Source organism: Marinococcus sp. LNSP9103-4 (assembly GCF_056034345.1).
In genome coordinates, this window is sequence record NZ_JBQLIA010000004.1 from 170,399 (window position 1) to 219,067 (window position 48,669).

The window sequence follows — 48,669 nt, forward strand, 5'->3', positions numbered from 1 at the left end:
TCTCGCCGGTTTGTGGAAAACATAAAAAATCCGCTGCTTCTTAACGAGAAGCAGCGGATTTTTGCATCGTTTATAAAATCGGGGATAGAAGGTGGGATACTGCTTCCTTGATACGGATCCAGAGCGAGCGCTGCCGGTACGCCTCAAGGGTGAGCTCGGAGGAGTGCGTATTCATATCGTACAAGAAGGTATCGGTCAGCTGTTTCGTCGTTTCCGCATGGTAGATAAAAGCGTTCACTTCGAAGTTCAGCCGGAAGCTGCGCACGTCGATATTGGCTGTGCCCACCGAACTGATTTCATCATCCACCATAATCGTTTTGGCATGAATAAAGCCGTTGTTGTAAATATAAACACGGGCGCCGGCACGAAGAACAATGCCCACGTGGGAATACGTGGCCCAGTAAACAAACGGATGATCGGGCATGCTCGGGATCATGATGCGGACGTCGACCCCCGATAAAGAAGCGATCCGGATGGCATCCATCAGACTCTCGTCCGGAATAAAATAGGGAGTCTGGATATACACTGAATGCTTGGCGGAATTGATCATTTTTATATATCCATTTTTAATCTGCTCCCATTCGGAGTCCGGGCCGCTTGAGACAATCTGCATGCTGCATTCCCCGGGCTCGGCAAGAGTGGGAAAATAACGTTCTTCGTAATGGATGGGATTTCTGGAATTAGCCTGGTTCCAGTCGAGAATGAACCGTGTCTGCGCTGTTTTGACAGACTGCCCTTCCAGACGCAGGTGGGTGTCCCGCCAGTAACCGAACTTTTTGCTGAGACCAAGGTATTCATCGCCAATATTAAATCCGCCAACATAGGAGGTTTTTCCGTCTATCACAACAATTTTCCGGTGGTTGCGGTAATTGAGGCGTAAATTAATAATCGGCAAACGCTTCGGGAAGAAGACCGCTGCTTCTCCGCCGGCTGCCTCAAGGCCCTGGAGTGCTTTTTTACGCATCTTTCTTGAGCCCATGTCATCGTAGAGCAGCCGGACGACCACTCCCTCTTCTGCTTTTTTCCTTAGTGCTTCGATAACCCGTCGTCCGAGGTTGTCGCTTCGAAGAATGTAGTACTGCAGGTGAATATGATCCTGAGCCTTCTCGATATCCTTAATCAGATTATCGAACTTTTCGTGGCCGTCCGTATACACCCGGACATCGTTTTCCTTCGTAAGCACCGACCCGTCGTTTGCAAGCTGCATATAGATCAGGTCCCGGTGCTTGGAGGAAACGGAATCTGAAAACTGAAAAGTGCCATTACGCAGTGTATGCATCTGCTCCTGAATCAGCTCTTCAATTCCGATTTTTTCGATATCCGCCCAGTCAAACAGCCGTTTTCTAGTCAGGTTCTGCCCGAAAATTAAATAAAGCACGAATCCCAGAAAAGGGATAAAAAACAGCACCATAATCCAGGCCCAGATGGCGGTGGCGTTTCTTTTTTCAATAAAGATAATGACAAAGGCGAAAAATAAATTAAAAATCGATAATATTGCTAAGAAAATGGATAATATCTCGAAGCCCATCTGCTTTCCCCATTCTTCCTCTATGTTGAAACGGAGGACCTTGTTAAATTTATAGATACCTGCGTATTAGGCAGTAGTATTATTTTAACAAAATTAAAGCCGTTGCGAAGCAGGAAACCTATAATTTTGAGAAAAACAGGAAGAAGCGGCGTGCTGCATCGTTTTCAATTATTCAGGAAGTAGGATAAAATACGAAGAGACGACAGAAGATATAACTATTTGAACGCGGGACAGGGGGAAAAGAATGAAAAATGAAGTAGTCGGTATTGATGCAGGCGGTACGCTGATTAAAATTGCTTACCGTGTGAACGATGAATGGGAGCTGAAAAAAATACCCCTCACCGACATGGAGCAGGTGCAGACATGGATTGAAGAGCGGGTCGATAATCCAGTTATTCATATTACGGGAGGGAAGGCGGAAACGCTGAGGAAGTCCCTGCCCTGGGCTGCAGAGCCTATCAGTGAGTTTGAAGCCACATGTAGGGGCGTTTCGTATTTGCGGAAACGTTTTAATGAAGACGATACCTACGGGGACACGTATATTATTACAAACGTCGGGACCGGGACCTCAATACACTTCGCTGGCCCGGAAGAATACGAACGCGTTGGCGGCAGCGGGATGGGAGGGGGAACGCTTATCGGTCTTTCCTATCTTCTCACCGGCATTGAAGCGTATGAAGAAATACTGCGTCTTGGAAAAGAAGGGGACGGACGGTCGCTGAACGTCAAGGTAAAGGATATTTATACTGATGAAGAGCCGCCGATTTCCGGGGATCTTACGGCCAGCAACTTCGGAAATATTATGAATATGAAAAACAATGAGTATGAAAATAAAGACTACATTGCTGCTGTTGTACGGATGATCGGTGAAACGATTACGACGATGAGCGTTCAGATGGCCGACCGGCTGAACACCGATTCCATAGTATATATTGGTTCAACCTTTGATAAGCACGACAATTTAAAAGAAATTATTGGCGGCTACACGAAGCTCCGGGGAAAAGAACCATGCTTTCTTCCTTACGGAGAATTCAGTGGAGCTGTAGGGGCTTATATGCACGAACAGCCGCAGATTGCTGCAAAGAAAGCTGAAGGAAAAGGATGAATAAGATGAGCGAAATGGAACCATATACACACAGAGAGCTGTTTGAACAGGCGGTAAATACACTTGAAAATATTAGTACACTGCTGCAGCCGGAGGTTCCGATGCTTGGGGAGCTGCAATTAACGACCCGCCAGGAAGCGCTGTTCTTTATGAACCTGCGGCACGAGGGTCTGACGCTCACAGAGATGGCTCACCGGCTGCGCATTTCAAAAAGTGCGGTAAGCCAGGCGATGAAGCGTCTCGAAGAAGAAGATCTTCTTTACCGCGCTTCCAATAAAGAAAACAAAAGAGAAACCCAGCTTGTATATGGGGTGAAAGGCCGGAAGCTGAAAGAAGAATTGACAATTTTTCAACAAAATATTGTGGATCAGTATATTGCCAAAATACCGCTTGAAGAATTAAAGCAGGCAACCCAGGTTATACACCGGCTTGAGGAAGAAATTAATAACGCGTATAAAAAATAAAAGAAGCAGGCCGCCCATGCATCTTCATTGACGGAAGCCATCCAGTCGTTTAAGGTTGTTTGTGTAGTTAAGTTACTTAACAGTTTAGACGATGAACTATCGAAATATACATACCAATGGAGGAACGATGCATGAAAATTACCCGCACATCTATCCGGCGGCCGAAACTGACCATTGTCGGCATGATTTTATTTATCATGATGGGTTTCGTATCGCTGACGAATCTGCCTTTGCAGCTGTTTCCAGAGATTGAACCACCGGTCGCAGCTGTAGCGACAAACTATGAGGGCGCCGGCCCGGAAGAAATTGAAAGCAGCGTTACAGAACCGATGGAAGAGCAGCTCTCCACTATCGAAGGACTGGACCGCATGACCTCCCAGTCAGAGGAAGGCACAAGCCTTGTACTGCTTGAACTATCATGGAGCACTTCAGTGGAGGATGTGCAGCAGGAAATCAACAATGCCATGAACAATGCCAACCTGCCGGATGATGCGGGAGATCCTTCGTTTATCGAGTTTGATCCGGATGCGCAGGGTATGATTCAAATGGCTGCTTATTCCGAAGGAAACGGCCTGGCTGAAACCCAGAGCCAGGTGGATGACATCATAACCGAGCTTGAACGCACTGAAGGAGTTGCAAGTGTTGATACAAGCGGTGGACTGGACGAAGTATTCGAAATTTCGCTGGACCAGGAATCGCTTGAAGACAACAACGTGACCCAGTCTGACGTCACTAATGCCGTTCAGGCAAACAATATTACGCAGCCGGGGGGAACGATTACCTCCGGAGAACAAACGTTGACGACCCGTACAGTCAATGAACTTGGCGGAGTCGAGGATTTGGAAGAAGTGGCGGTCGGCCAGGATGAATCCGGGGATACGGTTACTGTCAGTGATGTAGGAGAAGTGGAGCGTACCACTGAGGAACAGACAGCCTACACTGAAGTGAACCAGGAGCCCGGTATTCAAATGACCGTGCTGAAGGAGTCAGATGCCAATACGGCCCAGGTCTCCACGGACTTTAACGATACGCTGGACGATCTGCTTGAGGAAGATCAGTACAATGATCTCGACACGACGATTATTTACGATGAAGGGGATTACGTTCAGCAATCCATTAACAGCGTAGCTCTTGCATTAATTGCCGGCGGTGTTTTCGCCATGGTTGTTCTTTTCTTCTTCTTAAGAAACTTAACGACACCGCTCATTATTGGTATTGCGATACCATTTTCGGTAATTGTGACATTTGCATTTCTTTACTTTACCGATGTGAGTTTAAACTTAATGACGATGGGCGGTCTGGCTCTTGGGATCGGGATGCTTGTCGATAATGCGATTGTTGTTATTGAAAATATATACAGGCACCTGTCGATGAAAAAACTCCCTAAGCGGGCAGCTCTAGACGGTACAAAGGAAGTGGCCGGAGCGATTACAGCTTCGACCTTGACGACAGTAGCTGTCTTTCTGCCAATCGTCTTTATTTCCGGTATTGTCGGCGAGATTTTCCAGGCCTTTGCTTTATCAGTAGCCTTCAGTCTGCTTGCTTCTCTGCTTGTAGCTGTCACGGTTGTGCCGATGATTGCAAGCCGTGTGCTGAAGCCGCTGCCGGAAGACAGGGAAGTAAAGCGTGAAAAATCCAGGCCGATGAGATTTCTGGACCGTTCGATCCGCTGGGTCCTCGGTCATCGCGCTGTCGCTCTGCTGTTAACACTGCTCCTGCTGCTTGGCGGAGCCGGCGGCATTGCCCAGACCGGGGTGAACTTTATCCCGACGACAGATCAGGGCTTTTTCACGATCAATGTTGAAAAAGAAAATGGCACAAATCTGGAAACGACCGGAGAAACGGTCGACGAAATTGAAAGCGTGCTTGAAAACCAGGATGAGATTGCAAGCTATATGGCGGTAGTCGGCTCGGGCGGCAGTGGAGTTGCAGCCGGAGGCGGTGGAAGCTCGGGATCCAATGAAGCTTCTATTACAGTTACAATGGAGGATCTCGAAGACCGGGACATATCGACCGAGGAAATGATTGAAGAAATTGAGTCCGATGTGGAAAACACGGACGAGCAGGCAGATATTTCGTTATCGTCTTCTGCAGCCATCGGCGGCGGAGAAGCAAATTCCGTGGAATTTACGCTCTCAAACGAAAATGAAGAGCGACTCGCTGAAGATGCAGACGCAGTACAGTCGGAGCTTGAAAGTGAAAACACGATTCGGAATGTAGAAACGTCAGATGAAGAGACTGCTCCGGAAATTCAGGTGCAGATTAACGAAGACGATGCGCAGGATAATGGCCTGACGCCGGCTGAAATCGCGCAGACGGTAAACAGTACTACAAGCGGGGAAGTGGCGTCGACAATCCAGACGGATAATGAAGGCCCGCTGAATGTGAACGTGCAGTATGCAGAGGATTCCCTTGAAAACCAGGAGGACCTTGAAAGTCTGCAGCTCGCTACTCCGGAAGGAGAATACGTCAGCTTAAGCGACGTGGCTGATATTGAAGAAGGAGAGGGGCCGGCGGTTATTAACCGGCTTGACCAGGAGCGGAGTACTGAGTTTACAGTCACATACGGCTCCGGAACGAGTCTGAACGAAACCTCTACGTTAATTGAGGATACGATTGACGATGTAGATACCGGAGCGGCGACTACATTGAACTTCTCCGGCGAACAGGAGCTTCTCGATGACAGCATTCAGAGTCTGGTGTTTGCCTTCCTGCTGGCGGTGGTGTTCATTTATCTCGTAATGGCTGGACAGTTTGAATCATTCAAATATCCGTTTGTGGTAATGTTCAGCGTACCGCTGGTCGTGATCGGTGTTATGCTTGCCTTGTTTGCGACCCAGACACCACTAAGTATCACAGTGTTTATCGGCTTGATTGTACTTGCGGGTATTGTTGTTAACAACGCGATTGTGCTTGTTGATTATACGAATCAGCTGGTGGAACGGGGGCTGCCGGTAAGAGAAGCCGTTATTGAATCTGTGAAAAAGCGGGCACGCCCTATCCTGATGACAGCTTCTACGACTATCCTTGGGGTGCTGCCGCTTGCCCTCGGATTTGGGGAAGGAGCAGAAATTCAGCAGCCGATGGGTATTGCAGTCATCGGCGGTCTCATCAGCAGTACGTTCCTGACGCTGTTTATTATTCCAACGCTCTATACCTTGTTTACCAAAGAAACAAGAAGCATGAATAAAAAATTCGCCATGCCGGACGGGGGCTACATGTACGGCTGGGAAGTAGAAGAACGGCGAAAGGAACGGGAAAAGAGAGAACAGGAAGAACGGAATAATAATGAAGACCAGCAGAATAATGAAGCTGCAGAACAGAGCAAGGAACCTGAGAATGTAGAAGATAAAAAACGCGAAGACTTGTCGCGGGATGAGATTCTGTACCTTCTCGAACGTATCGTCGGTAACTCACAAAATGAGGAACGGGACCGTTCCTCGAAGGATTCAGACAAAAATAAAAAATCCGGCGATGATGAAAAAAATTGACATTAGGACTGTGCGTCACGTACGATTAAGAAAAATAGTAAGGAATCCGCTAGGGGCGCCTGCGCTGAGACAAGAACCATTCTTGGTCCCTTCGAACCTGATCTGGGTAGTACCAGCGTAGGGAAGTGGAGCTTCGTTTTATACAAATACGTACGTATACGCCAAAGCTCACTCTCTACTTTCAGGGAGTGAGCTTTTTTTGAACCTAAAGCAGGATTCCTTCTAAAGGAGGATACAACGAATGCCACAAGTACCTAAAGTATTAACCATAGCCGGAACAGATCCTACCGGCGGGGCTGGGATCCAGGCTGACCTGAAAGCATTTCAGGAATGTGAAGCCTACGGGATGTCTGCTATTACGAGCGTGCTCGCACAAAATACAACCGGGGTCCAAAAGGTGGAGCATATGAGCACCAGTCTGCTTCAGGCCCAGCTGGATTCCGTCTTTGATGATATTATGCCGGATGCGGTAAAAACCGGAATGATCGCAACGCCGGATATGATCCGCACGACGGTGAACATGCTGAAAAAATACGACCTGCCGGTGGTTATTGACCCGGTGATGGTTGCCACGAGCGGCGATTCTCTGTCTGAGAAGGAGACGCTTGAAGTCATGAAAAATGAATTTCTTCCTCTGGCCGCAGTCGTCACGCCGAATATGGCTGAGGCAGCAAGCCTGACGGACTTTCAAATCCAGACCCTCGAAGAGATGGAAGCAGCTGCTAAAAAAATTGTTGATGAATTAGGGGCCCGGGCAGCGCTTGTTAAGGGCGGCCATATGAAAGAAGACGCAGTCGATATTTTGTACGTCGATGGAGAAATTCATTATTTCCGTTCGCCGCGGACGGATACAAAGCACACGCACGGGACAGGCTGTACACTATCAGCCGCGATTGCCGCAAAGCTTGCACGGGGCAAGTCCATCTATCTGGCAGTGCAGGAAAGCAAAGAATATATTACCAATGCGATTGCACACCCCCTGGAGATCGGTAAAGGCAATGGGCCTGTCAACCACTGGGGAGTGCGCGTTCCACTCGATCAACTACTAAAATAAAGAAATGAGGGATCGGCATGAAAGCAAAGGAAGTTATAGGTCTGCTGGAGGAAGTACGAAAAACACGGCCGCTGATTCATAATATTACGAACACAGTAGTAACCAATTTTACTGCAAATGGACTGCTGTCGATGGGCGCATCTCCGGTTATGGCAAACGCGCCGGAGGAAGCAGCCGAAATGGCAAAAGCAGCGAACGCACTTGTACTCAATATTGGTACGCTGAACCGCGAACAGGTGAAGGCGATGCGGATCGCCGGCAAAGCAGCCAATGAAAAAGGCATCCCCGTTGTACTGGATCCCGTAGGGGCAGGCGCGACGGCTTACCGGACCGAAACGGCGATTGCTCTTCTCGAAGAGCTGGACGTGGCGCTGATCCGGGCAAATGCAGGAGAAATGGCCGCGCTGCTCGGCGAAAGCGGGAATATACAGGGCGTAGACGCTTCGGGAGAAGCAGATAACCCGGAGCTTGCCAAAGAAGCTGCAAGAAAGTTTGAAGCAATTGCCGCGGTGACCGGAGTGGAAGACGCAGTCGCTCATCAGGGCGAAGTATTTATCGTGCAGAATGGCCATACGCTGCTGACCAAAGTAACCGGCACCGGCTGTCTTCTCAGTTCGATCGCAGCATCCTTTTTAACCGTTCAGCATTCGGCTGGAGCAGTAGCAGCCGCACTTGCTTATTACGGGGCAGCAGCAGAAATCGCAGGCAGTCTAACGACGAGGGAGGGCCCGGGCTCCTTTCAAATTGAATTATTAAACGCCCTCCACGCAACACAGGAAATGGATCTGCGCCACTATATCCGCGTCAAACAGGAATCATAGGGAGCTGAAACCATGGATAAAGAGATTTTGAAGCTGTATTTTATTATGGGAAGCAACAATACAGGTGGACGAAACCCGGAAGAGGTACTGCAGGAAGCTCTTCAGGGCGGTATTACGTGCTTCCAGTTCCGCGAAAAAGGCCAGGGGGGACTGCCTGAAGAGGAAAAATGGCAGCTCGGCCGGAAGATGAAGGCCCAGTGTGCTGCCTTTAATGTTCCGTTTATTGTTAATGACGATGTGGATATGGCGATCCGGCTCGAAGCAGACGGGATTCATATCGGACAGGAGGATGATCCGGCTTCTAAAGTTAAAGAACGCTGCCCTTCCCGCATGGTGATCGGGGTATCCGTGCGCACTATTGAAGAAGCACACCGGGCGGCTGCAGACGGGGCGGATTACCTGGGCGTAGGCCCGATGTTTGCGACTGATACTAAAGAAGATGCCAAAGCACCAGTCGGACTGGAGGGCATCCGCCGGCTCCGGGCGGAAGGCATTGCTCTTCCAATTGTAGGTATCGGCGGCATTGACGCCTCCAACGCTGCTGATATTGTGGTGGCCGGAGCTGACGGAGTGTCATTGATCTCTGCGATCAGTCTGGCAGACGAGCCGGAAGATGCTGCAAGAGAACTTCGCAGCCGTTTGAATGGGCCGGCAGAAAAACAGGAAAAATAGATGAACCGGCGGGTCAGTACAAACTTCCCGCCGGTTCTTTATGTTATATATGCTTCTGTAAGGTTTGTACGACGTGCTGTAATGTTTCTTTTTCTCCTACATTTCCCGGGAAAATTACATAGGGAATACCAGGAAAGCGGCTTTTCTTATCTGTCTGCCAGACGGGTACACCGGGAGCAATCTGCCCGAGCACTTCTGCTTTTTTTACGAGCAGCCCCTTCGTGCCAACATCGCTTGATGTAATACCGCCTTTCGCAACGACAAATGCCGGCTGTGAAGCAGCATTTTTCACAAAGTTTGTTACTGCATCGGAAATTTTTACGGATAGAGCCAGCTCTTCTTCTTTTCGGTTCGCTCCTAAGTCAATGCGCTCCCGGGAAGTGTAGACGCATACCGTAGTCCCGCCTTCGATAGAGTCATTGACGACCTGCTGAACGCGGCGGGTTTCCTTACGGAAGGCATTATCATCCATTACTGCAGGACAATAAAATTCCACGAATTGGATATCGGTCAGCTGTTTTAGGGCTTCGAGCTGCTCCGTCGATTTTTGCACATGAGAGCCGATAATAATCAGACCGCCATTGTCACTTTGGTGCTCGAAGAGGATCTCCGCGTCTAAATACGGTTTGCGGATAATACCGCCAATTTCTTTAGTAAACGTCGCCGCCGTCCGGAAGAGAAAGTTTTTCCGATTCTGCACGGCGCGGAACAGGGCTGTGCAGAATACTTTTACATCTGTTTCGCTGACAGCGTTAACGATGATCTTTTGAAAGGAAGCGGCCTGTTCGAGTTTAGCCTCGATCGCTTCGAGGTCGAGAGCGCGGAGCTCGTCAAGAGAGATGGAAATAACATCTTCCTTCTTAAATCTGCTGCCTGTTTTTTCTTCTATATATTCGCCTAAGTGGCTCGAAGCAAATCCAAACATCCGGTCGCGGGCAAATTCTGTTTCCGCTACGGGTACAAAGGTTTCCCCCTGCTGAATATAGTGGACGTCGAAAGCGGTCCGCCGGTTGCCCTGTTCAAAAAAAGGAATAAGAATTTCTCCGTCCACTGCTTTGCCTGTCCGGGCCTCGAGCGTATCTTTTAAAACCTCTGTTTCCAGCGGGTAGTGACCTCGCAGGGTGGAGTCTCCCCGGCTGATCAGCAGAAATGGCTGATTTTTTTCTTCAGATACGCGGGCTATTCGCTCTGCGATGTCAGTATGGACTTTCGTTGTTTCGGCTTCAGAGAAGGAACGCGAATTTGTGAGGATGAAGATGAGCTGCCGCTCGTCTTCAAAGGCCTCCCGAATAGTCGACTCCTCCCAGTCTGTATACACCGGCACGCCGTGGACAGTCTGAACACCGGTAGGATCGTCGTCGAGGGAGATGATTTTGTGAGGTATATTTTCGGCTGCTTCCGTAAAAAAAGCGTCTACTTTCTTCTCATCGTAATCTGGAAGGGAGTTAATGTAACTATTTATCTGTGTCATCCGTGTTTTCCTCCTTTTGGCACTGAATAGTTCGCAAGCATTTCGTAGTGCTGAAGCACGCCGCTGTGATCGTCGGATTGTTTGCCGTGCGCAATCATCGATTCATACATTTCAGCCACATCCGATGCAAGCGGCAGGGGGACCCCGAGGGATTTGCCGGTTTGAAGCACGTTAGAGAGATCCTTTAAATTAATGTCAATGCGTCCGCCTGCAGTAAAGTCCCGTTCGAGAATTTTTGGGATTTTTGCATCGAGTACACTGCTGCCGGCCAGGCCATTGCGGATGGCTTCATATACTTTATCAATGTCCGCTCCTGCTTTGGAAGCGAGAAGAACGGCTTCCGACATGGCTGCCATCGTGACATTTACTAATATTTGATTGGCAAGCTTCGTAGTGGATCCGGCTCCCACTTCACCAACATGTGTGACGTCTGTGCCAACAGCCCGCAGCACTGGATAAGCAGCAGCAAAAGCGTAATCGCTGCCGCCAGCCATGATGGAAAGCGTACCGTCTATCGCTTTCGGTTCACCGCCGCTTACCGGGGCATCCAGAAAGGCTGCTTCTTTTTCCTGAAGCCTCTCTGCCCAGCGCTTGGAGTCCACGGGGGAGACAGAGCTCATATCAATAACGATGGCTCCCTTTTTCACGACTGGCAGAATGTCATTAATTATTACTTCATCGAGTATAGCGGTGGTGGGGAGCATTGTGATAATAATGTCGCTGTTTTCAGCAGCTTCCCCTGCCGAATCAGCAGCTTTCCCGCCTGCTTCCATTACCCGCTCTCTGGCTGCAGGGTGGATATCAAATCCCTTCAGTGCAAAACCGGCCTTCAGAAGATTTTCGGCCATCGGCCCTCCCATAATGCCTAAACCAATTTGTCCGATATTCATATCGTTTCACTCCTTATTTTTCTATTAAATGTATTATAACCCGGGGAGTATGCCTGAAAAGAGACTTAAAATAAAAACGACACCAAGAGCTGATAGACCTGCAACGAAGCCGCCAAGGCTCCAGGCTGTCAATGTTTGTGGAACTGTTAAACGGCCAAAGCGATTCACTACCCAGAAGCCGGAATCATTTGGAAGCGACAGTCCAATTGCTCCTGCGCAGATGGCCAGGCCTAAAAGAATAGGAGAAATACCGAGTTCACTTGTCAGCGGTCCTAAAATACTCGAAGTGGTAACAAGTGCTACTGTGGCTGACCCAAGAGAAGCACGCAAAATTTGGGAAAAAATAAATGCCAACAGGATAATTGGGATGGACCAGCTTTGCATTATTTCAATTAGATAATCACCGATGCCGCTTTCATTTATAACAGCGCCGTACGCACCGCCGGCTCCAGTGATTAAAATAATCATTCCGGCAGAATTAACCGCATCTGTATACAATTTTTGATTAGATGTACTAATATATGGACGAAGAAAAATGATAGCAGCAATCACACTAATAAACAAAGCAACGTTTTTATCGCCCACAAAACCAAACAAGCCTGCGAGAGAATGATTTGGAGCAGCGATTTGAAAAACTGTGTTCGACAATATAAGTATAATTGGCAGAAGTAGAATTCCTAAAGAAAGACCGAGGCCTATTGGCTTTTTAGGAGCAGTGATTTCTTCAGTATCAAGTTCTGCTGTTTCTCCTGTATGATTCATACGCTTTCCTACAAGCATCCCATAAGCATAACCTCCGATAATAGTTGCAGGAATGGCAGCAGCTAAACCGTATATAATGAATAAACCTAATTCAGCACCCGTATTTTCGGCAACAATTAAAGGACCAGGCGTTGGAATCACTATGCTGTGGGAAACAATTAAACCTACACCAAGAGCAGTAACGAAGGAGATAACCGATATTCCTGTACGGCGGGATAGGCTTTTAATCAATCCGCTTAAAATCACAAAAGCCGCGTCAAAAAATACGGAAATAGATACGGCAGTACCGGTAAGGCCGAGCCCTAAAGGGGATTTTTTAACTCCAAACACCTTCAAAACAGCGTCAGCAATTTTCCCTATTGCTCCTGAAGCTGCAAGGAACTGGCCTAAAATAACACCGAGACCGATAAGAATTCCTACTCCGGTAAGCGTTTCTCCAAAACCTCCTGCAACAACTCCGGGTATTTCTCCCAGAGGCAGTCTAACAACAAGGGCAGTTAAGAAAGCGATTGCAATAAGGGATAAAAAAGGATCCAGCTTAATTTTTAGTATAAGAAAGAATAAAAAAGCTAATGACAAAATAAATACGATAATCAGTGTGCTTCCATCCATGTTTTTCACTCCCATTAAAAGAATTAATCGACAACAAATTTAATTAAATGTTCCTCCTTTTTTAATGATAAGGCTTTCAATAAAAATATTGTACACAATTATAATTATTTTGTATACACATATCAATAAATTGTTTGGTTTTTTGTTTTCTGGAAAATAGGTATAATGAAAACAAAAGATTGCAGCAGAAGGGATGACGGCACGATGAAGCAACAGCACTCTGCTTCGGATACGGCATACGAAAAAATTCGGGATGCCATATTTGAGGAAAAATATGAACGCGGGGAAAAATTAACGGAAGTAAAACTGGCAGACCAACTTGGGGTCAGCCGGACACCAGTAAGGGATGCAATGCGCAAGCTTGAAGAGGAGGGCTTGATTAAAGACAAACGGGTGATTAATCCGACTATTAAAGATTTAATGAATACGTTTGATGTGCGGATACTTCTCGAAGGGTTTGCTGTCCGCCAGGCTGCCCGTTACATGGGTCCTGACCGGATAGAAGGCCTGCAGAGGTGTATAGAGACGGCAAAGCAGGGAACAACAGAGGAAATAATGGAAGCAAATAAGGAATTTCACGACATTATTGTCAGTGCGAGCAATAACGATGTACTAATTGATACCATTGAACGGATGCAGTCAGTTATTTTTTTGTTCCGGAGAACAGTGGTGTATCACCAGAGGCCCCGTCTGATTGAAGAGCACGAAGCAATACTTGAAGCGATCCGGAATCACGAAGAGGACGAGGCAGAAGCGCTGATGAAAAGCCACTTAAAGAAGGACCTGGATTTCTCCGTTCATTCGTGGTGAGACCAGTGACATACTTCTACTGTTCCAATCCTGGAAATAAAAATCCCCCATGCAGACAGGGGTGATAAAAACCCATAAGCACGGAGGAACTCCGGGAAAAGCATTATTATTTATTAAAGGAGACTGGAATGACACGTTTTTCCCAATCACTTTTTTCGGCGAGCTCGAGCAGGCGGATGACTCTGCTTGCTTCAATGGCGGTCACCGGATTTTTACCGTCCTCCTGGATGGCCTGGGCGATCCTTTCGTAATAGGATTCGTACGATCCCTGATGCGTAGGGATTTTTTCAGTGCCTCCATACGCATCGGTATACGTCCCGTAGTAAGTCTCGTCTTCCAGGCCCCATCCCTGATCCCCGGGTGTTTTCCCGTTAATCAGCATATCCTCCTGGGGGTCAAAGCCGTATTTTACAAAGCTGCCTTTCGTTCCATGCACAATATATCTCGGAACTTCTCCGACAGCAAGAAAGCTGGATTGTAAAATAACCCGCTGGTTCGGATACCCAAGAATCGCATGAAAATAATCGGTATTATTCGTCTTCGGACGCTGCATTTCAAGGTCAGCAAAAATGGTTTCCGGCATACCGAACAGTTCAAGCGCCTGATCAATGAAATGGGCTCCTAAATCAAACCAGCTTCCCGAGCCTGGCAGGTCCTGCTCACGCCAGAGCCCCTCCACCTCCGGGGCATAGTCGTTCCACGTACCCTGAAAGGTGTGAACGTCGCCAAGCGCCCCTGCTTCCAGTAAGGAACGGATCGTCAAAAAATCGCCGTCCCAGCGGCGATTGTGATATACGCTTAAAACGACATCATTTGCTTCGGCGAGCTCTGTCAGCTCTACGGCTTCCTCATATGTAGGCACGAATGGTTTTTCCAAAACAACATGCTTGCCGTTTTCAATTGCAGCTTTAGCCAGAGGATAATGCGTCGTGTTTGGGCTCGTAATGACCACAAGATCAATATCCTCCCGCCGGCAGGCTTCCTCTGCTTCAGTGGTAACTTCAACATCCGGAAGCCGTTCATGTACTTTTTCCGGACTCGAGGATGAAACGAGACGGATGTTAAAGTGATCGCTTTTTTCAATAATAGGTGTATGAAACACAGACCCTGAAAAACCAAAAGCGATAATAGCAGTATTGATTGGCTGCATGACTGACGACCTCCTCAAAAGTTATTAATAAACTTTTCCCCCGGGACCGGAAAAGGAAACGTCTCCATCATAGAAAAAAGCGGCAGGATGACTGCCGCTTTAAAGTGTTTTGCGTTAACATGCTATTTCCATTTCGGCTGATCAAAAAATTTCGGACGGTATTTTGCGATAACAAACAGAATAATAACGGTAATAATGGTTTGCGGAATTAAATACGAAGCGTTGTAAAGTGCCGAATACGCTACCACAGGTGTACCTTCCGGAGCGTAGCTTCCAAACCAGATAACGCCTGAGACAAAATGGTCGATATAGCGAAGCAGTGCCCCGAAAACAATGCCGATAAGCATTAAAAGGTAAGGAATCCGTTCCCGGAATACAGCATGTGTCGTAAAAATCGCAGCAAATCCGAGCACCGTGTAAGCGATCGGGTATTCAAGCACAAGCTGAACAGGGTGAACGATAGTTGCTCCCTGCAGAAGCTGGAGCATTCCTGCCAAAAACCCTGTGGCAAGTCCCGCTTTCCATCCGCGGCGAAAAGCCATTAGAAAAATAGGAACCATAATAAAAGAAATCGAACCGCCGGCGAGCCACGGTCCGCCGAATTCAAGAAATCCTAAAATAAAAGAGAGAGCAGCCATGAATGCTGTTTCTATCATAATTGCTAAACGTTTACCCCTCTCCAACGATGAACACCTCCCTGGAATTTACCGATACTATCTTAGCATAATAGGAAAAAGAAAGAAACGCCAAGGGGTGGGGTTTGTCTGATATAATATGAAAAGAAGGAAGAAACAGGGAGAGGATTGCATGGATACATCGACAGATATGCTGAGAGAGTATTTAAAGGGCAGCGGAGCCGCCTGTACGGTTACCCTGCTGTTATTTATATTTTATACAATTATACTGGGGGAGGTGCAGCTTTTTCCCAATCTGGCTTTTCTTTTAGCGGTATGCACGTACCTTGGTTCGATTGTCGGAGTGCTTCTTCTTAAGCTCGTGGAGCCGTATCAGTATCATATTCTGTATCCAATTCTGGGTACGTTTTTTTTCGGTTTTCTTGGCATTTTTTACGGCGTATCGATTATCTACGCCTATCAGCTCGACGGCTTTTTCGTCATTGTGACAATGGCGTCCTCCATGTCATTTTTTATTACCCAGTTTGTGCAGGCACAGACCGTTGCCTGGATCATGGCAGGCTCCGGTCCGTTTTTTCTGGCGGTCATCATGTTTTCAAACCAATTAGCCCGTTCGCTTGGGCAGTGAAGGAGGAAAAGCAGTGAATTATCATGGCAGACAGTTTGCAGGTATAGAGAACAGCGCAGGCGGAGAGGTATCAGGGCAGACTGTTTTTTATTACGAGCAGGAGGGATCAGTGCTTCGGGCCCGCTATTCGGGTGGTGAAGTCGTTTCCGGTGTTCTAATTGGAAAAGTGTATGCAAATGGAGATCTGGAATTCCGCTACAATCATGTAAACGAGGACTGGAGCCTCCGGGGCGGCAGGTGCTATTCGGTCCCGGAAGTGCTGGAAGACGGAAGAATCCGCCTGCACGAACAGTGGCAGTGGCAGGATGAAAGCAGTGAGAAGGGGACATCTATCGTAGAGGAATTAAAAAGCGACACGGTTTAAAATGCTGGCATTGGAGGAAAAGTATGTTCAACTACGCATCATATAAAGGAGACTTTCAGCATGGAACATACTTCAATTGCCGGCACGAATCTTCGCCCGTCCCGCATAGGGCTCGGAACGTGGGCTATTGGCGGCACGCAGTGGGGCGGTACAGATGAAAAACAGTCGATTGAAACGATACATGCAGCACTTGATAAAGGCATCACCCTTGTGGATACTGCTCCTGCTTACGGGTTCGGAGAATCAGAAAAAATTGTCGGAAAAGCGTTAAAACATGATAATAAACGGCAAAACGTTGTACTTTCGAGCAAGTGCGGCATGAACTGGAACGATGAAGGTGCCTTCCGGGACGGTACGGCTGCCCGGATCCACCGGGAAATTGATGATTCCCTGCAGCGGCTTCAGACTGACCATATCGATATTTATCATGTGCACTGGCCGGATCCTAAAGCAGATATGGCCGAAACGGCAGGAGCCATGAAGGAAGTGCTCGATGCTGGTAAAATCCGCGCAATAGCGGTCAGTAATTTCACTGTGGAGCAGCTCGAAGAATTTCAAAAAACGGTACCGGTTCACGTTATACAGCCGCCGTATAACATTTTTGAACGGGGTATCGAAAAAGACATTCTGCCTTATGCTGAAAAGCAGGGAATTTCCACGCTGCTGTATGGTTCACTGTGCCGCGGGCTGTTAAGCGGCAAAATGACGGAAAATACGACATTTGAAGGTGATGATCTCCGCAACGGGGATCCAAAGTTTCAGGCAGACCGTTTTCCACAGTATATTGCGGCGGTAAATGAACTCGATCAATACGTGAAAAATAAATATGACAAGCGCGTGATTCATTTAGCTGTCCGCTGGGTGCTGGACCAGCCGGGTACGAGCACAGCCCTTTGGGGCGGCCGCCGCCCGGATCAGATGAACGGCATTGAGGAAATTATGAACTGGCAGCTCGATCAGACGGATATGAAAGCCGTGAATGAAATTGTAAATAAGCATGTAAAAGACCCGGTTGGACCTGAATTCATGGCCCCGCCGACCAGATAAAGAAATAAAAATGCTGCGCTAAGCGCGGCATTTTTTATGAAATAAAGGATGCCGGAGAGAGATCAGCGAATAGTTATACATAAATGAAAAAGTCTGCGTGCGCTAGAGGTGCTTTACAGCATTTGGATCTGTTTGTTTAATCGTGTCAACATCGCTCCTGTCGTATTTGTATTTTCCTTTAATTGTGTTCGTGCAGAAATCCCCATAAAATAAAGATGTAAGCGAATACTAAAAATGAACGGTCCATACTTCATCAAGAAATCATTTCATTATTGTCATCAATATATTTGGACCAAAAAAGGGGGAACCACAATGAGTGCATCAACAGAAAATGCACCGCAGAAGAAAAGCATCCGTTCAAGAATTCAAAAGTTCGGAAGCTTTTTAAGCAGCATGATCATGCCGAATATCGGTGCTTTTATTGCATGGGGACTGATTACGGCATTATTTATCGAATCCGGATGGCTGCCGAACGAAACTCTGGCAACACTGGTAGATCCGATGATCATTTACCTGCTTCCGCTTTTAATTGGTTATACGGGCGGAAAAATTGTCCATGACGTTCGCGGCGGGGTCGTTGGCGCAGTCGCCACAATAGGCGTTGTGGCCGGCGCTGACATTCCAATGTTCCTCGGAGCTATGGCAATGGGGCCGCTCGGCGGTATTGCCGTTAAAGGATTCGACAGACTGGTTGAAGGGAAAATCCGCCAGGGCTTTGAAATGCTCGTAAACAACTTTTCCGCAGGAATTATCGGCTTCATTCTGGCTATCTTCGGCCTTCTTGCCATCGGGCCGATCGTGGAATGGTTAACGAACGTTTTAAGCGGAGCGGTGGACTTTCTGGTCAACACAGGCCTGCTGCCGTTAACGAGTATTATTATTGAACCGGCGAAGGTGCTGTTTTTAAACAACGCTATTAACCACGGAGTTCTTAGTCCTATTGCAGCAGAACAGGTGGCTTCCGCCGGAAAATCAATTCTGTATCTGCTCGAGCCAAACCCAGGTCCCGGTGTAGGGATTCTGCTTGCATTTGCAATATTTGGCACAGGAATTTCGAAAGCTTCCGCTCCGGGTGCTATGATTATTCAATTCCTGGGCGGTATTCATGAAATTTACTTCCCGTATGTATTGTCAAAACCTCTCACAATTCTTGCAGCTATCGCAGGCGGCATGACCGGGGTATTCACGTTCTCCCTGTTCAACGTTGGCCTTACAAGCGTTCCGTCACCAGGAAGTATTTTCCCGGTACTCGGCCTTGCAGCCCCTGGAGATTTCATTGGAGTCTTACTGGGCGTAGTGCTTTCAGCTGCCGTATCCTTTATTATCGCTTCCCTGATTCTAAAGTTCAGCTCCAATGAAGGAGAAACACTTGAAGAATCCACAGCGAAGATGGAAAGCATGAAAGGGAAGAAAAGCTCTGCAGCTTCTGCGCTTCATTCCAATGCAGGTACGGCTGAAGCAGACACCGGTGCTTATTTGGATAAAGACGTTAACAAAATTGTCTTTGCCTGCGATGCCGGTATGGGATCAAGCGCCATGGGAGCATCCGTCATGAAGGACAAGGTGAAAAAGGCCGGGCTCGATATCAGCGTAACGAACACGTCAATTTCGAACATCCCAGACGACGCGGATCTGATCATTACGCACAAGGATTTAACCGAACGGGCACGGCAGAAACGGCCAGACGCAGAACATGTTTCGGTGGAAAACTTCCTCGGCAGCGACAAGTACGACGAAGTGGTTGAAGATCTGAAGCAGAAAAAAGGTGTGGAAGAAAGCTCTTCTGCTGGAACAGCGGCAGCGGCAAAGCCGCCGGTTAACAAAATCATTTTTGCCTGCGATGCTGGTATGGGCTCAAGTGCCATGGGAGCGTCGGTGATGAAGGACAAGGTGAAAAAGGCCGGACTCGATATCAGTGTATCGAACACATCGATCTCGAACATTCCGGACGACGCGGATCTGATCATTACGCACAAGGATTTAACTGAACGGGCACGGCAGAAACGGCCGGACGCAGAACATGTTTCGGTGGAAAATTTCCTCGGCAGCGACAAGTACGACGAAGTGGTTGAAGATCTAAAAACAAGAGAATAAGGAGGGAAACCGATGGAATACCTCACAGGCCGGGAGCGCGAACTACTGCTGCACCTTCTGCATCATCAGGAACTAAAGCCAGTGGCTGAAATAGCTGAAGAAATTAATGTAAGCTCCCGGACCATCCATCGGGACCTTGATAAGCTGGCAGGTTGGCTTGCCGGCGAACAGGTTGAACTCGAAAGACGGACAGGAAGCGGAGTGCGGCTTAAGGGGACGGAAGAAGATATCGAAGAAATCAAACTCCGTCTCCAGCGTCCCGCTGTTATTGAATATACGCCGGATGAACGCCGTACCCTGCTGATTTGTCTCATTCTTGAATCGGACGGCCCCGTGAAATTAACGGCGCTCGGTGCAGAATTAAAAGTAACTATAGCAACGATCAGCCAGGATTTGGATAAACTCAAAGACTGGCTTGAGCTATTTTCACTAACACTTGTGAGACGCAGAGGCTACGGGGTGGAAGTGCAGGGAGCGGAAGCAGCTAAACGACGGGCGATGAGCAGCCTGATTGCAGAAAATGTGGAAGAAAAGGAACTGCTCAGCTCGATCCGCCACCACATTTACGAGCGAAATGTGCAGACCGAACAGGGCCGCGTAGCTGAACGTCTGCTCGATATGGTTGGAGAAAACCACTGGTCGACGGTGGAGCAGGTGCTTTCAAACATGCAGGATCAGCTTCCGAAGAATTTTGCCGACAGTGCTTATATCGGACTGATCGTCCATTTAACTTTAGCGATTGAGCGAATCTCTGTAGGAGAAAGCATAGATATTAATGCGGACTACATGGAGAACCTGCGTGACACAAAAGAGTTCGCGATTGCAGAGGCCATCATTCGAAAGCTTGAGCGTGTGCTTGAACTGTCCATTCCTGAAGCGGAAATTGGCTATATTACAATGCATCTGCGGGGGGCAAAGCTCCGGACGCCGGTGGAAAACCAGCTGGAGGTGGATCACCTCCCGGTAGCCTTAAAAGCAAAAGCGCTGATTCGCGAGATGGAAAAATTAACGGGAGAACCGCTTGAGAAAAACCATTCCCTGTATGAAGGGCTGGTTGCCCATCTCGAGCCGGCATTGTACCGGCTTAGTGAAAACATGAGAATCCATAATCCACTGATGGAATCTATTAAAGAAAATTATGCTGATTTGTTCGCAAATCTTCGGCAGGCAGCGGACACCGTATTTACGGAAAGCTATCTTCCGGATGCCGAGGTTGGTTTTCTGGTCCTGCATTTCGGAACGGCAATAGAGCGGGAAGAGGCTGCCGCTCCCCTGCATGCGCTTGTCGTATGCTCGAGCGGCATCGGCTCCTCGAAGCTGCTTGAAAGCCGGCTGCGAAAAGAAATTCCCGTGCTCGGAGATCTCGAAAATGTGAGTCTGCTCGATCTCGAGGAAATGAATATGGACGGCTACGATTTAATTATCTCTACGATCCCCCTGGATCCGCAGCCGCTTCCACATTTAGTGGTTCATCCTTTTCTAAATGAAGAAGATACGAGAGCAATCCTTCGGTCAGCGGACTCGATCTACCGTCAGCAGAGCAGAGCCGGGGTGTCAGTGAAGCGGAAGGAAGCACATGAAACAACGCTCAGTTTATATGAAATACAGCTTTGCGTAGATTTAACCGTACAGATGTATCACCGCTTTTATATGAGAAAAGTAGAGGGCGGACAGAACGCAGAACAGGCAGTTCATTGGATCATGGACGAGCTGAAGAAAGAAAATATCGTACAGGATGCGGGAAGTATCGCAGAAGAAATCTGGGAAAAGCAGGCGAAGGGCTTTGCGATTCCCGAAACCAATGTGGCATTATTTCATACAAGAAGCGCTATGGTGAGTGAACCGTCTCTGACGCTGTGGGAGCTCGAAGCACCACAGGCGCTGACAGCCATGGATGGTAAAACAACGGACGTTGACCGTGTTTTGGTCATGCTTGCACCGGAACAGGAACGAAAAGAAGTATTTGAGCTGATGAGTACCATCAGTGAAGAGATGCTGATGAACCCCGATCGGCTGGATGTCCTCAGGAGTGGGGAAGAAAATGACATTCAAAAGCATATTGATGAAGTTTTTCGGGAATGGTTGAAACGGAAAATAAATTGAGGAGAAGGAGAGAAATCATATGACTAAACCAGTACTGCAGCAGGAAAATGTAAAATTGAACGTATCGCTCGGAGGAAAGGAAGAAGCCATCCGTGAAGCGGGAGGCGTTCTTGTCGATAATGGATATGTGCAGCAAAACTACATTGACAGTATGCTCGAGCGCGAAAAAGTAACATCAACCTTCATGGGGAACGGCGTTGCGATTCCGCACGGTACGGAAGACTCGCGCGAATGGGTGGACCATTCCGGTTTGTCAGTCATTCAGGTGCCGGACGGGGTGGACTTTGACGGCAACAATGTACGAATTCTGATAGGTATTGCTGGCAAAGGCGATGAACATCTGAACATTTTATCGAAGATTGCGATTGTATGCTCCGATGAAGATAACATTGAGAAAATGGTCCAGGCTTCATCCAAAGAAGAGCTGCTCGAGGTGATTGGTGAGGTTGAACTCTCATGATAGCAGTACAAATAGGCGCTGGTAACATTGGCCGTGGCTTTATTGGGCAGGTGCTCTCTGATGCCGGGTATGAGCTGTATTTTGCAGATGTAAATGATACTTTGATTGATCAGCTGAAGGCCGAAGGGGAATATGTGGTAGAGCTCGCCGAAGACGGAGCTTCTGCGAAAACCATTTCGGGGGTTCAGGCTTTTCACAGTGCGAAAGAGGAAGAGGCTCTCGTACAGAAGCTGGCGGAAGCGGATTTGATTACAACAGCCGTCGGGCCGGCAGTATTAAAGCATGTAGCTCCCGTTATTGCAAAAGCATTAAAACAAAAAGCTGCTGAAGGGCACGCCAGCCCGGTTAATATTATAGCCTGCGAAAATATGGTGGCCGGAACGGCGGAATTGAAAAAATATATCTGGGAGCAGCTGACGGAGGAAGAAAAAGCAGAAGCCGCTAATTTTGCCGGATTTGCCAATGCTGCAGTAGACCGCATTGTTCCGAACCAGCCTGAGGGCCAGGGACTGAAGGTGGTCGTCGAGCCATTTTTGGAATGGGCGGTGGAAGCCCCTTCGCTGAAGGGAAAAACTCCGGATATACCAGCGGTTACGTATGTGGATGACCTGACCCCGTATATTGAGCGGAAGCTGTTTACGGTAAATACCGGCCATGCAGCCCTTGCTTATGTCGGTTTTTTATACGGGTGTGAAACGACGAAGGAAGCGATGGATCACCCGGAGGTGGCTGGTGCATTTGAAGCGGCGATTCGGGAAACTGGCCGCCTGCTGCAAATTAAGCATGGCTTCGGTGAAAAAGAACAGAACGAGTACCAGGCAAAAATCAAAGGAAGATTTTCAAACGAATATCTTTCCGATCCCGTGACCCGGGTAGGCCGCGGGCCGATCCGGAAGCTTGGTCCGAAGGATCGTTTAGTCCGTCCTGCGGTGGAACTGCAGGAAGCAGGGGAACGCCCGGAAGCACTGGCTTTTGTCATCGCCGCCGCTCTTCAGTTTAACGTAACTGAAGACGGGGAGGCCGTAGAGCTTCAGAACACGATCGACCGGGAAGGGTACAAAGGAGCTTTAAGCCATTACGCTGAGCTTCCTGCTCATCACCCGCTGGTCGAATTGGTAGCCGGATATCTTCCGGAACAATAACAGTAAATAAAGAAGCAGAAGCGTCCGATCAGGCGCCTCTGCTTCTTTAATTTATATGGGCCAATCTCCTCCAGAGCATCCACCGCTAATCAGGTTTCCTGCGCTTTTCCGGTTAACAGCAGGCGGATATCATTTTCGCTTAGCGTGTTCAGGCTGTTCTGTTCATCAGTGATGACCTGGTCATACAGGTGTCGTTTTTCCTCCTGCATGTGCTGAATTTTTTCTTCGATGGTTTCATGAGTGATAAGCCGGATTACCTGAACTGTCTTAGTCTGGCCGAGACGGTGGGCGCGGTCAGCTGCCTGCATTTCCACCGCCGGATTCCACCATAGGTCATACAGTACTACGGTGTCCGCTCCGGTAAGGTTAAGACCGGTGCCGCCAGCGCGCAATGAAATCAAGAAGACGTCCGGGCCTTCTTCTTCGTTGAAGGTTTCAGCAAGTCGTACCCGTTCCTCTCCTGGAGTGCTCCCATCAAGATAATAGTAATCGATGCCTTCTTCTGCCAGACGGTTTTTAATAAGAGCCAGCATAGAAGTGAACTGGGAAAAAACGAGTACCCGCTGGCCATTGGCCGTGCCCTCATGAAGGATACGCACGAGTTCTTCAAGCTTTCCGGATGAGCTTTGATATTCGGGCTCCACAAGCGAAGGGTGGCAGCAGATCTGGCGCAGGCGGGTTAAAAGGGAAAGAAGGTGCATCCGGTTGGAGTCCGCTCCTTCTTCAAGGAGAGCGCCTGCCTCCTGCTGCACGTTCTGCAGCGTTTTTTTGTATATGTCCGCCTGACTCGTTAACAGATCACAGTAAGTGGTCGTTTCAACCTTTTCAGGGAGCTCCTGGAGCACTTCTTTTTTCGTGCGGCGCATAATAAAAGGAGATGCTCTGTCTCTCACCTCTTCGGGACTCCAGGAAGAAAACAGCTTTTTGTTTGGAAAGAGCCCGGGCATCACGACGCTGAATATCGATCTCAGCTCATCAAGCCTGTTTTCCACCGGGGTACCGCTCAGCGCAAAGCAGTATTTACTCCGGAGCTGCTTTACGGCCTTTGCTGTTTTAGATCCGGCATTTTTGACCGCCTGGGCCTCATCGAGCAGAATGCCGCGGAAAAATGTTTCTCCGTACCATTCAACGTCCCGGCGGATCAGAGGATAGGAGGTGATGAAAATATCGCTCTGCTGCTGGATCTGCTGCTCCCGTTCTTTTTTGCTTCCGGAAACAACTGTGGTGTTTAAAGATGGAAAAAAGCGTTCCGTTTCTTTTTTCCAATTATATAAAAGTGAGGAGGGAGCGATAATAACAAATGGTTCTCCTCCGGGGTTCTCTTTGCATTCTGTCGCAATAAAGCCCAGCGCCTGCAGCGTTTTTCCAAGGCCCATGTCGTCTGCCAGAATGCCGCCAAAGCGGTAGGCGGCCAGCTGCTTCATCCACTGGATCCCTTCACGCTGATACGTCCGCAGCTTTACGCCGGCCGGCTCGGCAAGTAATTTATGGCTTTCAGCAGCCCGCCGGATGTTTTCAAGCATGTCATCGACCTCAAGGGTCGTCTGCCAGCGGGGAGTGCCGGAAAGGTGTTTATCCAGATTGAACGCCTGATGGGCCGGATAACGCACTGCACCGCCTTCTTTGGACTGGTCCGGCTTCGGCATTTGCTGTAGGGCGCGGGCGAGGCGCTGCAGCAGCTCATCATCGAGAGGCAGGTACCGGTCGTCATCTGTTTTATAGAAGTCCTGTCCTTCCTGGATTGCCTTCCAGACCCCGGGTGTTTCTAAAGCGTCTGTTACAGACGAGGCAAGCGACAGCTCCATCCATCCCTCATCGGCATGAATGTCAGAAAGTAACGACAGGCTGTCCCCTGGAATAAGCATATTTTCAACTTCTTCACTCATGAAGATGTCCATATAAGGCCGCAGCGCTGCCAGCTCCTTCGATAAAAAACCAATAATATTTTTTGGGGAAGCAAGGACGAAACGGTCATTTTCCTGAAGGAATCCTTTCTTCTGCAGCCGTTGGAGCTGCAGGTGTTCCTGCTGCCGGTCCCGGGGCATAAAATAAGAATCTTCGACAGACGGCACAGGGTCCGGCCGGAAGGCACTGTACTCTTTAAATCCGTAACGGTAAATTAACTCTCCGGTAATTTTACCTCCGGTACCTTTTGAAAGGTAAAGGGCTGTCTGCAGCGGCTCTATGTGAAGATTTTCCTCCAGCTTCTCATTCATTTCCAGGCAGTGGTGATTCATTAACGGAGCGCCCCAGTGTAAAAAGGTATCGAGAAACTCCAGTCGGGAAAAAACGAGGCGCTGCCCTGCTGCCTGGATAAGCATTCGCTGGGCGGCAGCTGCGGTTCGCGCCAGTTCCTTTTCCGGGCAGTACAGCTGTCCGTTCCACAAACAATATATGCTCTCGCTGATAAAAGACGGCGTTTCCTGTTGTGGGGTGGAGAAAATCAGCGTATCCGATTCCTTTTCATAACTGAGAAAAAAAGAATACGGCCAATTGTCTGTCACGTTCCAGGGCCTTTCACCGTATGTATCTGTGATATAGGCATTCGGGCAGAGGTCGAGCAGGCTGAAAAGCTTTTCGACTGCATAAGGCGGCACCGCGATTTCCCTCTTCGTTCCGCTTCTTGCTATCCACTGCTCCTGAAAGGAAGACCCCGATTCCTCATGCCGAAGCACAGAAGCAAGCAGCTGAAGGACATGAAGATCTTCCTCTGAAAAATAGTGGGAGACAGGATCAAATATTAAAGAAGGAGCCAGGCGGAAGGGGGTCTCGTTTTTCATTGCTTCAATAAACTGATAAATGTTTTTCACAGCGTATCGCTGGTTTTCTCCAATCTTCACCTGGACGACTGGAAATAAAACGTCGGGCCTCCGGTTATCTACAGGAAAAGATAGTGAAAAATCAGCATGTATCTGCGTGCCTATGTCCTCTACCTTTGACTGAAAGGGCGAAAAGTATTCCAGGAACTGATCTTTCACTGTATCTTTTCCGGCCGAGGCAGCGGAAACAGGCGAAGCCGGAGGGCTGGTGAAGGCAGGAGCTTCGAGCAGCAGGGCAACAAGATGGCGGCATGGAGCAGACGAGGAATGATAAAAACGGTCGCAGGAACAGTACATTTCCTGAATGGTATGGCTCCCGTCAACGGCAATAAAAACGTCTTCCGGAAAAGGAGTGTCCTTTACGACTGCTTCCACATGCCGGGTCTGCATCAGGGTTTCTTCTGTCATATGGGCGATTTTATATAAATCATACAGGCGTTTGCCTTCTAAATATGTAGTTTCATCGGTCATCTGGCGTATAGCTTCCGGAACAAATAAAGCCAATCCTCATCCTCCTTGCAACGCTGGAAATACTATCTTCCGTACGTTTTCCATGCCCGTATTTTAGCATATTACTCCTGAAATAAGGGAATAAAAGTACATACAATAACGATTGCAAAAGGTATAATATAAAGAAAGAGATAGTCGGAAGGAGAGGTTCTTATGGATATCAGGCAGCTGATTCATGAAGCGAAGCAGGAGGCATGGGCGTTCTTTGCCCATACAGATCCCGCACATGACTATTGGCACACTGAGCGGGTGGCTGCGCTTGCAGGGGACATCGCTGAAAAAGAAGGGGCTGACCCTGATGTATGTATTCTCGCAGCCTGGCTTCATGACATAGGGGATGAAAAGCTTCTCGAAGAGGGGGAAGACGGAGAAGAAAAAATCATGCGCTGGCTTGAGCAAAATGAAGCCGATGAAGAATTGAAGCATCATATTATGCAGATTATTTCTTCGATTTCCTTCCGGCACCATAAAGAACGGGCACCGGAGACTCTGGAAGGAAAAGTAGTGCAGGATGCGGACCGCCTGGATGCCCTCGGTGCGATCGGGATTGCCCGTACATTTGCATATACTGGACACATCCATCAGCCGCTTCATGATCCGCGTCCGGAGTACCGGAACGAACGGAACAGCGCGATTCAGCACTTTTTCGATAAACTGCTGAGGCTGAAAGGAATGATGAATACAGATACGGGCCTATCGATCGCTACAAAACGCCAGCGGTTTATGGTCAGTTATCTGGAGGAATTTTACAGTGAATGGGAAAGAAAGGCATAAAAACAGGGCTGTCCGGTCGTCCGGGCAGCCCTTTCTATATTTATCAGGATGACGGGGCGTTTGTGACATATTCCAAAATTTCTTCGGGACGTTCAAAACGCAGCGTCGGCGACGTTTTTTCCGGGTGAACCGCGCCCCAACCGGCTAAACCGAAAGCAGTGCCTGCTTTTTCAGCACTTTCACTATCATGCTGGGTGTCGCCGATATAGATAGTGTTGAAGGCTTCTGCTCCGCTTTTTTCCATGAATGCCCGGAGCGGTTCCGGAGAAGGCTTATGATGGGTAGTGTCGTCGGCACTGATAATGTAAGAAGCAAACTGCTGCAGGCCGAAGGGTTTCATTTCATGTTCAAAGGCTTCACGGGTTTTGGAGGTGACGATACCAACCTGGTAGCCCTGAATATTCAGTCCTTCGAGCAGCTCCTGAATGCCGGGGAAAATATCAATCAAAAACCGGTTGTCCTCAAGGTACATGCTCCATTTTTCCTGGACCGTGCGGCGTTCATCATCCTGCAGCCCGAGCCGGTCCAAAACGTCCTTCTCCGGCATGCCGAGAAGCGGGCGCAGGTTTTCGTTTTCAATAACTTCTCCCGTAGTTTCCTCGACAGCTCGCCTCAGGGATTTAATAATAGCATCTTCCGTATTAATAAGCGTGCCATCTACATCAAAAACAAAAGTACCGTACATATTGACTCCTCCTCATAGATATCTCGCTAATTGGTTTTCCCGAGTTTTCCGAATTTCAATCAATGGAAAAAAGCCCGATATGATAGAGCGTTTACATTAAAAACTTTCACGTTATCTATTGAAAAGTTAGTGTGATGTGCTACAATTTGATGGTTCGTGACGTTGGTTTTCATACAGATGAAAGCCTGAAAAAAGAAAGCATGTGAGGCGCGCAACAGGCCGGAATGCCCGCATGCACCAAGGATAAAGAGTATAAAAAAAGAGAGGAGAAAAAAGGTTTGGATTTTTCAAAACTGAAAATGGAGTGGCTCGGAAATATTAGGGGTGACGTGCTGGCAGGAATTGTAGTAGCACTCGCACTGATTCCGGAAGCAATCGCATTTTCCATCGTGGCGGGTGTAGACCCTCAAGTAGGGCTTTATGCTTCTTTTAGTATGGCAGTAATGATTGCGATTGTAGGGGGACGGCCGGGCATGATCTCAGCCGCTACAGGGGCAATGGCATTATTGATGGTTACCCTGATAGCTGATCATGGACTGCAGTATCTGCTTGCAACAACAATTTTAACGGGCATTATCCAATTAATCGTAGGCTTCAGCGGTCTTGCCCGCTGGATGAAGTTTATTCCCAGATCGGTAATGGTGGGCTTCGTCAACGCCCTGGCGATTATGATTTTCACCTCCCAATTAGAGTACTTCCAGGGCAACGGCTACTGGCCGTTTATATTAGCAGGGATTACTCTTATTATTATTTATTTATTTCCGAAGCTTACAGGAGCCGTGCCTTCTACGCTTGTAGCAATCATTATTGTAAGTTTAGTTGCAGTGTTTGGAGGCATCAATGCTCAAACGGTAGGCGATATGGGAACTCTGCCGTCATCTTTACCGGTATTTCTGTTTCCTGATATTCCGTTAAACTTTGAGACGCTCCTGATTATCCTTCCATACGCATTATCGCTTTCTGTTGTAGGTTTGCTTGAATCACTGCTGACCGCGACGATTGTCGACGACATGACGGATACGGAAAGTGATAAAAATACAGAGTCCCGCGGCCAGGGGATTTCCAATATTGTAACCGGCTTTTTTGGTGGTATGGCGGCCTGCGCTATGCTTGGCCAGTCCGTGATCAATGTGAAATCCGGTGGGACAGGCAGGCTTTCTGCTTTTACGGCAGGGGTTGTACTGCTTCTTCTTATCATTGTTTTCCAGAGTCTTGTGGTGCAAATTCCAATGGCAGCACTTGCAGGGGTCATGATCATGGTAGCGATCAGCACATTCGACTGGGGCTCCCTGCCGACCATAGCCAAGGCGCCAAAAACCGACTCTACGGTGATGATTCTCGTAGTAGTTACAGTCGTGTACACGCATAACCTTGCGATCGGTGTGGTTGCCGGCGTTATTTTGAGTGCTATTTTCTTTGCAGCTAAAATTTCAAAGGTTCATGTTAGTAAAACCGTTAAGGATGAAACCACACGGGTGTACCACGTGGACGGGCCGTTGTTTTTCGCTTCGGTAACTGACTTTGTGAAGAGCTTTGATTACAAAGAGAAATTCGATAGAGTGGAAATTGATTTATCACGAACCCACCTTTGGGATGACTCGGCGGTCGAAGCGATTGAAAAAGTCAGACTGAAGTTTAAACAGGAAGGCACCAAAGTACACTTTACAAGCATTAATGAAGAAAGCTCGGAATTAATGCGCAAGCTTGAAGGAATGTCTTCCGGTCATTAAGAAATAATTATAGAGAACGAAGAATTGTTAATAGAGAGGGGAATGTCTGTGTACCAAAAAGTGTTACTCGCTGCAGATGGATCCGACCATGCCCGTCGTGCTTCAGGGCATGCGGTAAAGCTATTAAAAAATGTGCCGGACGGGCATTTGGACGTCATTTATATTATTGATAAAGATCAATCCAAATCGGACGTGCTGCATTACGGAAACAAAGAAATTATTCAGATGAAGCGCCGGGAGCAGCTTGAAGATCTCGAAAGCGACCTGAAAGAAGCGGGTATTTCTTATGAGGTCCATATCGAGCACGGAGAACCGGGGCCGACTATCGTCTCTTTCGCGAACAGTGGGTCATATGACTGCCTCGTAATCGGCAGCCGGGGGCTGAATCAAGTGCAGACGATGGTGCTTGGCAGCGTCAGCCACAAAGTGGTAAAACGCGTACAATGTCCGGTGCTTGTCGTAAAATAAAACCGCCTGCTGTGGCAAAAGCCGCAGCAGACGGTTTTTTTATTGAATGTTTTTAGCGCGGCTCTGCTTTTCGTTTCGTGGAAGAGAGCACGTAGTCATATACAGCCTGAGCGACTCCGTGATCATCATTATGACTCGTCTCTTCATCGGCAAGCAGTTTTACCTCCTGTTCGGAATTTTCCATAGCGATGGCAGTATCAGCGTAGCGGAACATGGATACGTCGTTAAAGTTGTCACCGATCGCAAACGTAACTGCCTCCTCCCACCCTGCCTGAATGCGCAGGTGATGGAGACCGGCTCCTTTTTCGGTATTTGGGTGCATAAATTCCAGATTGTCCCGGCCTGAGGACGTAATGGAAACGTCCTGGCGGATTTTCCACGCGCTTCGGACAGCAGCAAGCTTATCCTCGAGCGGGGAAAGCATCAAAAATTTGTAAATATGCACGTCTTCGCCCTCAATCTCTTCGAGGGAGCGGAGCTGGTGCATATGAAAGCGCCCCGTATTGTATTCCTCCTTGCGCTTGAATTCTGCCATACGATCCTCATAATCGTTCTCTTCTTTTGCGAACTCATGGGCGTCCTCCATAAAATACTGCCAGCCCTTCGGCATATAAAACATGCCTTTGTTCGTGTAAACATGAAAATAAACGCCAAAGTCTTCAAGCGACTGTACAACGCGGAGCGCTGTGTCCTTTTCGATTACGTTTTCATCCACTACGGAGCGCCCCTGGTTTACGATGGCTCCGTTCAGCGAAACGATGCCATCAGCTTCAAGGCCGGCATCCTCGAGCAGATGCTCCACGTCTTCAATGCCCCTGCCGGTTGCAATGACGAGCTTATGTCCTTCCACCCGCATCCGTTTTAATGCTTTGGCATTCTGTTCAGATATATATTTTTTTGAATGGAGAAGAGTGCCGTCCATATCAATTGCTACTACGTTCATTCCCGTCACCTCTTATGTAACGCCCGTGGCGTCCGAATTATACATTCAGAATAACACGAAATGACAAATGGAAGTTAATAATAGTTGACGAAATAGCCGGAAGAAGCTATACTCCATAATTGGAAGAAAAACTGACAAACAAAAATGACTCGTATAATCGGACGAACTGGGTTCGATGTTTCTACCGGGAGCCGATTTTCCCGACTACGTGTCTCTGCGTGATCCTTCACGCGGGGGCACTTTTTTATGGTTAAAAATCATATACGGGAAGATAAAGGAGAATGAATCATGCTAAAAAAATTGTTTCAGCTGGAGGACCATCAGACGACGGTAAAAAAAGAATGGACGGCAGGCTTAACGTCCTTCTTTACCATTGCTTATATATTAATCGTTAATCCGGCTATTTTGTCTGATACAGGAATGCCGTACGAATTTGCCCTTCTGGCGACAGCACTCGTCACAGCCCTTGGTTGTCTGCTCATCGGGCTGTGGGGTAATGCCCCGATCATTTTGACCCCGGGCATGGGCGTGAACGCCTTTTTCGCGTATACGCTTGTGATTGGAATGGGCTGGACATGGCAGCAGGGACTTGCGATTGTCCTTCTTTCAGGCGTGCTGTTTTTAATAACGGCGTTGACGCCGCTTGCAGGAAAGCTGGCACAAGCGGTGCCGCTGTCGCTCAAGCAGGGCATTACAGTCGGTATCGGGGTATTTTTAACCTTTATCGGCCTGCAGAAGGGCGGGCTCGTGCAGAGAGATGCGGAAACTTTTGTGGCTCTTGGCAATCTGACAGAGCCGGCTGCGATGCTGACGCTTTTTGGCCTTGTCATTATGCTGATGCTTGTCGTCCGCAAAGTGAAGGGTGCTTTTTTGATTGGCATTGCTGTTATTTCTATTGCCGCAGGACTGTTTGGAATCAGCAGCGGCAGCGCAGGAGAAGCGGCGGAAACCACCGGCGCCTATGCCTCGGTATTTACTGCAGCTGACTTTTCCGCATGGTCGTCTATTCCGTTTTGGACGGCAGTCTTTTCCCTGACTATGATTATCGTGTTTGAAAGTATGGGACTGTTACACGGCCTGCTGGAGCGTAAAGAAAAATTTGGCCGTTCCTATCAGGCGGCAGCGGTCACGGCGTTTGGCAGCGGCTTTCTCGGTACGTCGCCGACAATTCCAGCTGCAGAAAGTGCTGCTGGAGTGGCAGAAGGAGGAAAAACAGGGCTGACGGCGGTTGTAACCGGCCTGCTGTTTTTGGTGGCGCTCCTGTTCACCCCGCTCTTAGGATTTATTCCTGAAAGTGCGATTGCTCCTGTTTTGATTATTGTTGGCGGGATGATGGTGCAGGAAATCCGCCATATTTCCTTTGATGATGCCTCCGAATGGTTCCCGGCCTATCTGGTTATCGGGATTATTCCGCTCACGTACTCCATTGCCGACGGCATTGCCTTTGGCTTTATAGCCTATCCGCTGCTGAAGATGGCACTTGGAAGCCCGCGGGCCGTTTCGCCGGTAATGTACGCAATTTCGTTTCTCTTTTTCCTTCATTATGTATTTACCTACATGGTGTAACCCCCGCCTTTCGGGCGGGATTTTTTTATTGGCAGAATTGATTTAAACGCTTACGATAGATAAAGGAGATGTATACACCATAGAATTACACAAATTTTTTCGAGGAAAAGAGATCCAACACTGGGGTACGTTGCGTAAGCTGAGTACATACCTCTTTTCCCACGCATTTTGAAAAAAGGAGAAGACCTATGTCGAAGTTATCGGATAACGATTTGTATGAGCGCATACGCGAGCGCGACAGAGAAGCGCTCGAGCTTCTGTATGATCGTTACGAACGGCTGCTTTATTCATTCGCCTACCGAATGACCAGGGATCAGCAAATAGCCGAAGAGATCATGCAGGATGTTTTTATGAAAATATGGCAGGGGAAGGGAAGCGCCGTCTACCAGAAAGATAAAGGGTCGCTTTCTTCCTGGCTGCTTACGATTACACGCAATGCCTCGATTGATGCCATCCGGAGAAGAAAGCCGGAAGTGGAATGGGATCCGAGGGATTCAAAAGAGGAAACGACAGGGGTGGAAGAGCAGGTGGAGCTGAAGGAAAGCAACGAAGAGCTCGAACAGGCAATCGCGCTTCTTTCAGAGGAACAACAAAAAATTGTCCGCCTGTTTTATTTTCAGGGGCTGTCCCAGCGTAAGATTGCAGAGTCCTGCGATATACCGCTCGGTACTGTTAAGGGCCGCATCAGGCTAGCCCTAAAGAAATTAAAAGAACACCTCTCCAGGGAACGGAGGGTTGATTATGGCGAGTAATAAACAAGACTGGTTGTTTGATTATATAAATGGTCTTTTGACCACAGAAGAAGAGCGGGAGTTTGAAGCCTGGCTCGAAACGAACGAGGAGACGAGACAGGAGCTTGAGGAAATGCAGGCGATTATGGGAGAGCTTCCCCAGCATATCGAACCGCAGGACCCGCCGGCCGGTATGAAAAACCGGGTTATGGAGCATGTCGTCGGAAGAGAGCCGGAAGAGAAAATCACGGCGGCAAAACCAAAAAGAAAATGGAGCGCTGTAGCAGGCGCCCTGGCCGCTGTACTGCTTGCTTCCATAGGCACGAACGTTTACCTTGGCACGCAGTGGCAGCAGGCAGCTGAAGAACGCGAAGAACTCGCCGGAGACCTTGGAGAAATGCAAACGGCTCTTTCCGAGCTTGAAGATTCTTCGCAGGAAACGGGCGAAGTGATTGCGTCCCAGGAGTTTGCCGCTACAGAAAACTCCCAGGGAAGCGGAACGGTCACGCTTCTTAATACAGAGCAGCAGGGAGAAATGGCTGTACACGTAGAAGGACTCGAAAATCTTAATAATAGTGAAGTCTATCAGGTATGGATGGTTGGTGACGGTAACCAGATGGTTCCGGCCGGATCATTTACAACCAATGAAGACGGAAGTGGTTCGCTTGTCTTCCCATCGGATGCAGTGAACGAAGATTGGAACGCCGTAGCGATTACGAGAGAACCAGAGCCGGATAATGAAGCACCTGAAGGTGAAGTAGTGCTCGAAGCTCCGTTTTCCTAAAGCTGCGAAAAGACCGGAAAAAATTTCCGGTCTTTTTTTTATATGGAATTGCTTTCATACCGGGGGACATGGGAGATTATATCAAATGAAAATTCACAAAAAATTCACAAAATATGATCCAACTGTATATTTGTTTCGTTAACTGACTGAAACCAAATATAAGGGGGATTCATTCATGTACATCAACTGGAAACGTACCGTCATAGCCCTGCCGTTATCTGCCGCCGTTATTATCCCGGCAGCACCGGGAGTCGCTTCAGCCGACAGTCATGACAGCCACGACGATATGGAAATGTCAGAGGAAATGATGGCTTCTGTAGCCACGCCGGCCGGGGACCTCCGGGCCCAGCTGGACCACTATCTTTCAGAGCACGCCTATCTGGCAGTAACGACGATGCAGAAGGGGGCGGACGGAGCAGATGATTTTGAAGAATCCGCCGCGGCATTAGAAGCAAATACACAGGATCTCACAAGCACTATCACATCCGTTTACGGAGAAGAAGCAGGTGCACAGTTTGAAGAAATGTGGAGCGAACACATCGGCTACTTTGTTGATTACGTGGAAGCGACAGGTGCAGAAGACGAGGAAGCAAAGCAGGAAGCGCTCGACAACCTCGGAAACTATCAGACAGAGTTTTCAGAGTTTCTTGACAGTGCTACTGAAGGCGGACTTGAAGCCGATGCAGCTGCAGAAGGTCTCGGCATGCACGTGGATCAGCTGATCGGCGCTTTTGACAGCTACGTTGCAGGCGATTACGACCAGGCCTACAGCATGTCAAGCGATGCCATTGAGCACATGTACGGAGTCAGCGAAGGCTTATCAGGTGCTATTGCCGCCCAGTTCCCGGAAGAGTATGACAACACCACCCCGGACACCCCGGCGGTTGATCTTCGTTCGGACCTGAACTTCCTGCTTTCAGAACACGCAGCACTCGCTGTAACGACGATGCAGAAGGGTGGAGCCGGAGCAGAGGATTTTGGAGCAGCGGCAGGAATTCTGAATCAGAATACACAGGAGCTCTCTGATACAATTGCTTCCGTGTACGGGGAAGAAGCAGGAGAACAGTTTGAAGAAATGTGGAGCGAGCACATCGGCTACTTTGTTGATTACGTGGAAGCGACAGGTGCAGAAGACGAGGAAGCAAAGCAGGAAGCGCTCGACAACCTCGGAAACTATCAGACAGAGTTCTCTGAATTCCTGGCAGGGGCTACCGAAGGTGAACTGGAAGCAGAAGGACTTTCTGAAGGTCTCGGCATGCACGTGGATCAGCTGATCGGAGCTTTTGACAGCTATACAATGGGAGAGTACGACAGTGCCTATGAAGATACACGCGAAGCTTACGGCCATATGTTCGGCGTGAGTGAAGGTCTTTCCGGCGCCATTGTAGCTCAGTATCCGGAGAATTTTGAAGAAAGCTCTTCTGACGAAGCAATGCCGGAAGAAATGCCTCAGACCGGCCTTGGCGGCTCAGAGCAGAATGTGAGCCCGTGGGGAATTGCTGCCGGCAGCATGGCGCTCATTCTTGCAGGGATTGCTGTAACGAAACGTCGCCGCGAAGAAGCGTAGTATTTATTTTTAAAAAGGCTGTCCTGCAGAGGGCAGTCTTTTTGTGTGCAGGCGATAAACATGGTATGTATGAGATACTGATAAAAGGGAAAAGAAAAAGCATGGAATAAGCACAAATGAAGGGAGAAATTGAAGCAGATGAATTGGAAAATAATCGCAGCCACGGGAACGATGCTTATCGTTGCAGGATGCTCCGGAGATTCAGAGGAAGGTGGGACGTCCTGGGAGGAAGAGGATTGGGAGGATATTGAGGAAGAAGCCGCTGGAACGACCGTGGAATTACATATGTGGGGCGGGGACCAGGGAACCAACGAATACATAGATGAATGGGTGGCCCCGCGTCTGGAGGAGCAGTATGACATTACGCTGAACCGGAATCCAATTGAAACCGAAGATGCGCTGCAAAATCTTTATTCTGAAAAAGAAGCGGGCACAGAAGAAGGGACGATGGATATCGTCTGGCTGAACGGGGAGAATTTCCGCAACGCAAAGGAAAACGAGCTTTTATACGGTTCCTTTGCAGACGCTCTCCCTAACGTTGAAAATCATATTGATATGGAGGCCGATACAAACGCGTATGATTTCGGTACGCCGGTTGAAGGGATGGAAGTGCCGTGGGGGTCGGTACAGTTTACCTTTATGTATGATACGGAAAAGGTTGAGACGCCTCCGAACAGTATTGAAGAGCTGGCTGCATGGGTGAAGGAGAATCCGGGAGAGTTTACGTATCCGGAAGCGACCGATTTTACTGGTAACGCGTTTCTGCGTCATTTTATTTATAACAATGTCGAAGCCGAACAGGTTATTGAACAGGGCTATGATGAAGAATGGATCGATGAGCAAAGCGGTAGTATGTGGGAGACCCTGCGGGAAATGGAGCCGGATTTATGGAGAAACGGAGAGACATATCCATCGTCGCTCAGCCAGTTGGACCGGCTGTACCGGGACGGCGAAGTGTCTATGACCATGGGCTACAATGAAGCTCGGGCGGAAAGCCTGATCCAGGACGGCACGTTTCCGGAAACAACAGACACGTTTGTATTTGATAACAATTCGATAGGGAACACCCATTATCTGTCTATACCTTTTAACAGCACTAATGTACCGGGAGCGATGGCTGCGATTAATTACCTGGTGTCTCCGGAAGCCCAGCTGCAGAAACAGGCGCCGTCAATGTGGGGGGACAGCACTGTTCTTGATCTGGATACGCTCTCGGGGGAGATGCGCCAGAAGTTTATTGAACAGGACCGCGGGGATTCCGTGCTGGATACGGAAGTGCTGAACAACGCCTATCAGCCGGAAATGGATGCGGGCTATGTAGAGTGGACCGAAGACCGGTGGGAAAATGAAATTGTTCAAAGGTAAAAGCATGATAGTTATGCTTTTGCCGGCTCTTCTCGTTACGGCAGGGCTTTCATTTTACGCGGTCGCAGTACTGTGTACGCGGCTGGGCGCAGAAGGACGTCCGTTAGTCATCCTTAATGAGATAGCTTCGCTGCCTGCTTTTTGGGAAAGCCTCAGCTTCAGTTTCGGAGTGACGGCCGTTTCCACCGTGCTTTCTTTAGGGATTGGAGTGACCGCATCTAAATTATTGTTTGGTAAAAAGCGGAGTGCCGGAGCTGGTTCGCTGTTCTGGGTCCCAATGGCTGTCCCCCATTTTGTGGGGGCTTATCTTGTCATCTGGTTTTTTTCGCAAAGCGGATGGGCAGCCTCTCTGACGCAGCAGATGGGCTGGATCGACAATAGAACAGAGTTCCCTATCCTGACAAATGATACTGGCGGCATCGGTATTATTTTATCCTACGTATGGAAAGAGGTGCCTTTCGTGGTGCTGATGACAGCACCGGTATACCTTGAGATGAACAATTCGGTAAAACATGCAGTGGCGACGCTTGGCGGTGGGCCGTTCCGTCAATTTAAAGACGCGGAATGGCCTTATTTAAAAGCAGTAACCCTGGAAACAGGAGTAATCCTGTTTGCGTTTGTTTTCGGTGCCTTTGAAGTGCCGGGGCTGGTAGGGGCAACCCGCCCGGAAATGATTGGTGTTACTATTTTTGAATGGTACAGCGGCGGAAACTGGGAGGAGCGCCCCTATGCCTACGCGGTATCGGCCTGGATCGGCGTGATATTCATTACTCTCAGCGCACTTCTGATGTGGTATACCCGCCGGCTGCGTATACGGATATGGAGGGGGGAGTAGCATGAAAAGAAAAGCAGCAGCAGCCGCTTTTGCACTTTGCTTTGCAGTCCCTTTGCTTGCGCTCATGGTGCAAAGCTTCGCTACGGAATGGCCGTTTGGGGAGGTTTGGCCGACGGCCTGGACGCTCGACGGCTGGGGAGTACCATTTGGCGACCCGCTGCTTGCCGAGGCCTGGGGACAGACGATTCTTATTGCCCTCTGCGTGGCGGCTCTGAACCTTGTGGTCGGCATTCCGGCAGCCAAAGCGCTTGTTGTCCGGGAATTCAGGGGGAAAGAACTGATAGATGCCATGCTTTTAGTCCCCGTGCTTCTTCCGATTACCGCCCTTGCTGTCGGTCTGCACATTTTTGCTCTGCAAAGTGGTACCGCAAATACATGGTACGGGGTCGCTTTTTTTCATCTGCTTCCGACACTTCCATACACGATTCGTATCATTCGTGCCGGCTACGAGCGGATAGGAAGAAGTCAGTATGAACAATCGCGAAGCCTCGGTGGCGGGGCAGCCGCCAGGTTTTTGCTGATTGAGCTGCCCCAGATGACTGCTTCTGTGCGTACAGCTGTCTTTTTCGCCGTCGTAATTTCTGTCAGTCAATTTGCCCTGACTGTTATTATAGGAGGAGGAGCGGTTACGACCATGGCGGTATTGTATTATCCGTATACAAACAGTGCGCCGCCGTCAGCAGTCAGTGCCTTTTCATTAATGACAGCCGCCCTTCCAGCGGCGGCTGCGCTTGCTGCTGACGGAGTACTCAGAATAAGTACGAAAATTTTAAAATCGTGGTAGGGGTAGGGAAATATGTCATATGTGTCAGTTCAGAACGGAAGCAAGGTCTATCAGGACAATCAGGTGCTCCGGAACATAAACCTCGAGCTTAAAGAGGGGGAAAACCGAAGCCTGGTCGGTAAATCCGGCACGGGAAAATCAACGCTTTTACGCTGTATTGCGGGTATTGATACGTTTTCAGGCGGTACGGTGATGATTGACGGGGCAAGTGTAAACGAAAGTCCCGCGGAGAAGCGTCCTGTCGTGTTAATGTTTCAGCAGCCGCTGCTTTTTCCGCATTTAACGATTCTGCAAAACGTTACGTACGGTTTGAAGATGAAACGAATACCTAGAAAAGAACGCACGAAAGCCGGCAGGCAGCTGCTCGAAAAAATGGAGATAGGGGAGCTCGGGGCACTGTATCCGTATCAATGCTCCGGAGGCCAGCAGCAGCGTGCAGCTCTTGCACGGGCGATAGCTGCAACACCGAAAGTATTACTGCTTGATGAGCCGTTTTCGAGTCTGGACGCCTCTTTACGTAAAACAATGCGTCACTGGGTGAAGGGAATACTGGAGCAGGAAAACATCACCTCAATGTTTGTTACGCATGACCGCGAGGAGGCATTCGATATGGGAGAGAGTGTCAGTGTGATGGCCGGCGGAGAAGTTATAGAAACAGGTAATAGAGACAAACTGATGAGTGCGCCGGAGCGACAAGAGACTGCTTCTCTGCTAGCAGATGGATGGTGGTTTCCGGAGAAAGGCTTTGTCCCGGCCGAAGCTTTGCGGGTCACAAAGGAGGCGGGAAAGGGTTATGTCGCAGCTGAAGCAGGGCCTGTAAAAAAACAGTATGGCCTGTGGATTCAGACATTTTATGGAGTTGGGGGAGTCCAGTCCGTTACCCTTGCTGTGAATGAACCGTTTCAAGGAAAAACATTTATAACCTGGATTTAAAAAGGGGGCAGCGGATGAGTATTAAAAGCATTATAAAATATGTGGTTTTTTTGACAGCTGTCGTGACCATTGCCTGGCTAAACGCCGAAGTATTCCGGTTCTCGCCGCAGGCGGTACGGGATGAAATTCTATTACTCGGCGCATGGGCTCCAGTTATTTACATAGCGGCCTGTATGCTCCGGCCGCTTATTTTATTTCCAGCTTCGATCATGTCGCTTGCCGGCGGTCTTGCCTTCGGTCCGGCTGCAGGCGTGATATACATTATGATTGGCGGGACCACCGGGGCCCTGCTAGCCTATGGACTCGGACGCCTTCTCGGGAAAGAATTGTTTCAGCCAAAAATTAAAGGGCGGATGGAAGTGTGGCGGAGGAAGCTCGAAGCGGAAGGCTTTCGGGGCACGCTTTTAATGAGGCTTCTGCCCGTCCTGAATTTTGACCTTGTCAGCTACGTATGCGGGCTGTCCCGGGTGCGCCTGTCCTCCTATACAGCAGCGACTGTTATTGGACTGCTGCCGGGGGCGGTCGGCTACAGCTTTTTGGGGTCGGGGCTGTTAACCGGGGAATGGAGATATATATTGAGCGCTGTCAGCGTTTTTGCCGCTCTTTTGATCGTGGTTGTCATTTTACGGAAAAAAGGGTATGAAAATAATATAAATAACATAAATGGGGAACTGCAATGATTGATACACACGCCCGGAAATGGGCAGACCCGGTTATAGACAAAACAGCCGATTGGTTTCTGAACCGGAGTTGGACCGCCAACCAGGTAACGGTTCTGGCATTTGGAATCGGCGTGCTTACAGGGCCGCTCATTTATTTTGACGCTGCATGGGCAGCCTTTATCTGTCTTTGGATATCAGGGTTTTTAGACACCGTAGACGGGGCAATGGCGAGAAAAACCAGGCCTTCTGCGTTTGGGACGGTGCTTGATATTACGTTTGATCGTCTTGTGGAAGCGAGCGTTCTGCTTGGACTTGCCTTCCGGTATCCGGATTTAATGTGGCTGCTTCTTCTGTTAAGTGTCTCCATATTGTTTTCGATCACCGTGTTTTTAACAGTGGGAAATATGTCGGAACGAAGCGGGGTCAAATCATTTTACTATCAGGCGGGGCTCGCTGAGCGGACCGAAGGATTTATTTTGTTTTCCCTAATGATGCTTTTTCCAGCTTTTTTATTGTATTCCATTGCTTTATTTTTATTTGTCGAAACATTTACCGGCCTGCAGAGGCTGCTGGAAGCAAAACGATTATTAAAGGAGCAGGATGAGAATGCCGCAGATTGATTACGATTTAATAGTACTTGGGGGCGGGTCCGGCGGACTGACCGTCGCGTCGGGGGCAGCGCAGTTTGGCATGAAGACCGCTTTGGTCGATGACCGGGAAAATCTTGGAGGCGAATGTCTGCATGCCGGCTGCATACCTTCGAAAGCATTTGTGACTGTCGGACGGGAAATCCAGAACGCACGAAGGGCAGCGGAAGAATTTGGTCTTCAGCTGGATGGAAATGCCAATTTTGAACAAGTGAAAAAAAGAGTGCGGGACGCTGTCGCTGAGGTGCAGGAGCTTGATGACGTAAGCGAGTTCGAAGCGCTCGGGATTGATGTGTACATGCGGCACGGGGAATTTATGGATTCCCATCATTTATATCTTGAAGATGGAAGTGTCATTGGAGGAAAAAGAATCGTCATTGCCACCGGCTCGAGTCCGAATGTGCCTCCAATTGAAAATCTGGAGCTTCTGCCTTACTACACGAATGAAACAATTTTCGAGGCTGAGAAGCTGCCGGAAAAGCTGGTGTGTGTCGGAAGCGGCCCGGTAGGCATGGAGCTTGCCCAAACGCTTGCACGAATCGGCTCTTCTGTGACGGCGGTAGATTCGGGGGATCGGATTTTCTCAAAAGAGGAAAAGGAAATTGCTGCACGGGCGCAGAAAGAATTAGAAAAGGAAATCCATTTTATTCCCAACAGCCGGGTGGTAAGACTCGAAGAAGAAAATGGGCGCGTTTATGCTGTCACAGAAGGAGCGGCCGAACAGAAAATTGAAGCGGAGGCGCTTTTGCTTGCGGCAGGACGTGTGCCGAACACAAATAACATAGGATTAGAAAAAGCAGGTGTGAGGGTAAAGAAAGATAGGAGCATCGACGTCTCGAATACAATGCAGACGTCTGTGCCGCATATCTACGCTGTTGGTGACGCAAGCGGAGGATATATGTTTACACATGCGGCCGGTATGGAAGGGCAGACTGTGGTTTCCAACGCTGTTTTCGGGCTGCGCCGGAAAATTAATTATAATGCGCTTCCCTGGGCGTATTATACTGAGCCGGAAATTTTTCATCTGGGCGTCACTGAGGAAGAAGCGAAACAGCTTGAAGGCGTAGATGCCCGTATTTACCGCATCGAAGGTAAACAGGTGGACCGTTTTCTGGCTGAAGGGGACCCGGTTCCTTTAGTAAAAATTATTACCGACCAAAAAGGAAACATTATTGGGGCTCATGCTGTCGGACGCCATGCGGCTGACTGGATGCAGCAGGTCACTGCAGCAAAAACGTGGAAGAAGAAGCTGCGGTCATTTTCAAGTGTCGTGTATCCGTATCCGGCTCACGGGGACATCGTGAAAAAAGCAGCGGATGAATACTGGCGGGAGGCTTTGTTTAACAGCCCCATCAACAAGGTACTTAAAAAGTATGTAGCATGGTTTCGGTAATTGAAGAGACAGAGGAGGAAATATAGTGACTAAACGAGTAATATTCGTCGGAGCAGGCCACACCAATCTTTCCGTAATAAAAGAATGGAAGAAAAAGAAAAAAAACGTAGAGTGGATTCTTATTTCCCCGGGACAGTACCAGTATTATTCAGGTATGTATTCAGGCTATATGGAAGGACGCTACGCCATCGAAGATATTCGTGTTCCGCTTCGGTCGTTCTGTAATGAAAACGGCGGCACGTTTGTTTCAGCCAAGGTTACTTCCATTGATCCAGAGCAGAATATTGTTCTCACCAATGCAGGTAAAGTTATGCATTTTGACTATTTATCCGTAGATATTGGCGCCCAGCCGAAAGGTCTTGAAATTCCACATGTGCAAAAGCATGCGGAAATTTTAAAAGCCAATGAAAACTTCTCTGAAGCAATAGAGAGTGTCCGCACAAGTCATCATCCGGTTGTTGTCGGTGGTGGTTATGCTGGAATCGAGATGGCATTTACCGCGCAGGCATGGAGAAGTAAAAACAAGTTCCTGTCTCCGGTGAAAATTATTTCCGGGAGTAAGCTGCTTCCGGAAGACACAGAGGAAACGCGTCAGAAGGTGTACGATCTTCTTGATAAAAGAGGGATTGAATACTTTGAAAATGAACAAGTGCACCGGGTGACAGACCGAACGGTGGAAACGGATTCGCTCTCCTTTCCGTATGAAGATCTACTGTGGATGACCGGCCCGAAAGCACCAGCCTGGTTTGAAGCCTCACGGCTGCCGGTCGATAGCGAAGGGTATCTGCTCGTAAACGAACACCTGCAGTCAGTAGCGTATCCGCAAATATTCGGAGTGGGCGACTGCGTTACCATCGCGGGACATGAAGACATTCCGAAAAACGGAATATCAGCTGTCAAAGAAGCTCCTGTGCTTCTTGAAAACATCAAGCGTTCCCTGAAAGGCAAAAAGTTGACCAAGTATTCGCCACAAAAAAATTATATGGCAATTTTAAATCTTGGAAGTAAGCAGGGGCTGATGATTTACGGTGACAAAACCCGTGCAGGCAAAGCACCGTTTAAAATCAAGCACCGGATCGACAAAAAATTCATCAAAGAACTACAGCCATCAAGAAAAGCGTAGTCCCGCATTTCAGGAGACTTATCCGGCTGGCCTGTTCCCTGGCTGGACTTGGCCAGAGCCAAGGAAGCCAGGGCGGCCAACGGAATAAGCGACTGCGGGACGAAGCTGGACAGGAAGAAAAGCGTAAGAAGCCGGGTAGTGGCGCGGGATCTGGAAGCTCTTTTGCCAAGTGGTTCTTTCACTTGGCAAAAAGAGCTGAAGAGACCTGCCGCCACTGGCTTCTGGAGCTGGACATCAAGAAAAGCGTAAAAATCCGGGTGAAGACATGAAATAAAAATTCTTTGTATAGCATAAAAAACGGACTGCCTGTTGATGAAAAGGCAGTCCGTTTTTGCTATCTTTTTACGTCGTCTGGCTGGAAACGAAATAAGAGTTTTCGTGGAAGGAAATATCAGGATATTTGTCTTTGGCCATGTTTAACTGGAACTCATTTTCAAATAGGGCAACTAGCCGGCCATTCCGGTCGAGAGCCAAATTCTTTTGTTTTTTGGTGAATGTGTTCATCGCCTCTGCTGGTCCGTCGACCCACCTGGCGACTGACAATGGAAGATTTTCCATTTTAATATGGGCGTTATATTCATTATTCAGCCGGTGCTCGAGTACTTCAAACTGAAGCACGCCGACAACGCCGACAATCTGCTGCTCCGGCACCCGCTGATACGTTTTAAACAGCTGGATGGCACCTTCTTCTGTTAACTGCTGCAGTCCTTTTTCAAATGATTTGTGCTTCATTGCATCTTTAACAGAAATGGCAGCAAAGTGTTCAGGAGAAAAGTGTGGCATTTCTTCAAAAGAAAATGTGCCTGATTCTGCAAGCGTGTCGCCGATTCGGAAGGTCCCCGGATCGTACAGGCCGATAATATCGCCGGCGTATGCCTCCTGGACAATACTGCGGTCCTTGGCAAGAAACTGCGTTGGCTGGTGAAGCTTCATGTTTTTGCCGATACGGACATGATTGACCTGCATACCCGGAGAATACTTGCCTGAAGTAATTCTCATAAAGGCGATCCGGTCCCGGTGTTTTGGATTCATGTTCGCCTGAATCTTGAAAATAAACCCGGAGAAATTGTCACTGAGCGGGGAAACAAATCCCTGATCGCTTTCCCTTCCGACAGGAGCCGGCGCCCATTCCATGAAATATTCCAGGAAATTCTGCACCCCAAAGTTCGAAACTGCGCTCCCGAAAAAGACGGGAGTGAGCTCGCCGCTTTTGATGCGTTCTTCATCATACGCATCCCCGGCTACATCGAGAAGTTCAATTTCCTCCTGAAAGGCAGACAGGAGCTGTGGATCGATACGTTCCTTGAGCTTAGGATCGTCGGTGCCGTTTACGTAAACGACTTCCGTCTGGGACGGGGAATCCGGGTTAAACCATTCTACTTTTTTGGCATGGCGGTCGTAGATGCCGTGAAAGTCCTGGCCCATACCAATCGGCCAATTGACCGGGTATGAACGGATACCTAAAATGTCTTCCATTTCTTCCATCAGCTCGAACGGGTCCCGCCCCTGGCGGTCCAGCTTATTAATAAATGTGAAGATAGGAATGCCTCTCATGCTGCAGACTTTGAAGAGCTTTTTGGTCTGTGCCTCGACCCCTTTGGCTGCGTCAATAAGCATGGTTGCCGAATCGGCTGCGGTCAGCGTACGGTACGTATCTTCACTGAAGTCTTCGTGGCCGGGAGTATCGAGAATATTGATGCGGTGCCCTTGATAATTAAACTCCATTACAGAGCTTGTGACAGAGATCCCGCGCTGCTTCTCAATTTCCATCCAGTCACTTGTAGCATGACGCTGGTTTTTCTTGCCTTTAACGCTTCCGGCTTCACGGATAGCGCCCCCAAAGTACAGAAGCTTTTCCGTTAAGGTCGTTTTCCCGGCGTCTGGGTGCGAAATAATGGCAAACGTCTTTCGGGATTCGATTTCGTTTTTCCATGTAGCCATTCGTTATATCCATCCTTCGTTTAAATTTGCTGATAATCTGCCCGCGTTCGTAAGCACTCTTCCTATCTTAATAGATAATCTTAGTTTTCGGCAACAACAAGGAGGGTAGAGTACCATAGTAATTATTTCGATAAGGAAAGTTTTAGATTTAATTAATGTAAAATATAGTACAATAGCCGCAAAAATTTGTAAAATTCCTTTGAAATGTTTATTTTCAAGAAATTAATGGTAAAATTTTAATATAACGTTATCATTTATATATTTAGCTATCTATCTTTTATAAGAGGTGAATGAGATGAGATTCAAAAGAACAGCAGTTGTCGGTGCTCTGTCAGCAACACTTATTTTCCCTTTAACTGCTTTGGGGCAGGATACATACACCGTAGAGTCAGGAGATACTTTATATACGATTGCTGAAGATCACGGTGTAAGCGTTGATGCACTTATGGAAGAAAACAGCAGCATTGAAAATCCTGATGTAATCAGCGTAGGCCAAAGCATTGCTATTCCAGGAAGTGAAAGTGACTCTTCTTCAGAAAGCAGTTCCGCTGAAACATCAGATGCAGTTTCTTCTCAGAGCGAGTCCGAATTTGAACAGGAAGTTGTTCGTCTGACGAATGAAGTTCGGGCAGAAAATGGACTTGCACCGGTGGAAGCGGACAGCTCCCTGCAAAGTGTAGCAGATGCGAAGTCCCAGGACATGATTGAGAATGATTATTTCGCCCATGAAAGTCCGACCTACGGCAGTCCTTTTGAAATGATGCAGGAATTCGGCGTGAGCTATGAGGGCGCTGGTGAAAACATTGCAGCCGGGCAGGATACGCCGCAGGACGTTGTTGATGCTTGGATGGATTCCCCGGGTCACCGTGATAACATCCTCAATCCGGACTTCACGCATATTGCGATCGGCTATGAAGAAGGCGGAGAATACGGTCAATATTGGACGCAGATGTTTTTGGAAAAATAAAGAATCAGGGAAAAGCGGCTGCTTGAAGGCAGGCGCTTTTTTGTATTTAAATCACGAAAAAAGCAGGCTTTTCCTGCATGAAAAGTACCTGCTTTTTATTAAACCCAAGCCTCAGCCCAGTCCTGGATGGCATTAATGACCGGTTCGAGATCCTTACCCTTACTCGTCAGCTGATACTGGACGCGCACAGGCTTTTCCGGAAATACGCTGCGTTCGACAATCCCTTTTTCTTCAAGCTCTTTTAGCCGTTCGGTAATCAGCCGGTCGCTCATATCCGGAATCTCTCTTTTTATATCTTTGAAGCGGAGTGGTCCTTGAAGAAGCACAAGGATTAAGAGGCCCGTCCATTTTTTGCCGAGCAGCTCCGCTGCAAATTCATATTTTGGGCAGATGGAAGTCTTCTGCATAATAGTTCACCTCTTTATGAACATAGTACCACAAAATCATTGTTTCGTAGAGGAGGGGCTGGGGTATAGCTTGAAGGGTGAGTTGACAATACAAATGTTTTCATGTACTTTTGAAAAGTAAGTAACTTTATAAATATAAGTAATAGGAGTGTTTTTCAATGAGTAAAGTATTGGTACCGTTTTACAGTTCTTATGGACATATACATGAAATGGCAAAGGCAGTAGCGAAAGGCGCAGAAGAAACAGGTGCAGAAGTAAGGGTCGTAAGAATTCCCGAATCGCAGATGGCTAAGGAAGGTATGTCTACGCAGGAAGCGTATGTAGAGGCGCAGAATAAACAGGCAGATATTCCTGAAGCTACAACAGACGATCTCGTATGGGCTGACGGCGTTGTTTGGGGTATCCCAACACGCTTTGGCAATATGCCGGCTCAGGTTAAGCAGTTTATGGACGCAGCTGGCGGCCTGTGGGCAAACGGTTCGCTTGAAGGCAAGGTAGCAGGAATCTTCACGAGCACAAACACAGCTCACGGCGGTCAGGAAACAACAATTATAACGTCGATCGTACCGCTGCTTCATTTTGGATTCATTTTTGTTGGTCTTCCATACGGGGAAAACCCGGAAATGACTGAACGTGACTTTGTCGGCGGAACGCCATACGGTGCCTCTACGCTTGCTGGTCCGGACGGTACCCGGATGCCAAGCGAGGGTGAATTGACAATGGGCGGCCGTTTAGGCGCCCGCGTTGCAAAAGTGGCAGAGAAATTGGGCAACTAATAGAAAGCAAAAAAAGCGTCCGCGTGTGCGGGCGCTTCAGATTGTAGACAAAGGCCTCCGAAAATGGATTTCGGAGGCCTTTGTTGTGCCATCGAAAGAAAAAAGAAGCCCTAACAGACAAGCGCCTATTTGTCGCCACCGCCAGGTGGCGAGTTTTTTGAGATTCATCGCTGCATAAACAAGCATCGCCTGCGCAGAGTTTCTTGCCCCTCCGGCGAGGAGCGTCCAACGCAAGCCATGCTTTTGTTTGAGATCCGCAAAAATCCGTTCGATGGTTTCTTTTCGTTCCGCATAGGTTCTCCGGTTCCACGGGGTGTGTCGAAGGTGTTCGGCTTCGTCCAGATCGTCCTGCCAGACGTGGCGGAGGATCACCTTCCGGTGATCCCGGCTTTGGGTGCAGGTCTCAAGCAGCGGACAGGACTGACAAATGGCGGGATCCGAGACATACTCCTGATAGCCGTCCCGAGTCGTGGTGCGGTAGCGCAGGGCCTGATGCTCGGGACAGAGATACGCATCCAGGTAGGCATCATACACAAAGTCCTGTTTACGCAAACGTCCCGGCGGGCCCTTGGGACGGGTATAAGGCATGACCGGGCGGATGCCCTCTTCACGAAGCAGGTGAGCAATCGCCGGGGTTTTATACCCGGCATCCACCGCGACGGCATACGGGCGGCCCATCCGGGCCGTCACCTGGGCCAACAGATCATGAAAGATCCGGCTGTCATGAACATTGCCCCCCGTCACGATCGCTCCGAGGACAAACCCATGCCGGTCACAGGCGGTGTGCCAGCTGTAGGCAAACATTTTCTCCCGTTCATCTTTGACGTAATAGCCGCTGTCAGGATCCGTCGTGCTTTGTTTGACCTCCCGTCCGCCCGGTTCGCGGCGGGCGGGAGGCAGGGGCTTTTTTCCGTGGACCTCGCGGTCCCGGTGAATTTCGGCGTCCAGTTGATCCT

Annotated in this window: 44 protein-coding genes and 2 riboswitches (1 of these 46 running past the window's edge); of the genes, 32 read left to right on the forward strand and 12 right to left on the reverse strand. The window is 48.6% G+C overall.

The annotated features are described in order from the left end of the window. Positions 1–25, forward strand: the final stretch of a protein-coding gene (locus ACTRXG_RS04665) for a glycerate kinase family protein (RefSeq protein WP_474284215.1). Its footprint begins 1,100 nt before the window's first position; the window shows 25 of its 1,125 coding nt (coding positions 1,101–1,125); its start codon lies off the left edge, out of view; the stop codon is at positions 23–25. 45 nt (positions 26–70) lie between these two features. Here ACTRXG_RS04665 and cls read toward each other — a convergent pair whose 3' ends face one another. Then, positions 71–1,528, reverse strand: coding sequence for a cardiolipin synthase (cls, locus tag ACTRXG_RS04670; RefSeq protein ID WP_474261445.1), 1,458 nt, complete (start codon positions 1,526–1,528; stop codon positions 71–73). A 244-nt stretch (positions 1,529–1,772) separates the two neighbouring features. Here cls and coaW point away from each other — a divergent pair, with 244 nt between their 5' ends. From coaW to thiE, 6 genes are all read left to right on the forward strand, one after another. Further along, positions 1,773–2,633, forward strand: a complete 861-nt coding sequence (coaW, locus tag ACTRXG_RS04675) for a type II pantothenate kinase (RefSeq protein ID WP_474261444.1) — start codon at positions 1,773–1,775, stop codon at positions 2,631–2,633. Positions 2,634–2,638: 5 nt separating this feature from the next. After that, positions 2,639–3,097 carry a MarR family winged helix-turn-helix transcriptional regulator gene (locus ACTRXG_RS04680; RefSeq protein WP_474284182.1) on the forward strand — a complete coding sequence of 153 codons (459 nt, stop codon included), beginning with the start codon at positions 2,639–2,641 and terminating at the stop codon, positions 3,095–3,097. Between the two features lie 131 nt (positions 3,098–3,228). Beyond that, positions 3,229–6,588, forward strand: coding sequence for an efflux RND transporter permease subunit (locus ACTRXG_RS04685; RefSeq protein WP_474261442.1), 3,360 nt, complete (start codon positions 3,229–3,231; stop codon positions 6,586–6,588). 41 nt (positions 6,589–6,629) lie between these two features. After that, positions 6,630–6,729, forward strand: a riboswitch (TPP riboswitch). A 100-nt stretch (positions 6,730–6,829) separates the two neighbouring features. Beyond that, the gene (thiD, locus tag ACTRXG_RS04690; RefSeq protein WP_474284183.1) at positions 6,830–7,642 is read left to right on the forward strand and encodes a bifunctional hydroxymethylpyrimidine kinase/phosphomethylpyrimidine kinase; all 813 of its coding nucleotides are present in this window, start codon (positions 6,830–6,832) and stop codon (positions 7,640–7,642) included. Between the two features lie 17 nt (positions 7,643–7,659). Further along, a complete protein-coding gene (gene thiM, locus ACTRXG_RS04695) occupies positions 7,660–8,463 on the forward strand; it encodes a hydroxyethylthiazole kinase (protein ID WP_474284184.1) in 804 nt (267 codons plus the stop codon). A gap of 12 nt (positions 8,464–8,475) precedes the next feature. Then, complete coding sequence (thiE, locus tag ACTRXG_RS04700; protein WP_474284185.1) at positions 8,476–9,135, forward strand: thiamine phosphate synthase; 660 nt, start codon at positions 8,476–8,478, stop codon at positions 9,133–9,135. 43 nt (positions 9,136–9,178) lie between these two features. On the opposite strand, the gene ACTRXG_RS04705 is transcribed toward thiE, so the two are convergent. Genes ACTRXG_RS04705 through ACTRXG_RS04715 form a run of 3 tightly spaced genes read right to left on the reverse strand, consistent with a single transcriptional unit; the run spans position 9,179 to position 12,870 of the window. Further along, positions 9,179–10,606 (reverse strand): four-carbon acid sugar kinase family protein, encoded by a 1,428-nt coding sequence (locus tag ACTRXG_RS04705; RefSeq protein ID WP_474284186.1) that lies wholly within the window; start codon positions 10,604–10,606, stop codon positions 9,179–9,181. After that, positions 10,603–11,496: an NAD(P)-binding domain-containing protein gene (locus tag ACTRXG_RS04710; RefSeq protein ID WP_474284187.1), complete on the reverse strand. Its 894-nt coding sequence runs from the start codon at positions 11,494–11,496 to the stop codon at positions 10,603–10,605. The genes ACTRXG_RS04705 and ACTRXG_RS04710 overlap by 4 nt, the downstream gene beginning before the upstream one ends. A gap of 33 nt (positions 11,497–11,529) precedes the next feature. Then, on the reverse strand, positions 11,530–12,870 hold the full coding sequence (locus tag ACTRXG_RS04715) for a GntP family permease (protein WP_474284216.1): 1,341 nt from the start codon (positions 12,868–12,870) through the stop codon (positions 11,530–11,532). A 204-nt stretch (positions 12,871–13,074) separates the two neighbouring features. Here ACTRXG_RS04715 and ACTRXG_RS04720 point away from each other — a divergent pair, with 204 nt between their 5' ends. After that, positions 13,075–13,680 carry a GntR family transcriptional regulator gene (locus ACTRXG_RS04720; RefSeq protein ID WP_474284188.1) on the forward strand — a complete coding sequence of 202 codons (606 nt, stop codon included), beginning with the start codon at positions 13,075–13,077 and terminating at the stop codon, positions 13,678–13,680. A gap of 106 nt (positions 13,681–13,786) precedes the next feature. Here the strand turns inward: ACTRXG_RS04720 and ACTRXG_RS04725 are convergent, their stop codons facing one another. Together ACTRXG_RS04725 and thiT are read right to left on the reverse strand one after the other, a co-directional pair. Then, entirely contained in the window at positions 13,787–14,830 is a 1,044-nt protein-coding gene (locus tag ACTRXG_RS04725; RefSeq protein WP_474284189.1) for an oxidoreductase, read from the reverse strand. A 122-nt stretch (positions 14,831–14,952) separates the two neighbouring features. Continuing rightward, a complete protein-coding gene (gene thiT / locus ACTRXG_RS04730; RefSeq protein ID WP_244897352.1) occupies positions 14,953–15,513 on the reverse strand; it encodes an energy-coupled thiamine transporter ThiT in 561 nt (186 codons plus the stop codon). A gap of 124 nt (positions 15,514–15,637) precedes the next feature. On the opposite strand from thiT, the gene ACTRXG_RS04735 reads away from it, so the two are divergent. From ACTRXG_RS04735 to ACTRXG_RS04765, 7 genes are all read left to right on the forward strand, one after another. Next, on the forward strand, positions 15,638–16,093 hold the full coding sequence (locus ACTRXG_RS04735; RefSeq protein WP_474261434.1) for a hypothetical protein: 456 nt from the start codon (positions 15,638–15,640) through the stop codon (positions 16,091–16,093). A 13-nt stretch (positions 16,094–16,106) separates the two neighbouring features. After that, on the forward strand, positions 16,107–16,457 hold the full coding sequence (locus ACTRXG_RS04740) for an avidin-fold protein (RefSeq protein ID WP_474284190.1): 351 nt from the start codon (positions 16,107–16,109) through the stop codon (positions 16,455–16,457). 60 nt (positions 16,458–16,517) lie between these two features. Next, the gene (locus ACTRXG_RS04745) at positions 16,518–17,504 is read left to right on the forward strand and encodes an aldo/keto reductase (RefSeq protein WP_474284191.1); all 987 of its coding nucleotides are present in this window, start codon (positions 16,518–16,520) and stop codon (positions 17,502–17,504) included. A 312-nt stretch (positions 17,505–17,816) separates the two neighbouring features. Continuing rightward, positions 17,817–19,598: a PTS mannitol transporter subunit IIBC gene (locus ACTRXG_RS04750; RefSeq protein WP_474261431.1), complete on the forward strand. Its 1,782-nt coding sequence runs from the start codon at positions 17,817–17,819 to the stop codon at positions 19,596–19,598. Positions 19,599–19,610: 12 nt separating this feature from the next. After that, on the forward strand, positions 19,611–21,701 hold the full coding sequence (locus ACTRXG_RS04755) for a BglG family transcription antiterminator (protein WP_474284192.1): 2,091 nt from the start codon (positions 19,611–19,613) through the stop codon (positions 21,699–21,701). A 19-nt stretch (positions 21,702–21,720) separates the two neighbouring features. After that, positions 21,721–22,161, forward strand: coding sequence for a PTS mannitol transporter subunit IIA (locus tag ACTRXG_RS04760; RefSeq protein ID WP_322527037.1), 441 nt, complete (start codon positions 21,721–21,723; stop codon positions 22,159–22,161). Further along, positions 22,158–23,303, forward strand: coding sequence for a mannitol-1-phosphate 5-dehydrogenase (locus tag ACTRXG_RS04765; RefSeq protein WP_474284193.1), 1,146 nt, complete (start codon positions 22,158–22,160; stop codon positions 23,301–23,303). Before ACTRXG_RS04760 ends, ACTRXG_RS04765 begins: the two co-directional genes overlap by 4 nt. 89 nt (positions 23,304–23,392) lie before the next feature. On the opposite strand, the gene ACTRXG_RS04770 is transcribed toward ACTRXG_RS04765, so the two are convergent. Continuing rightward, positions 23,393–26,626, reverse strand: a complete 3,234-nt coding sequence (locus tag ACTRXG_RS04770; RefSeq protein WP_474284194.1) for a DEAD/DEAH box helicase — start codon at positions 26,624–26,626, stop codon at positions 23,393–23,395. A gap of 159 nt (positions 26,627–26,785) precedes the next feature. On the opposite strand from ACTRXG_RS04770, the gene ACTRXG_RS04775 reads away from it, so the two are divergent. After that, complete coding sequence (locus ACTRXG_RS04775; RefSeq protein WP_474261427.1) at positions 26,786–27,406, forward strand: HD domain-containing protein; 621 nt, start codon at positions 26,786–26,788, stop codon at positions 27,404–27,406. A 43-nt stretch (positions 27,407–27,449) separates the two neighbouring features. Here the strand turns inward: ACTRXG_RS04775 and ACTRXG_RS04780 are convergent, their stop codons facing one another. Next, positions 27,450–28,091 (reverse strand): HAD family hydrolase, encoded by a 642-nt coding sequence (locus ACTRXG_RS04780; RefSeq protein WP_474284195.1) that lies wholly within the window; start codon positions 28,089–28,091, stop codon positions 27,450–27,452. Positions 28,092–28,369: 278 nt separating this feature from the next. Here ACTRXG_RS04780 and ACTRXG_RS04785 point away from each other — a divergent pair, with 278 nt between their 5' ends. After that, entirely contained in the window at positions 28,370–29,821 is a 1,452-nt protein-coding gene (locus ACTRXG_RS04785) for a SulP family inorganic anion transporter (protein ID WP_474284196.1), read from the forward strand. Between the two features lie 42 nt (positions 29,822–29,863). Beyond that, entirely contained in the window at positions 29,864–30,289 is a 426-nt protein-coding gene (locus tag ACTRXG_RS04790) for a universal stress protein (protein WP_474284197.1), read from the forward strand. A 52-nt stretch (positions 30,290–30,341) separates the two neighbouring features. Here ACTRXG_RS04790 and ACTRXG_RS04795 read toward each other — a convergent pair whose 3' ends face one another. After that, on the reverse strand, positions 30,342–31,232 hold the full coding sequence (locus ACTRXG_RS04795) for a Cof-type HAD-IIB family hydrolase (protein ID WP_474284198.1): 891 nt from the start codon (positions 31,230–31,232) through the stop codon (positions 30,342–30,344). 129 nt (positions 31,233–31,361) lie between these two features. Next, positions 31,362–31,459, forward strand: a riboswitch (purine riboswitch). 61 nt (positions 31,460–31,520) lie between these two features. Here ACTRXG_RS04795 and ACTRXG_RS04800 point away from each other — a divergent pair. The 12 genes from ACTRXG_RS04800 to ACTRXG_RS04855 all read left to right on the forward strand — a co-directional run bounded on the left by ACTRXG_RS04800 (position 31,521) and on the right by ACTRXG_RS04855 (position 43,622). Next, complete coding sequence (locus ACTRXG_RS04800; RefSeq protein ID WP_474284199.1) at positions 31,521–32,798, forward strand: NCS2 family permease; 1,278 nt, start codon at positions 31,521–31,523, stop codon at positions 32,796–32,798. A gap of 188 nt (positions 32,799–32,986) precedes the next feature. Continuing rightward, positions 32,987–33,550 carry an RNA polymerase sigma factor gene (locus ACTRXG_RS04805; protein WP_474261421.1) on the forward strand — a complete coding sequence of 188 codons (564 nt, stop codon included), beginning with the start codon at positions 32,987–32,989 and terminating at the stop codon, positions 33,548–33,550. After that, positions 33,540–34,313 (forward strand): anti-sigma factor, encoded by a 774-nt coding sequence (locus tag ACTRXG_RS04810; RefSeq protein WP_474284200.1) that lies wholly within the window; start codon positions 33,540–33,542, stop codon positions 34,311–34,313. Before ACTRXG_RS04805 ends, ACTRXG_RS04810 begins: the two co-directional genes overlap by 11 nt. A 175-nt stretch (positions 34,314–34,488) precedes the next feature. After that, positions 34,489–35,880, forward strand: a complete 1,392-nt coding sequence (locus ACTRXG_RS04815; RefSeq protein ID WP_474261419.1) for a copper amine oxidase — start codon at positions 34,489–34,491, stop codon at positions 35,878–35,880. A 138-nt stretch (positions 35,881–36,018) separates the two neighbouring features. Next, the gene (locus ACTRXG_RS04820) at positions 36,019–37,245 is read left to right on the forward strand and encodes an ABC transporter substrate-binding protein (RefSeq protein WP_474284201.1); all 1,227 of its coding nucleotides are present in this window, start codon (positions 36,019–36,021) and stop codon (positions 37,243–37,245) included. Beyond that, positions 37,226–38,080, forward strand: coding sequence for an ABC transporter permease (locus ACTRXG_RS04825; protein ID WP_474284202.1), 855 nt, complete (start codon positions 37,226–37,228; stop codon positions 38,078–38,080). The genes ACTRXG_RS04820 and ACTRXG_RS04825 overlap by 20 nt, the downstream gene beginning before the upstream one ends. Before the next feature lies 1 nt (position 38,081). Then, a complete protein-coding gene (locus ACTRXG_RS04830; RefSeq protein WP_474284203.1) occupies positions 38,082–38,864 on the forward strand; it encodes an ABC transporter permease in 783 nt (260 codons plus the stop codon). A gap of 12 nt (positions 38,865–38,876) precedes the next feature. Then, positions 38,877–39,797 (forward strand): ABC transporter ATP-binding protein, encoded by a 921-nt coding sequence (locus ACTRXG_RS04835; protein ID WP_474284204.1) that lies wholly within the window; start codon positions 38,877–38,879, stop codon positions 39,795–39,797. A 14-nt stretch (positions 39,798–39,811) separates the two neighbouring features. Further along, positions 39,812–40,477: a TVP38/TMEM64 family protein gene (locus tag ACTRXG_RS04840; protein ID WP_474284205.1), complete on the forward strand. Its 666-nt coding sequence runs from the start codon at positions 39,812–39,814 to the stop codon at positions 40,475–40,477. Continuing rightward, a complete protein-coding gene (locus ACTRXG_RS04845) occupies positions 40,474–41,079 on the forward strand; it encodes a CDP-alcohol phosphatidyltransferase family protein (RefSeq protein ID WP_474284206.1) in 606 nt (201 codons plus the stop codon). Before ACTRXG_RS04840 ends, ACTRXG_RS04845 begins: the two co-directional genes overlap by 4 nt. Next, entirely contained in the window at positions 41,066–42,499 is a 1,434-nt protein-coding gene (locus ACTRXG_RS04850; RefSeq protein WP_474284207.1) for a dihydrolipoyl dehydrogenase family protein, read from the forward strand. Before ACTRXG_RS04845 ends, ACTRXG_RS04850 begins: the two co-directional genes overlap by 14 nt. A gap of 25 nt (positions 42,500–42,524) precedes the next feature. After that, on the forward strand, positions 42,525–43,622 hold the full coding sequence (locus tag ACTRXG_RS04855; RefSeq protein WP_474282172.1) for an NAD(P)/FAD-dependent oxidoreductase: 1,098 nt from the start codon (positions 42,525–42,527) through the stop codon (positions 43,620–43,622). A gap of 342 nt (positions 43,623–43,964) precedes the next feature. Here the strand turns inward: ACTRXG_RS04855 and ACTRXG_RS04860 are convergent, their stop codons facing one another. Further along, a complete protein-coding gene (locus tag ACTRXG_RS04860; protein WP_474284208.1) occupies positions 43,965–45,563 on the reverse strand; it encodes a peptide chain release factor 3 in 1,599 nt (532 codons plus the stop codon). Positions 45,564–45,858: 295 nt separating this feature from the next. Here ACTRXG_RS04860 and ACTRXG_RS04865 point away from each other — a divergent pair, with 295 nt between their 5' ends. Beyond that, entirely contained in the window at positions 45,859–46,530 is a 672-nt protein-coding gene (locus ACTRXG_RS04865; protein WP_474284209.1) for a CAP domain-containing protein, read from the forward strand. A gap of 98 nt (positions 46,531–46,628) precedes the next feature. On the opposite strand, the gene ACTRXG_RS04870 is transcribed toward ACTRXG_RS04865, so the two are convergent. Next, positions 46,629–46,937: a winged helix-turn-helix transcriptional regulator gene (locus ACTRXG_RS04870; RefSeq protein WP_474261408.1), complete on the reverse strand. Its 309-nt coding sequence runs from the start codon at positions 46,935–46,937 to the stop codon at positions 46,629–46,631. 158 nt (positions 46,938–47,095) lie between these two features. On the opposite strand from ACTRXG_RS04870, the gene wrbA reads away from it, so the two are divergent. Then, positions 47,096–47,713, forward strand: coding sequence for an NAD(P)H:quinone oxidoreductase (gene wrbA / locus ACTRXG_RS04875; RefSeq protein ID WP_474261407.1), 618 nt, complete (start codon positions 47,096–47,098; stop codon positions 47,711–47,713). A 36-nt stretch (positions 47,714–47,749) separates the two neighbouring features. On the opposite strand, the gene ACTRXG_RS04880 is transcribed toward wrbA, so the two are convergent. After that, the coding region (locus tag ACTRXG_RS04880) for a transposase (protein ID WP_474284211.1) at positions 47,750–48,669 on the reverse strand (920 nt) is incomplete at its 5' end.

Bases quoted from the DNA above. Each gene is read 5' to 3' on its own strand.
- cls (WP_474261445.1), bottom strand. From the start codon at position 1,528: ATGGGCTTCGAGATATTATCCATTTTCTTAGCAATATTATCGATTTTT.
- coaW (WP_474261444.1), top strand. From the start codon at position 1,773: ATGAAAAATGAAGTAGTCGGTATTGATGCAGGCGGTACGCTGATTAAA.
- ACTRXG_RS04680 (WP_474284182.1), top strand. From the start codon at position 2,639: ATGAGCGAAATGGAACCATATACACACAGAGAGCTGTTTGAACAGGCG.
- ACTRXG_RS04685 (WP_474261442.1), top strand. From the start codon at position 3,229: ATGAAAATTACCCGCACATCTATCCGGCGGCCGAAACTGACCATTGTC.
- thiD (WP_474284183.1), top strand. From the start codon at position 6,830: ATGCCACAAGTACCTAAAGTATTAACCATAGCCGGAACAGATCCTACC.
- thiM (WP_474284184.1), top strand. From the start codon at position 7,660: ATGAAAGCAAAGGAAGTTATAGGTCTGCTGGAGGAAGTACGAAAAACA.
- thiE (WP_474284185.1), top strand. From the start codon at position 8,476: ATGGATAAAGAGATTTTGAAGCTGTATTTTATTATGGGAAGCAACAAT.
- ACTRXG_RS04705 (WP_474284186.1), bottom strand. From the start codon at position 10,606: ATGACACAGATAAATAGTTACATTAACTCCCTTCCAGATTACGATGAG.
- ACTRXG_RS04710 (WP_474284187.1), bottom strand. From the start codon at position 11,496: ATGAATATCGGACAAATTGGTTTAGGCATTATGGGAGGGCCGATGGCC.
- ACTRXG_RS04715 (WP_474284216.1), bottom strand. From the start codon at position 12,870: ATGGATGGAAGCACACTGATTATCGTATTTATTTTGTCATTAGCTTTT.
- ACTRXG_RS04720 (WP_474284188.1), top strand. From the start codon at position 13,075: ATGAAGCAACAGCACTCTGCTTCGGATACGGCATACGAAAAAATTCGG.
- ACTRXG_RS04725 (WP_474284189.1), bottom strand. From the start codon at position 14,830: ATGCAGCCAATCAATACTGCTATTATCGCTTTTGGTTTTTCAGGGTCT.
- ACTRXG_RS04735 (WP_474261434.1), top strand. From the start codon at position 15,638: ATGGATACATCGACAGATATGCTGAGAGAGTATTTAAAGGGCAGCGGA.
- ACTRXG_RS04745 (WP_474284191.1), top strand. From the start codon at position 16,518: ATGGAACATACTTCAATTGCCGGCACGAATCTTCGCCCGTCCCGCATA.
- ACTRXG_RS04750 (WP_474261431.1), top strand. From the start codon at position 17,817: ATGAGTGCATCAACAGAAAATGCACCGCAGAAGAAAAGCATCCGTTCA.
- ACTRXG_RS04755 (WP_474284192.1), top strand. From the start codon at position 19,611: ATGGAATACCTCACAGGCCGGGAGCGCGAACTACTGCTGCACCTTCTG.
- ACTRXG_RS04760 (WP_322527037.1), top strand. From the start codon at position 21,721: ATGACTAAACCAGTACTGCAGCAGGAAAATGTAAAATTGAACGTATCG.
- ACTRXG_RS04765 (WP_474284193.1), top strand. From the start codon at position 22,158: ATGATAGCAGTACAAATAGGCGCTGGTAACATTGGCCGTGGCTTTATT.
- ACTRXG_RS04775 (WP_474261427.1), top strand. From the start codon at position 26,786: ATGGATATCAGGCAGCTGATTCATGAAGCGAAGCAGGAGGCATGGGCG.
- ACTRXG_RS04780 (WP_474284195.1), bottom strand. From the start codon at position 28,091: ATGTACGGTACTTTTGTTTTTGATGTAGATGGCACGCTTATTAATACG.
- ACTRXG_RS04790 (WP_474284197.1), top strand. From the start codon at position 29,864: ATGTCTGTGTACCAAAAAGTGTTACTCGCTGCAGATGGATCCGACCAT.
- ACTRXG_RS04795 (WP_474284198.1), bottom strand. From the start codon at position 31,232: ATGAACGTAGTAGCAATTGATATGGACGGCACTCTTCTCCATTCAAAA.
- ACTRXG_RS04800 (WP_474284199.1), top strand. From the start codon at position 31,521: ATGCTAAAAAAATTGTTTCAGCTGGAGGACCATCAGACGACGGTAAAA.
- ACTRXG_RS04805 (WP_474261421.1), top strand. From the start codon at position 32,987: ATGTCGAAGTTATCGGATAACGATTTGTATGAGCGCATACGCGAGCGC.
- ACTRXG_RS04810 (WP_474284200.1), top strand. From the start codon at position 33,540: ATGGCGAGTAATAAACAAGACTGGTTGTTTGATTATATAAATGGTCTT.
- ACTRXG_RS04815 (WP_474261419.1), top strand. From the start codon at position 34,489: ATGTACATCAACTGGAAACGTACCGTCATAGCCCTGCCGTTATCTGCC.
- ACTRXG_RS04820 (WP_474284201.1), top strand. From the start codon at position 36,019: ATGAATTGGAAAATAATCGCAGCCACGGGAACGATGCTTATCGTTGCA.
- ACTRXG_RS04825 (WP_474284202.1), top strand. From the start codon at position 37,226: ATGAAATTGTTCAAAGGTAAAAGCATGATAGTTATGCTTTTGCCGGCT.
- ACTRXG_RS04830 (WP_474284203.1), top strand. From the start codon at position 38,082: ATGAAAAGAAAAGCAGCAGCAGCCGCTTTTGCACTTTGCTTTGCAGTC.
- ACTRXG_RS04835 (WP_474284204.1), top strand. From the start codon at position 38,877: ATGTCATATGTGTCAGTTCAGAACGGAAGCAAGGTCTATCAGGACAAT.
- ACTRXG_RS04840 (WP_474284205.1), top strand. From the start codon at position 39,812: ATGAGTATTAAAAGCATTATAAAATATGTGGTTTTTTTGACAGCTGTC.
- ACTRXG_RS04845 (WP_474284206.1), top strand. From the start codon at position 40,474: ATGATTGATACACACGCCCGGAAATGGGCAGACCCGGTTATAGACAAA.
- ACTRXG_RS04850 (WP_474284207.1), top strand. From the start codon at position 41,066: ATGCCGCAGATTGATTACGATTTAATAGTACTTGGGGGCGGGTCCGGC.
- ACTRXG_RS04860 (WP_474284208.1), bottom strand. From the start codon at position 45,563: ATGGCTACATGGAAAAACGAAATCGAATCCCGAAAGACGTTTGCCATT.
- ACTRXG_RS04865 (WP_474284209.1), top strand. From the start codon at position 45,859: ATGAGATTCAAAAGAACAGCAGTTGTCGGTGCTCTGTCAGCAACACTT.
- ACTRXG_RS04870 (WP_474261408.1), bottom strand. From the start codon at position 46,937: ATGCAGAAGACTTCCATCTGCCCAAAATATGAATTTGCAGCGGAGCTG.
- wrbA (WP_474261407.1), top strand. From the start codon at position 47,096: ATGAGTAAAGTATTGGTACCGTTTTACAGTTCTTATGGACATATACAT.